Here is a 55,644-nt window from a genome sequence, read left to right as displayed (position 1 = left end):
CCGAGCGCAGAGCCGACAATCTACGCCAACACCTTACGTTGACGGCGACGCCCGGTGCGACGCCGAGCGTGGTTATCTGGCCCGAAACGGCGACACCTTATTTTCTTGCCGACGAGCCCAAGATTCGTGAGCGCCTGGGAGCGGCAGTGGCGCCTGGTGGCCTGTTGATCACTGGCGCTGTGCGCGGTGAGAAAGTCAGTGGCGACCACATGCAGATTTGGAACAGTTTGCATGCCATCGACGACCATGGTGACCTTGTTGCCACCTACGATAAGTTTCACCTGGTCCCATTTGGCGAATATATGCCCCTGCGAAATATTTTCGATTTGGTTAAGCTCAGCCATGGTGAGACAGATTTCTCTCGCGGGCCGGGGCCCGTTAGTCTACTTCTCGGCCGGCTGCCACCAGTGAGTCCGCTGATCTGTTACGAGGCGATCTTTCCCGGTAATGTGCGTAGCGAAGATGATCCGCCAGCCTGGTTGCTCAATCTGACTAACGATGCTTGGTATGGCATCAGCACTGGGCCCTATCAGCATTTTCAGCAGGCAAGGGTGCGTGCAATCGAGGAGGGCATACCGCTTGTGCGGGTTGCGAACACCGGCGTGTCGGGAGTGGTGGATTCTCTAGGCCGTGTCGTCGCAAGTTTGGGCTTGGGAGAGACGGGCGTGATTGATGCCCCGCTACCCGTCGCCAGAGGTGACACACTTTATGTTTTTTGGCGCGATTGGCCGCTGTTGGTTTTGTGTTTGTTTGTCTTAATGCAGGCTAGACGAAAGCGAGGTGAGGCATAATAGACAATACGATGGACTTTTCTTTCTTATGTTATAGGTATTGAATCGAATAAAAAGACAGGGTGGAAACAACCCTGCTTTTGATGTGTGAGTTTGGAAATTCAAGGTTCGGTGCGTAAGTTGCGGCACTAGTTTTTGCGAATCAATTTCCGAGGGGCTTGATGTCAAAATGCTTTAGGCGTGAGGCAGGCATTTTAGTGTCATAGGATGTGTCACGGACGTGGTTATGCAAGAAAAGTGGGCACAATTGAATGTCAAAAGTGCACTTTTGGTGTTGGCAATATCACAGTGGGAAAAATAGAGCTCTGTTCGCGGTGAGAACCTTGAGAAATTGAGGGAAAATGGCCCAAAATCCCAACCCCGTGGATATTCACGTTGGTGGCCGTATTCGGTTGCGGCGTACGCTGCTCGGTATGAGTCAGTCGAAATTGGGGGGGGGGATCAACCTCACCTTCCAGCAAATCCAGAAATACGAGCGTGGTATCAACCGCGTTGGCGCGAGTCGGCTTTATCAGTTGAGCCAAGTCTTGAACGTGCCGGTCTCGTTCTTCTTTGACGACATGCCGTTGGAGGTTAGCGGCGCTGCGCCGGGTCTTGGCAAGACGCCCGGGAACCTCGGTGGGGATATGCTGTCTAAACGCGAGACGCTGGAGCTAATTCGCGCCTATCACAGCATTAGCGATGCCAGCGTGCGTCGTCTGGTTTACGCCTTGGTCAAGTCACTTGGCGCACACATATAGCCAAGCACTAGAACTGATCCGCTTCTGCGGGTTGTGGTGCCCGTGGAAGTTTGCCAGACAAGGTGATATGTAGGCGCCTTGCGCTTGGCGCACCCGGCGCCTGTCTTTATTAGTCTTGCATGCGGAGCGATCCGCCACGGGGGTTTAATGGCCACTGCCGACCATTTGTTCACCAGCGAATCCGTCTCCGAAGGCCACCCTGACAAGCTCTGTGATCGTGTGTCAGATGCAATTGTGGATGCCTATCTGGGTGACCAGGATCCGGAGGTGCGTGTCGCGTGCGAGGTGTTGGCGACGACCAATATGATGGTAATTGCCGGCGAGACCCGTGGCCCTGAGATGAGCGCTAAGAAGGTCGAGGAGATCGCGCGCGCGGCGGTGCGCGATATTGGTTACGAGCAGGACGGCTTTCATTGGCGCGACGCCAAGGTCGATATCCGCTTGCACAACCAGTCGCCCGACATTGCTCAGGGTGTCGATGCCGGTGGCAACAAGGATGTTGGCGCCGGCGATCAGGGTATCATGTTCGGTTATGCCTGCCGCGAGACCGATGTCTTGATGCCGGCCCCGCTCTTCTATAGCCACGAGATTCTGCGCTCGCTTGCCGGTGTGCGCCATTCTGGTGTCGAGCCGGGTCTGCTGCCGGACTCGAAAAGCCAGGTCACCTTGCGCTACGTCAATGGCGAGCCGGTCGGTGCTACCTCGGTCGTGGTCTCGACCCAACATGCGGCAAATCTCGATCAGGCGGCAGTGCGCGAGATAGTCCGACCCCATGTTATGGATGTCCTGCCCGAGGGCTGGATGTGCCCCGAAGACTCGTTTTACGTCAATCCCACCGGGCGATTTGTTGTTGGTGGTCCCGACGGTGATACTGGCGTCACGGGTCGTAAAATTATCGTCGACACCTATGGTGGCGCGGCACCCCACGGTGGCGGCGCATTCTCCGGCAAGGACCCGAGCAAGGTCGATCGCTCGGCAGCTTATGCGGCGCGCTATCTGGCCAAGAATGTAGTGGCCGCTGAGCTGGCCGACAAATGCACGATCCAGCTTGCCTATGCCATTGGTGTCTCCAAGCCCTTGTCGGTCTACGTCGATACCCACGGTACGGGCAAAGTCGACGAGGCGCACCTGGGCGTGTCCCTGCAGGAGCAGATGGATTTGTCACCGCGCGGTATTCGCGATCATCTGCAGCTCATTCGACCGATCTACGCGCGCACGGCAGCGTACGGCCATTTTGGGCGCGCGCCTGAGCCGGACGGTGGGTTTTCCTGGGAGCGCGTGGACTTGGCCAACTCACTGGCGTCCGCATTGGCTTGACGCGGCAGGGCGAAAGGCCAAAGTGCGGCCATCGTATCGTGCACGGTCGGCGCGGCGGTACGCGGCTGCGCGCTGGGCGCCGCAGACTTCTTGAGACGCTTCTGCCACGCCTCCACTTCACCTTGCCCGACCAGGGCGAGCTGAGCGCGCCGCTTTTCCTCTTCCCGGAGACCGCGCGTGGCGCTTTGTGGCTTGAAATTGGGTTTGGCGCCGGCGAGCATCTCGCGGCGCAGGCCGCTGCGCGCCCTGATGTGGGCATCATCGGCTGTGAGCCCTATCGCAACGGCATAGCCAGTTTGCTTGCAAATATAGAGGCACAAAATCTTAAAAACATACGTATTTTTACGGATCACGCCGCAGATCTTGTAACGCGTTTGCCAGCCGAATCATTGACTCGGGTCTTTCTTCTGTTTCCCGATCCCTGGCCCAAACAGCGGCACCACAAACGGCGTATCGTGCAGGCGGCGTTTCTCGACGATCTGGCGCGTGCCATGGCCGATGGTGGCGAGCTGCGAGTTGCCACCGATCACAACGGCTACTGCCAGTGGATCATGGCCCGCCTTCTGGCGCATCCCGGTTTCGCCTGGTGTGCAGTAGGCTGGCGTAGCCGGCCTGACGATTGGCCGCCGACGCGCTACGAGGCGAAGGCGCTTTTGACGGGATCACGCTGCGTTTATTTGCGGTTTTGCCGCCGGCTTCGTTCGCGGCAACCTTGAAGCATAGAGCGTTTTCGTTATATAGGAGCGATACGAGTAAGATGCCGGGTCTGAAAGGCTGTTTCGAAACCGTGGGCCAGGCGCCCACTTTTTTGTTTCTGGGTTTGCGATTTGGCCCGAGCCACGAGGGAAGCCCTTGAGAAGTTAATCGCGCCAACTGTGGCGGCGATGGGGTATAGTCTGGTGCGAGTCCGCCTCTTCGAAGGTGGCCAGTTGCGCCTGCAGGTGATGGCCGAGCGCGAAGCCAACGGCACGATGACCGTTGATGACTGCGCGACACTGAGCCGGGCCCTGTCTGCGGTTCTGGACGTCGAGGATCCAATCGGCGGGTCCTATGATCTTGAGATCAGCTCGCCGGGGATCGACAGGCCGCTGGTAGGGCCGGATGACTATGAGCGTTTCAACGGCTTCGAGGCGAAGCTGGAGACGGCGTTGCTGATAGATGGACGGCGGCGATTCCGGGGTCGGTTGAGGGGATTCGATGGTGATACGGTGCGCATTGCCCTGCGTGACGGCAGCGAGGCAAACGTGCCGTTGACGGCGATACGCGATGCTAAGCTGATGCTTACGGACGACCTAGTGAAAGCAAGTCTGAACGCGGCAGAGACGACGGACGAATAGGACATTATGGCGAGCGAAGCGATATCAAGCCTGACCCGACCCGAGCTACTGCATGTGGCGGACGCGGTTGCACGTGACAAGACTATCGATCGCGAGATCGTTGTCGAAGCGATGGAGCAGGCAATCCAGACCGCGGCCCGGCGTAAGTACGGCCAGGAACTCGACATCGCCGCCGAGATCGATCGGCGCAGTGGTGAGATTCGCTTGGCCCGGCGGCGCGAGGTGGTCGAGGAGATCGAAGACGACGTGACTCAGATGCTGCTGGCCGACGCCCAGGCTTACGATCCGGCGCTCGGCCTCGGGGATTTTCTGATCGAGCCCCTGCCGCCGATTGACCTTGGTCGCGTCGCGGCTCAGGCGGCCAAGCAGGTCATCGTGCAGCGTGTGCGCGACGCTGAGCGTGAGCGCCAGTTCGAGGAATACAAGGATCGCGTGGGTGAGATCGTGAACGGCGTCGTCAAGCGCGTCGAATATGGCAACGTCGTCACGGAGCTCGGCCGCGCCGAGGCGATCATGCGCCGCGACGAATCTCTGCCACGGGAGAACTTCCGCAACGGCGACCGCATGCGCGCCTTCATCTACGATGTGCGCCAGGAGCAGCGCGGCCCGCAGATTTTCGTGTCGCGGGCACGGCCTGAGTTCATGGCAAGCCTATTCAGCCAAGAGGTGCCGGAGATTTACGACGGCATCATTGAGATCAAGTCCGTGGCCCGTGATCCCGGTAGCCGCGCCAAGATCGCTGTCATCTCGAACGATTCTAGCATCGATCCGATCGGCGCATGCGTCGGCATGCGCGGCAGCCGCGTGCAGGCCGTGGTGAACGAGCTGCAGGGCGAGAAGATCGATATCATCCAGTGGAATCCAGATGCGGCCACGTTTATCGTCAACGCCTTGGCGCCAGCCGAGGTCACCAAAGTTGTCCTCGACGAGGACAATCAGCGCATTGAGGTCGTAGTGCCAGACGATCAGCTTAGCCTCGCCATCGGCCGCCGCGGCCAGAATGTGCGGTTGGCTTCGCAGCTTACCGGCTGGGATATCGATATCATGACAGAGGCACAAGAATCCGAGCGCCGCACCGAGGAGATGCGGGCTGCCTCAACCCTCTTCATGGAAGCCCTGAACGTCGACGAGGTGATTGCCCACCTACTGATTACCGAAGGCTTCTCGTCGGCCGAGGCTGTAGCCTTCATGCCGATTGAGGAGCTGGCGGAGATCGATGGTTTTGAGCAGGATATGATCGAGGAGCTGCGTGCGCGGGCCCGCGATTATCTCGAGCGCCGCGACGCGGACCTCAGCAACAAGCGTCAGGAACTCGGAGTAGCCGATGGGGTGGCGGCCGTCGAGGGGCTGAACCCGGCCATGCTCGTGGCGCTTGGTGAGGCGGGGATCAAGACCCTCGATGACCTGGGTGATCTGGCAAGCGACGAACTGAGAGAGATTGTCGGCGAAGGCGCCATAGATGAAGTGGTGGCTGGTGAGGTAATCATGAGTGCGCGCGCCCACTGGTTCCCGGATGAGCCTGCTGGCCAGGATGAGACTGCGCAAGCTGAAGAGGCGTCGTCCGCGGCGTCTGGCGAGTGAGCGGGATCGGAGAGCGGTGGTGGCGACGGCATTGGCAGCGGTCGTTGAGAGAGAGGCTGCGCGTCGCTGCGTGGTCAGCGGCCGGAGTCTCGATAAACGGCGGTTAATCCGTTTCGTTGCTGCGCCGGATGGTGCTGTCGTTCCTGATATCAAAGCGAATTTGCCCGGCCGTGGTGTCTGGGTAGGAGCCGAGAGGACGCTGGTCGAGCGCGCGGTTGCCAAGGGGCAGTTCTCGCACCTCGGGCGTGCCGCGACAGACGTGGGCGATCACGTTGAGGCTTTGTTGGCGCGGCGTTGCTGCGATCTGCTGGGTTTGGCGCGCCGCGCTGGCTTGGCGGTGGCCGGCATGCAAAAGGTACGGGCTTGTCTTGTGGCGCGCGAAGCACGTGTGATAGCCGAAGCGCGCGATGCTGCCGAGGACGGCGCGGCCAAGATCGCGCGCCTCGTTATGGTGGCTGTGCCGGCGCCGATGCTGGTGCGCTTATTGGACCGGGAAGAGCTCGGGTCTGCGCTCGGCCGTGAGGATGCAGTGCATGTCGCTTTGCTGCGCGGGCGCCTGAGTGATTTGTTCCTGGACGAGATACGAAGGCTGGCAGGTTTTCGTGACGGCGCGGCAGAGGCTGGTGCCACGAAGCATATCTGAAGGAGGCCGAAGGGCGAAGATGAGCGAGAAAAAGGATAGCGGCGAGAAGAAGACCCTCGGCCTTTCGCGACCGGGCAAGCTAGAGTTGCGCAAGACCGTGGAGGGTGGTCAGGTTCGCCAGAGCTTCTCCCATGGTCGGAGCAAGACCGTCCAGGTCGAAGTTAAGAAGAAGCGCACCTTCAAACGCGTGGAATCGGGCAAGATGTCCGAGGTGACCTTGGCGGCTGAGGCCCAGGTTGAGACGCCCGTTCAGAAGGAAGTGTCAGCGTCTGAGGTAGTACCGAGCCACCTCACCGGTGAGGAGCGGGCGGCGCGTGCACGTGCGCTCCAAACGGCTCGAGAAGACGAGGTGGATGCTGCACGCCTACGCCAGGGGCAGGCAGAGGAGGAAGAGCGTAAACGGCTCGCGGCGGAAGAGGTTGCGCGGCGCGAGGCCGAGGAGCATGCTGCTGAGGCTGAGCGCAAGGCGACCGAGGCGGCTCGCCAGGCCGCTGCAAAGCAACGGGGTGCCGCAGCCAAGAACGCCGCATCGCCGAAGGCTGAAAAGCCCTCACCCAAGACTAAGGTGCCCGTGCGGCGTAAGGAAGCCGAGGCAGAGGAGAATACCGCGGCGCAGCAGCGCCGCCGCAAAGGCCACGGTCATCGTCTATCAATAGAGCGCCGCGATCAGCGCCGGCGCACCGGCAAGCTCACTGTGGTGCAGGCACTCAGCGACGAGGAACGCCAACGCAGCCTGGCCTCGGTGCGTCGGGCACGTGAGCGCGAGAAGCGTGCGGTCGCAGGTAGGCAGACAGGTGAGGTAAGAAAAGTCGTGCGCGAAGTTGTTGTTCCCGAAGCGATTACCGTCCAGGAGCTCGGCAATCGTATGGCCGTGCGTGGGGGCGAAGTAGTCAAGACCCTCATGAAGATGGACGTGATGGCGACCGTCAATCAGGTTATCGATGCCGATACGGCGGAGCTTGTAGTCGCCGAGTTCGGCCATCGTATCAAGCGCGTCAGCGAGGCTGATGTCGAGGTCGGTCTGACCGGGCCGGAGGATATTGCCGAGCAGATGCAGCCGCGTGCGCCCGTGGTGACAGTCATGGGCCATGTCGATCATGGCAAGACGTCGCTCCTGGATGCTTTGCGTGCTACCGATGTGGCGGGTGGCGAGGCCGGCGGCATCACCCAGCATATTGCTGCCTACCAGGTTGATATGGCGTCCGGAGCCAATATCACTTTCCTCGATACCCCGGGCCATGCGGCCTTCACGCAGATGCGCCAGCGCGGTGCCAGCAGTACCGACATCGTGGTTTTAGTGGTGGCAGCCGACGATGGCGTCATGCCGCAGACGGCCGAGGCTATCCAGCATACCCAGGCGGCCGAGGTGCCGATGATCGTCGCCATCAACAAGATGGACCTCCCCGATGCCGATCCGGACAAGGTGCGCAACGAGTTGTTGCACCACAATGTCGTCGTCGAGGAGGTCGGCGGCGACGTGCAGACCGTGCCGGTCTCGGCGCTCAAGCGCGATAACCTAGACAAGCTGGAGGAAGCCATTCTGCTGCAGGCGGAAATTCTCGAACTGGCGGCTAATCCCGATCGGCCGGCTGAAGGTGTGGTTATCGAGGCGCGGCGCGAGAGTGGCCGTGGCGTCGTTGCGACGCTGCTCGTTCAGCGCGGCACCTTGCGCATCGGCGACATCGTCGTGGCGGGGAGCGAATGGGGCCGGGTGCGGGCTTTGATCGACGACCGCGGCAAAAATACTGAGGCGGCCGGCCCCTCGGAGCCGGTTGAGGTGCTCGGTCTTAGCGACACGCCGCAGGCTGGCGACGAGATGGTGGTGGTGCCGGACGAGGCGCGCGCTCGCGAGGTGACCGAATATCGCCAGGGCCAACGGCGCGAGCAAACTGCGATGGCCGGTGCGCGCGGCTCGGTGGAGCAGATGCTGTCGCAAATCGCCCAAGGCGAGGTCAAGGAGCTGCCGCTAGTCATCAAGGCTGACGTGCATGGCTCGATGGAGGCTATTCTAGCCAGTCTTGCCAACCTAACCAAGAATGAGGAAGAGGTCTCCTCCCGCACCCTGCTCTCGGGCGTCGGTGGCATCAACCGCTCCGACGTCACCTTGGCGGCGGCGTCGAATGCAGTGATATTCGGCTTCAACGTGCGCGCCGATCCGTCAGCACGCGCTATGGCCAAGCGCGATGGCGTCGATATCCGCTACTACTCGGTGATCTATGAGTTGCTGGACGATGTGCGCGGCATGCTGTCAGGCATGCTGGCGCCTGTCGAGCGCGAGGAATTGCTGGGCTATGCCCGCATCAAGGAGGTTTTCAGCATCACCAAGGTCGGCAAGGTGGCGGGTTGTGAGGTGACTGAAGGGACCGTGCGGCGCGGCGCTCACGTGCGTATCCTGCGCGACAATGTCGTCATTCATACCGGCGCCCTGTCGAGTCTAAAGCGCCACAAGGACGAGGTGAGAGAAGTCAAAGAAGGCCTCGAGTGCGGCCTGGGTTTCGAGAATTATCAGGACATCAAGCAAGACGACGTCATAGAGGTTTTCGATATCCAGCGGGTCGCGCGCGAGTTGCAGGCGTGAGGCCCAGGCGGCGATGGCGCGCAAGCGTGGAAAAGGACGCGGGCCCAGCCAACGTCAGCTTCGGGTTGGGGAATCCCTGCGCCACGCCCTGGCCGAGTTGCTGGGCCGGCGCGAGCTGCGCGACCCGGCCCTGGTAGACGTGTCAATAACGGTCACCGAGGTCCAGGTCAGTCTCGACATGCGCAAAGCCACGGTCTACGTGCTGCCGTTGGGTGCCGAGGATGTGGAGACAGTGCTTGAAGGGCTCGGCCGCGCCGCGCCCTATCTCGGCTCCCAGGTGGCGCGCCTGATGAAGCTCAAATATTCGCCGCGGCTGAGCTTTATCGCGGAAACCAGTTTTGACCGTGCAGCGCGTATCGACGCGGTAATCGACGGCTCGCTGGCGGATGACGATAAACGCTGAACCGGGGGGGAGAGGCAAAGGCGGCCGTCGCCGTAAGGGCCATGCGGTACACGGTTGGCTGATTCTCGACAAACCGTCGGGGGTGACCTCGACCGCAGCGGTCGGTCGCGCCCGCAGGCTGTTGGATGCGGCCAAGGCTGGCCATGGTGGCACCCTGGACCCGCTTGCTACGGGCGTTCTGCCGCTCGCTTTCGGCGAGGCGACCAAGACCACCCGCTATCTCATGGACAGTCGCAAGAGCTATCGCTTCCGCGTGCGCTGGGGTGTTAGCCGCGCCACGGACGATGTTGAGGGGGAGGTCACCGAAACCAGCGACGTGCGGCCCACTAAGGGCGAGATTGAAGCAGCACTCGACGACTTCCTCGGTGATATCGCCCAGGTGCCGCCAAAATTCAGTGCCGTTAAGGTTGACGGGAAACGCGCGTACGACCTGGCCCGGGGCGGCCGCGCCGTCAAGCTGGCGCCGCGCACCGTGCGAATCGAGCGGCTGGCCCTGTTGTCGATTGAAGACGAAGACCACGCGACCTTCGAAATGGATTGCGGCAAAGGTACCTATGTGCGCGCTTTGGTGCGTGATCTGGCCCATGCGCTCGGCATATGCGGCCATGTGACGGCGCTTTGCCGCACGCGAGTCGGCTCATTCACCTTAAACGACGCGATTTCGCTTGCCGAATTGGAGGCGCTCGACGATAGTGGCGCCGCCCAACAGTCTCTGTTGCCGGTGGCGCGTGGGCTTGTCGGAATTCCGGGTATGCCGGTCAATGCGGATCAAGCGCTGCGCCTCAAGGTGGGGCAGGCGGTGCCGCTGGTACGGCCGGCGATTGGCCTGGACGGCTCGGATCTGGCCGAGGGTACGCTTTGGACGTGTCTGATGGACAGACCCGTGGCCTTGGTTGAGTTGGGCGCTGGCGTTTTGAAGCCGCTGCGTGTCTTCAATTTTTGAGGTTTCTGCTTGTTTGACGCCTGCACTGTGGACGGGAGAGTTTCGAAATCATGTCGATAACAGTTGTGCGTAAGCAGGAACTGGTCGGTGAGTTCGCCACCAAGGCGGATGACACGGGCTCGCCCGAAGTGCAGGTGGCACTTCTGACCGAACGCATTACCAACTTAACAGAGCACTTCAAGGCCCATGCTAAGGACAGGCATTCCAGGCGGGGTCTGCTCAAGATGGTGAGCAAGCGCCGCCGGCTGCTCGACTATCTCAAGGACAGGGATGCCGGTCGCTATAAGGCGTTGATCGAGCGCTTGGGGCTGCGCCGTTGAGTTGCAGCAAGCGCAACGCGTGATCGCCAGCCGCCCGGCCCTCCCGGCCGGGCTTTTTGTTTGTCGGCGGCCGAAAGGCGCCGCCGGAACGTAGGTTAGGAAGAGGTTAGATGTTCGATATCCATCGCAAGGAACTCACCTGGGGCGGACGTCCCCTGATTTTGGAGACCGGGCGCATCGCTCGGCAGGCCGACGGCGCGGTGCTCGTCACCTATGGTGAGACCACGGTGCTCTGCACCGCCGTTGCCCAGAAGGTGCCGCGTGTCGGCATCGATTTCTTTCCCTTGACCGTCAACTATCAAGAAAAGACATTTGCGGCGGGCAAGATTCCCGGCGGTTTTTTCAAGCGTGAAGGGCGCCCGAACGAGAAGGAGACCCTCACTTCGCGTCTCATCGACAGGCCGATCAGACCGCTTTTTGCCAGCGGCTTCCGCAATGAGACACAGGTCATTTGTACCGTGCTCTCTCACGATCTCGAAAGCGACCCTGATATTGTCTCCATGGTTGGCGCCTCTGCGGCGCTAACAATTTCCGGCATACCCTTCCTCGGCCCTATCGGCGGTGCCCGGGTTGGCTATATCGATGGCAAGCACGTGCTTAATCCGGGCACGGATGCGCTGGAGAACAGTAGCCTCGATCTGGTGGTTGCTGGCACGGCCTCCGGCGTATTGATGGTCGAATCTGAAGCCAAGGAGCTGTCGGAGGAGATCATGCTCGGCGCCGTTAATTTCGGCCATGAGCAAATTCAGCCTGTCATTAACGCCATCATTGAGCTTGCCGAGGCTTGCTCCAAGGAGCCCTGGGATGTCCCCGTGGAGCCAGATTTCGGTGAACTGCCGTCGCGCGTTGATGAACTGGCGCGGTCTGGTTTCGAAGCGGCCTATGCCGAGGTCCAGAAGCAGAAGCGGGTGGAGGCGGTCGATACCGTCCGCCAGACTACCCACTCCGTGTTCGCCGACGATGACAGCGTTGATGCGAGTGCCGTTGGCGGTCTCCTGAAGTCGCTTGAGAAGGACATCGTGCGGAGCGCAGTGCTCAAGACTGGTATCCGCATCGATGGCCGTGACACGGAGACGGTGCGCCCGATCAAGGCTGAGGTCGGCGTGCTGCCGCTGGCTCATGGTTCGGCGTTGTTTACGCGCGGCGAGACCCAGGCGCTGGTGGTGACGACGCTCGGCACCGGCCAGGACGAGCAAATCATCGATGCACTCGACGGAGAATATCGTGAGCATTTTATGCTACACTATAATTTTCCACCCTATTCTGTTGGAGAGGCAAGTTTCTTACGTTCACCCGGGCGACGCGAAATAGGCCACGGCAAGCTCGCCTGGCGTGCCATCCGGCCCGTCATGCCGGCTAAGGACAATTTTCCCTATACAGTACGCGTGGTCTCCGAGATCACCGAATCCAACGGCTCATCGTCGATGGCGACGGTCTGTGGCGCCTCGTTGTCACTGATGGATGCGGGTGTGCCGCTCGGGCGACCAACGGCCGGGATCGCCATGGGCCTGATCAAGGAAGGTGAGGACTACGTGGTGCTGTCGGACATCCTTGGCGACGAGGACCATCTCGGCGATATGGACTTTAAGGTCGCTGGCACCGAGCAGGGCGTCACCTCCTTGCAGATGGACATCAAGATTACGGGCATCACGGGCGACATCATGCGGGTTGCGCTCAACCAGGCTCGTGACGGGCGACTGCACATTCTGGGAGAGATGACGCGCGCGCTGGCAAGCTCGCGTGAAGAGGTTAGCGGCAACGCACCCCGCATCACTACCATCAACATCCCTAAGGACAAGATCCGCGAGGTCATCGGCACCGGCGGTAAGGTGATCCGCGAGATCACCGAGACCACCGGCACCAAGATCGATATTGAGGACGACGGCACTATCAAGGTTGCCGCCGTCTCGTCCGAGGCCAGCGACGAAGCGCTCAAGTGGATCCGCGACATCGTCGCCGAACCGGAGATTGGTGAGATTTACGACGGCACGGTGGTTAAAGTTGTCGACTTCGGCGCCTTTGTAAACTTCATCGGAACCCGCGACGGGTTGGTGCATATCAGTGAGCTGGCGCCGCACCGGGTCAAGTCGGTGACTGACGTGGTCAAAGAGGGCGACAAGGTGAAGGTCAAGGTGCTGGCAGTCGACGACCGTGGCAAGGTACGCCTCAGCATCAAGGCTGTGGCCGAAGACGCCGGTGAGGAGAGCGAGGCAGCGAGCTAAGTTAGGTTAAGGTCTAGCCGGCCGTAGTGACAACGTGTGGCAGGTCGAGGGCGTCTAGGATGCCGTCGACCACCACATCGGCGATCTGGGCGATGCGCTCCGGCGTATATTCGTCCCAGTTAAAATTGCGCAGGATGACCGGTCTGTTGCGGTGAAAGATCAGGCATTCGCCGATTAGCGCATTGGCCAGAATGACGGTCTCGGCGTCGCCGGGGCTACGGCCGCTGGTGGCGACAACGAGGCTGCCGAAGCTCTGGTTCAGTGGCTTGAAGATGCCCTGGTATAGGGCCTCGAAGGCGGCGGTCGGGTGGTCGATCTCGCGCATGATCAGGCACCACGTCCAATTCTGCGGCCCCAGGCCCAACAGACCGCCGAGCAAGGCACGCACATAGGCCGCGGTAGCCTGCGCCAGCGCGGTGCGGTCGTCGTTGGCCTTTGCCAGATTGTTCTGCAGGCGGGCGTCCGCGCTGCTAAACAGGGTTTGGATGCTGCTGACAGTGTGTTCGACGGCGGCCCTGTAGAGGCCTTCCTTACCACCGAAATAATAGCCGATGGCGGACAGGTTGGCGCCCGCCGCCTTGCTTAGCTCGCGCGTCGAGACCGCATCTAGTCCGGAGTCGGAGAACAGTATGCCACCCACGTGCAACAAGCGCTCGCGCGAGTTCGAAGGATCCTCGCATAGGCTCTCGATCAGCCTCTGTGTTAGCTCTACCATCGTTGCCGCATGTCCTTCTGCCGGCGGATGGCGCATTCTAGCGAGGAAATTGACGCGAGCCAGGGGCTGGTTTTTTTGCGCTGATGCACCATATAACCGCCTGACGGGACGGCGCCACGCTGGCGCCGCCGACTTTTTGGGCCGCAATAAGGTGTCCATTGAAAGCGCTCAACCCCATTCTGCTCTCAGGCAAGGAAGTGCTGCCGCTTGTCGAGGGCGGCAAAGGCGTTGCCGTCACCAACGGGGCCAGCTCGGGCGCCTGGGCTGCGGCCGGCGGTGTTGGCACCTTTTCCGGCGTCAATGCGGATAGTACCGACGAAGACGGCAACATCATTCCGGTCGTCTATCATGGCCGCACGCGCAAGGCGCGCCACGAGGAGTTGGTAGCGAACGGCATTCGCGGCGGCATTGAGCAGGCGCGTGCCGCGCATGAGGTCTCCAATGGCAGCGGGCGGTTGCATGTCAACGTGCTTTGGGAGATGGGGGGCTCTGAGCGCGTTCTCGAAGGCATTCTCGAAGGCACCAAGGGGCTCGTCCATGGCGTGACCTGTGGTGCCGGCATGCCCTACCGAATTGCCGAGATCGCAACCCGTTACGGGGTCTACTACTATCCCATCGTCTCCTCGGCACGGGCTTTCCGAGCGTTGTGGAAGCGCGCATACCACAAATACGCCGAAGGGCTCGGCGGCATGGTCTACGAGGACCCCTGGCTTGCCGGCGGCCATAACGGGCTGTCCAACAGCGAGGATCCGCTCAAGCCCCAGGATCCCTATCCTCGGGTGCGCGCCTTGCGTGATACGATGCGGGACTTCGGTCTCGACACCACGCCGATTTTTATGGCCGGCGGTGTCTGGTACCTGCGCGATTGGGAGGACTGGATCGACAATCCGGAGCTCGGCCCGATTGCTTTTCAATACGGCTCCAGGCCGTTGCTGACTGTCGAGAGCCCGATTTCGGAGCAGTGGAAGGGGCGCCTGCGCACCCTTGAGCCGGGCTCGGTGACGCTCAATCGTTTCAGCCCCACCGGCTTCTGGTCGTCTGCCGTCAATAACAGCTTTCTGGATGAGCTGGCGGAACGCTCCGAGCGCCAGATTGCCTACACCACGGAGCCGGTCGGCGAGCACAAGGTCGAGTTCGGCACCGGACCGCGCAAGCGTGCGGTGTACCTGACCAAACCCGACGCCGTTTGCACCAGAGCCTGGGTGAATGAGGGTTTTAGCGAAGCCCTGCGCACGCCCGACAGCACGCTGATCTATGTTTCACTTGAGAAGGCGACGGAGATTCGCACCGACCAGGTTGATTGCATGGGCTGCCTTAGCAGCTGCAATTTCAGCAACTGGTCGCAAAACGGCCGTAACTCCACGGGGCGCAAAGCCGATCCGCGCAGCTTCTGCATTCAGAAAACCTTGCAGGCGATCGCCCATGACGGCGATGTCGATAGCCACCTGTTGTTTGCCGGGCATGGCGCCTATCGCTTCGCGGATGACCCGTTCTATTCCAATGGTTTCACGCCCACGGTGGCGCAACTGATCGAGCGCATTCTATCGGGTGACTGATGGCCGTGATTGAAGTTTTTTCTCGCGCGCCCTACTGTGAGGGCGAACGGCTCCATGCATGAGCGCAGGTGACGATGACGATGGATATGGGTCAGGCGGCAACGCTTTTACGGTCGGTCGGGTTGCGCCCGACGCGGCAGCGCCAAGCCTTGGCGCGGCTAATGCTGGCCCGCGGCCCGCGGCATTTCAGTGCCGAGCAACTGCACGACGATGCCCGCATCGCTGGGGTCGATGTCTCTCTCGCGACCATTTATAACACCCTGCACCAGTTTAACGATGCGGGGTTGCTGCGCGAATTGGTTATCGAATCGGGGCGCTCCTACTTCGATACCAACACCAGCGAGCATCATCACTTCTACGATGAAGATACCGGCTCGCTAAGCGATATTCCGGCCGAAGCTATGGTGCTTAACGCCTTCCCCGATGCGCCAGAAGGCCGGGAAATCTGCCGCGTCGATGTAGTGGTGCGCGTGCGCTCGCGTAGCAGGCCCGGCAAAACTACCAAAGATTAGAATAATTCTAATTGATTGACACGATAGACACCGGGGCGCATAACCCGGCCGTCGCGGCCGTCGTAGGTAGCGCTGGCCCATATCCCAATCCGTTGAGGAGGACACCATGTCGCTTGCCGGGACCAAGACAGAAGACAATTTGAAGGCCGCATTTGCCGGCGAATCCCAGGCCAATCGCCGCTATCTTTATTTCGCCCAGAAGGCCGACGTCGAAGGTTACAACGATGTCGCCACCGTGTTCCGTTCGACTGCTGAGGGGGAGACGGGCCATGCGCTTGGCCATCTCGAGTTCCTGGCGGAGACCGGTGATCCGGCAACCGGCAAGCCGATCGGCAGTACCGCCAACAACCTTGAGGCGGCGGTCACCGGCGAGACCCACGAATACACTGACATGTATCCGGGTATGGCCAGCACTGCGCGCGAGGAGGGCTTCGACGAGATTGCCGACTGGTTCGAGACGCTGGGTAAGGCCGAAAAATCCCACGCCGGGCGTTTCCAGCGAGCGCTCGACAATCTCGACTGAGCCGACAAGCGGCACCGGCAGCTATGGAGGGCGGCCTGAAGGCGCCCGCGCGCCATCCGATTGACTACTCTGACCCCACATTCCACGATGCCGAGGCGCTCGACGTGGAGTTGCGTCGCGTCTTCGATATTTGCCATGGCTGCCGGCGCTGCTTCAATCTCTGCGACAGTTTTCCGAGGTTGTTCGACCTTGTGGACGAGTCGGATACGGGCGAACTGGACAGCGTCGACTCCGCCGATTTCAAGCCAGTCATCGATGCCTGTACCCTGTGTGACATGTGCTTCGTGGCGACTTGCCCCTATGTGCCGCCGCATGAGTTTGCCCTCGACTTTCCCCATCTGATCCTGCGGGCTCGCTCGACGGAGCTTGCTGCGGGCAGGCTCGGCTGGGCCGACAAGGCTCTGGCTAAGACGGACCGTAACGGTAAGCTGGTACGTCCCGTGGCGTTCGTCGCCAACTGGGCTAGCGACCGCCGCAACCGCCTGACTCGACCCGTCATGCAGGCCGTTGCCGGTATCCACAGAGACGCCTCCCTGCCACGCTACCAAGGCAAGACCTTCACCATGCGTGCCAGGCGGGTACCGGCGGTGAATGCCGAGGCGCCCGCGGCAGGACGCAAGGTGGCGATCTTTGCTACCTGCTTCGTCAACTACAACAACCCCGAGATCGGCGAGGCGGCGCGTGCCGTGCTGGCCTATAACGGCGTCGAAACCGTCGTCGCCTATCCTGGCTGCTGCGGCATGCCCCAACTCGAGCAGGGCGACTTCGCCTCGGTTGCGGGGAAAGCGAAAAAGACCGCGACGGCTCTGGGTGACTGGCTCGACAAGGGCTACGATATCGTTGTGTCCGTGCCGAGTTGCGCGCTGATGCTCAAGCTCGAATGGCCTCTGATCTTGCCGGATGATCCGGCGATCAAGCGGCTCGCTGCGCACGCCACCGACATCACCGAATATGTTGTCGACATTGCCAAGACGGAGGGCCTGGCCGACGGCCTCGAGCCCCTCGACGGTGGCATCGCTGTACACCTCGCCTGCCACGCTCGGGCCCAGAACATGGGCTCCAAGGCGGTGGAGATGCTCAAGCTCATCCCTGAGGCAGACCTTGAGATCATCGAGCGTTGCTCGGGCCACGGCGGCGCATGGGGCGTAAAAAAGGAGTTCTTTGAGGTCGCCTTGAAGGTGGGTAAACCGGCGGCGCGCAAGGCGGTCAGGGGCGAAAAGGCGCATCTTGTTTCCGAGTGCCCGCTGGCCGGCGAGCATTTGCGCCAGGGCATCGAGGCGCTGGGCGAGGTGTCCTTGGCCGACCAACCGACGCTCCATCCCATCGAGCTGTTCGCCCGCGCATACGGCCTGGTGTCGTGAGCATGCGTGAGATTATCCGGGCTGACATCCTGGGGATGGAAGTCTATGGCGCCGAGCGCAAGCAGCGCCGTACCGAGATCTCAGCCCTCAAGGAGCACCGCCGGCTTGCCGTTGGGCCCTTCGCCAGCATTCATTTCGAATGCTACGAGACCATGTGGATGCAGATCCACGAGATGCTCTATATCGAGAAAGGAGGCGAAGAGCAGATCGCCGACGAGCTGGCGGCCTACAACCCTCTGATCCCGGACGGGCGCGAACTGGTGGCTACTCTCTTGCTCGGTATCCCCGCGAGCCCGAGCGCCGTGCCCGTATTCTGAGTACCCTCGGCGGCATCGAGGACCGCATTGCCATCGAGATCGACGGCGAGGTTATCGCTGCGCTACCCGAAGGCGATGTCGAGCGCTCACGCGCCGACGGCAAGACCTCTGCGGTGCACTTTCTGCACTTCCCTTTTAGTGACCCTCAGGTTGTTGCCTTCCGTGATCCCGAAAGCCGTGTGAGGCTCTCCATATCCCACCCCGAATACGGCCATATTGCCGTCTTTTCCGTCACCTTGCGCGAAGCCTTGTCAGACGACTTCGATTGAACGGGCGCGTGCGCCCGGATAGCATGTGGCGCACGGTGCTGTACATTGGCCTTGGCCCAGGGCACGAGGCGTTTCACGGTAATACCGGTGGCGAACAAGTTTCTCAGTCGCTGCAATCACCGGCCCGACTTGGCGCCCGACAATTCCTTGCCGCTTACCGGCGTCAGCCACCGCCTCGCTTATTATCGGCGACTGGCACTGCGGCGTGGCGATGATGGACGGGGCGGTGGTGCTTCAACCCGCACCACCAGAGCAATACTACTTCCCGTATTTCTTCGACGCCTACCGCCGCGGATACTTGTAGGCGGAACTGCGTATCAATATGGGCTCTTCATAGAGCCACGTGGTGCTGGCGGTGCCCTACGGGTAGCTCGGCATGTCCGCCAAAGAGGCGCAAGCGTTGTTCGGCGAGTTGCTTGTGCTCTATCCTCGCTACTCGATCAAAACCACGCGCGATTCGCTGGCGCGATGGAGCATGGACCAGCATTCACCGAGCGTCTGGTTAAGAAGCTCATCAAGCCCAGCTTACGTGCTAGTATGGCCTGGGATTGAGGTTATAATTACTCGGTGATAGCTCTTTATTCTCGACAGGAAACAGAGAACTTTCACCAATTAAATACGGTTATTCCTCAGGATAGATTCCCCAAAGGTACGCGCGGCGCATCCAGCCGCGGATGCTTTGCAGCGTCACCTCGCACCAGTCGTCTCGGCAGGCGCGCAGGGCGCCCTGGACGCGGGTCTCGGCGCGGGCCAGCGCCCGCGACTTGGGGTCGGGGCGCGCGCGCAGGGTGCGGCTGTCGCCGATCACCAACACCGTACGCTTGCCTGACAGCATGGCCTTGTGCACCCAGCCCTCGGCGCCTTCGAAGTCGCGCACCCGGCGCCATTGCTCGAACTCGGCAACGATCTCGACCGGCAGTGCCTTGCGCACGAACACCCAGACCACAGGATAGCGCAGGCCAGGACCAGTGCGCAGGTTCACCTCGTCGGCGCCAAGACTGACGAAGCGTGGTAGCGGTAGCCCGCTCTCCGCTCCTAGCTGGGTAGGTAACACAAGGAAGAGCCCGAAAAGGACAAGCTGTAGGCGCATGATTCGACGCCACTATAGCGCAAACGTGCCCCCTGGTATAAACAAGCCCAGTCCAGAATGCTGGAGCCCTTAATGCCTCGTAACAAGCCGCTCGTCGTGGTCACGCGCAAGCTCCCCGAGGTCATCGAGACCCGGATGATGGAGCTGTTCGACACCAGGCTCAACGACGACGACACGCCCATGGACCGCGATGCGTTGCAGGTGGCCATGGCCGGGGCCGATGTACTGGTGCCCACCGTGACGGATCGTATCGACGCTGGAATGATTGCTCAGGCCGGCGAGCGCTTGAAGCTAATCGCTAGTTTCGGCGCCGGTGTCGACCATATCGACGTGGCCAGTGCCCATGCCCGCGGTATCACCGTCACCAATACCCCCGGCGTACTTACCGAGGACACCGCTGATATGACCATGGCGCTGATCCTCTCGGTGCCGCGACGCCTGGCGGAAGGCGAGCGCCTGATGCGGTCCGGCGAATGGGGCGGGTGGGGCCCTACCTCGATGCTGGGGCGGCGCATCTGGGGCAAGCGCCTCGGCATCATTGGCATGGGCCGCATTGGTAATGCCGTAGCCCGGCGGGCGCGCGGCTTCGGACTTTCAATCCACTACCACAACCGCCGCCGGGTACCGGACACGCTGGAGGCCGAGCTCGAGGCCACCTATTGGGAGAGCCTCGATCAGATGCTGGCGCGCATGGATATCATTTCGGTTAACTGTCCGCATACGCCCGCAACTTATCACCTACTCTCGGCGCGCCGCCTCGCCCAGCTGCAGCCGCACGCCTATATAGTCAACACCTCACGGGGCGAGGTCATCGACGAGGCGGCATTGACCCGTATGCTGCGTGAGGGCAAGTTGGCCGGCGCCGGACTCGACGTCTTCGAGCACGAGCCGGCGGTAAATCCCAAACTCTTGGAGCTCGAAAGCGTTGTGCTGCTGCCCCATATGGGCTCTGCTACTTTGGAGGGGCGGACTGATTCCGGCGAGAAGGTGATCGTGAACATCAAGACGTTCGTCGATGGGCATGCGCCGCCCGACCGCGTGCTGGCGACGGCGACGGTATAGATCATGAGATTGATAAGCTTTGTCGGCGGCCTCATCTTGTTGGGGGTGCCGGCATTTGCCGAGGAACCCGTTTCCGCTTGGCAGGGCGAGACCGCGACACTGGAAGCGGTTCCGGATGCCATGAATTCCACCTGTCGACCCGATGCCGCGACATGGCGGGCACTGGTGGCGGAGATCTTGGCTGCGGCAAACATGGCGCTGTCCGAGGATGCGGGCCTGCGCATCGATCTCGACGGACTGGCTATGCCGGGACCGCAGGAAGGGCTCTGTCACGTCGATATGAATTTCGCTGTCACGCTGTCGCCCGACGCGGTGCCGGCACCAGACACTTTGCCCGACCACGCCGGGCGCGTGCATGCCTGCCCGCGTGCTGTCACCCAGATCAAGCAGGAGCAGACAACCGAGTTCTGGCTCGAGATGACGCGCCGCTGCCTCGCCGACTATATCGAGGCGCGTAAGCTCAACGCCGGTGCTGCCAGCGTCGCCGAGCTCGGCAAGGAAGGCAAGATCACCTATCTGATGGCGCTCAGCGGCATTGCCGTTGAGCTGCGCAACGGCCGCAACAAAATGCTGCTCGCTTTGCAGGACCGCTTGCGTCAGCTCGCACCTGGTGTTGGCCCCGACGATGCCTCCGAGATCGAGGCCGCGCTAGCGGCCCAGATCGACGATGCCCTGCCGGGCTTTTTCGTCACCCTGGCGCCGATCTACGATGCCCGCTTCACTGAAGCTGAGCTCGATGCGCTGATCGCGTTCTTCTCGAGCCCCGTCGGTCGCACCATGATCCGCAGTGAGGCCGAGATCCGCGGCGAGATCATATCCGCTTCCGCCGGCTGGTCGGGACAGACCATGCAGGCCGCCGTTGATACCCTGGAGCGGCTGGTGGCAGAGAAGGGTCTGTAAAATATTATTAGGCAACAGATACTAATTTTTACCGGTCCCTGGGGGACGGCTGAATATGAAATTCGTAACTGTTACCTAATAAGGCACGCCTTAATTCTTTAGATGAATACCACGCTGCCATCGGCGTGGGCGTCCTTGAGGAACCCGACAAGGCCGCTGATCTTGATGTCGAGGTCGTCGCGCAGTGCCTCTTCCGCAAGGTCGATGGCGGTGAGCCCCATGCTGCAGACGAGGAAGTGTACGCCGAGCTTGTGGCACGATTCGAGCAGCTCTGCGAAGCTTGCGACATTGCGCGCCTGCAAGGCCGTGTCGCTATCGGCTGGGCTGCCAGTAAGGGCGTGCCAACCCTCGTTTTTAGTCAAGGCGCGACTCGCCTCCATGGTAAAAAAGAGTGTAGCATGGATATCGATTGCGGCGGCCGCGGCCGCGGCCGCAAGCGCGTAATGCACTTTAGCGAAGTCGCTGGAGAAGACGATTAGTGAAAGCTTGGCCACGTGCGCGCCTTCGTCAGTTGCCGGCATGGGCGGAGAGGTCGTGGATGGTGGCCTGGGCGCTGCACAGCGCGCAGGCCGGGTCGGGGCGCACCTTGACTTTGCGGAAAGTGGTGTTGAGCGCGTCGAAGATCAACAGGTTGCCCGACATGCTATCACCGATACCGAGCAGCTCCTTGATGACCTCCACCGCCTGCAGAGAACCGAGCGTTCCTGCCAGTGCGCCGAGTACGCCGCCCTCGGCACAGCTTGGCACCAACCCCGGTGCCGGCGGCGCCGGAAAGATGCAGCGATAGCAGGGATTGTCGCCGCCGAGATGGGACTTGAAAGTGCTGAGCTGGCCTTCGAAACGCAGAATGGCCGCTGAGACCAGCGTCTTGCCGGCGAGTCGTGCGGCGTCATTGACCAGAAAGCGGGTGGGGAAATTGTCGCTGCCGTCGACCACCACATCATAGTCGGCTAATAGATCGAGGGCGTTATCGGTGACAAGCCTCGTCTTGTGCGGCACCAGCGTCACCTCGGGATTGATGCGCTGGACGCTTGCTGCCGCGCTCTCGACCTTTGTGACACCAACCCGTTCGCTGTCGTGCAGCACCTGGCGTTGCAGGTTGGAGAGCGCGACCACGTCGTCATCGACCACGCCGATGGTGCCGATTCCGGCTGCCGCCAAATAGAGGATCAGCGGCGAGCCAAGACCTCCGGCGCCGATCACCAGTACGCGCGAGTCGAGCAACTTCGCCTGCCCGGTGCCGCCGACCTCGGGCAGGGTGATGTGTCGCGCGTAGCGCTCAATCTGCTCGTCACTGAACTCCATGCCGTCCATTCTCAGTCGTCCAGGCCTCTGATCATTGAGACGCCGATACGGTCTTTAACGCTAGCCAAAGGGTTGAAGAACTCAAGCTTTGCCCACGAGGTCGGCCTTACGGCCTGTCGCCTCGCGTAAGCGCGCCAGACTCACCAAGGGCGTGTTGGTAATGGTCTCGGTGATGGCGTTGTGAATTTCCGCGTTCAGCATGATGCTGTGAGCCTCTTTCTATATCGTATTGCCTCGGCAAACGCCGCCTTTGCCTGTGGAGCCAAAACCGTCCTCTCCCCGCACGGTCTCTGGCAAGGTCTCGACCTCTTTCCATTCTAGTCGCGACACGGCCGCGATCACCAATTGGGCGATACGCATGCCGCGGCTAATCGTCACTGGCTCGCCGCCGTGGTTGATCAGGATCACGCCGATTTCGCCGCGATAATCCGCATCAATGGTACCCGGGGCGTTGATCACCGTCAGTCCGTGCCGTAGCGCTAGGCCCGAGCGCGGGCGTACCTGCGCCTCATAGCCCTTGTCCAGCGCGATAGCGAGCCCCGTTGGCACCAGGGCGCTGGCGCCCGACATTAGCACCAGATCCTCATCCAGCGCCGCCGGTAAGTCGACACCGGCGCTCAACGCACTCTCATAGGCCGGAAGGGGGCCCTCTAAGGCATGGGGCAGGCGGCGTACAGCTACGGCTACGCTCATACAGCGATGTCTTTCTCGGCGATGGCCGCGGCGATGCGCGCGGCGAGCTTAGCCGCCACCTCAGCCTTGCTCGCTTTGGGCCAGGTCTCAATACCCTCCGCGTCGATCACGTGCACCGTGTTCTCGTCGCTGCCGAAGACGCCGGCCTCGAGCGAAACGTCATTGGCGATGATCCAGTCGCAGCCCTTGGCGACGCGCTTGGCCTTGGCATGCTCGACGACCCTCTCGGTCTCGGCGGCGAAGCCAACGACGAGCGTCGGTCGGCCCTTGTCGAGGCTGCCAAGCGTAGCGAGGATATCGGGATTGGCAGCCATGTCGATACTACGCTCTGCCGTTTTGCCGCGTTTCACTTTCTGATTGGCCTGGCTTGCCGCGCGCCAGTCGGCAACGGCGGCGGCGCAGACCGCGACGTCCGTCGGTAGGATGGCACGGCAGGCGGCCAGCATCTCCTCCGCCGTCTCCACGCGCACCACCGTAGCGCCAGGGGGGTCGGCCAGTGCCGTTGGGCCGCTGACCAGAGTCACGTCAGCCCCAAGCGCGCCGAGCGCGTCGGCAATGGCATAGCCTTGCTTTCCCGATGAGCGATTGGTGATATAGCGAACCGGGTCGATGGGCTCGTGCGTCGGCCCGCTAGTGACCAGCGCGCGGATCTTGCGCAAGGGTCCGGCACCGGTAAGTGTGCGCTCGATTGCCGCAAGGATGGCCGCAGGCTCGGCCATGCGGCCTTCGCCCACCTCGCCGCAGGCTAGATCGCCGGGCTCGGGGCCGACACGCACGATGCCATTGGCCGCCAAGGTTGCCACGTTGCGCCGGGTCGCGGCGTGGTTCCACATCATGGCGTTCATGGCCGGTGCGATCAGCACCGGCTTGTCGCTCGCCAGCAGCACCGTGCTGGCGAGATCATCGGCCAGTCCGGCCGCCATCTTGGCTATCAGGTCGGCGCTGGCTGGCGCCACCACCACCAGGTCCGCCTCGCGCGACAGGCGGATGTGGCCCATCTCGGCCTCGTCGGTGAGTGAGAACAGGTCCTCATAGACCGGCTCGCCGCTCAGCGCTGCGAGCGAGAGCGTCGTGACGAACTGAGCGCCGCCGCGCGTCAGCACACAGCTCACCTCTGCTCCTCTATCGCGCAGGCGGCGGATCAGCTCAAGGCTCTTGTAAGCCGCAATGCCACCTGAGACGATGAGAAGAATCCGTTTCTCGTCAAGCATTTATCTTGTTCCTGTCGGAAGCAGATACGCTAGTATATTCCGGTTCGCAAAGAAACCTCCGCGATGTCACATCAGCGTCAACAGAATGGCCATGAGCACCGCCCCGGCGGCGAAGGCGAGCAGGAGTGGCCAGGGTGAGGCGTGCCGGCTCGTGTGGTTGTCCCACGCGGCTAGTCTGTCGAGCGCTTCCTCGGCCCGCTGGGCTAGGCCCGGCATGCGCTGGACGAAGCCGATGGCCGTCTCTGCACCCACCTTGGCACGGGCTGCAGGGCCTAAATGGCTCTCCATCCAGGCTTCCGTCAAAGGCCGCGCCAGCTCCCACATATTGGCTTGCGGGTAAAGGTCGCGTCCGACCCCTTCCGCTACGACCATGACCTTCTGCAGCAGCAGCAGGTGCGGCTGGGTGCGCATGCCGAAAGTCTCGGTGGTGTGGAAGAGTTGGCCCAGCAGGCGCCCGAGTGAAATTTCGGATACGGGCAGGCCGAGAATCGGTTCACCAATGGCTCTCAGGGCCTGGGTGAAGGCGCCACGGTCCTTATCTGACGGCACGTAACCGGCGCGGAAGTGCACGTCGGCCACGCTGGCGTAGTCACCGTCGAGAAAGCCCATCAGCATTTCCGCGAGATAACGCCGCGTGGCGATGTCAAGGCGACCCACGATGCCGAAGTCGACGGCCCAGATATTGCCGTCGTTGGCGACAAAGAGATTGCCTTGGTGCGGATCGCCGTGGAAAAAGCCGTCGCGGAAGCACTGGTTGAAGGTGGCTCGGGCAGCCTTCTCCAGCACGGTCAACGGGTCGTGGCCCGCTTCGATCAGGGCGTCGCGGCGGTCGACCGGAATGCCGTTGACGCGGGCACTGGTGAGTACGCGGCGCGCGGTGCGCGTCCAGTCGATGTCCGGAATGTTGAAGCTGTTGTCTTCCGTGAAATTGGACGCCATCTCCGAAGCCGCTGCGCCCTCAAGCCGTAGGTCCATTTCGATCGCCACCATGTCGGCAACGGCACGCACCGATTCGACTGGGCGCAGCCTGCGCAACCGCGGTTGCGTGCGCTGAATCCATTCGGCGAGCCAAAACAGCAGGTCGAGGTCGCGCCGGAAGGCGGCCTCGATCCCCGGACGCAGAATCTTCACCGCCACCTCGCGGCCGTCGCTGGTGGTGGCAAAATGGATCTGGGCAATGGACGCCGCGGCGACCGCCCTGTCGTCAAACGCGATGAACAGCGCTTCGATAGGCTGGCCGAGCTCGTCGGCCAGCACCGTGCGCGCCTCGTTCGCCGGAAAGGGCGGCAGACGATCGCGCAGCATAGCGAGGTCTTCTGCTACCTCTGCACCGATCAAGTCGGCTCGCGTCGACATCGCCTGGCCGAGCTTTATGAAGGCTGGGCCCAGCGCTACCGCCGCATCCGCCAGACGCTGGCCAAGCCGCCTGCCGTCCGTTTCGGGCTTGACGAGCTGCCGCAAGGGGCGCACCAGCCAGGGGGCGGTATCCGCCAGTGGCTCCAGCGCGTCGTGACGCGCGAGCACGCGTGCGATGACCACCAGCCGCCAAAGGTTTCGTGCTGCGCGGAACATGCCCGGTCAGACGCGCCAGGCGCTGTGCAGGGCGACAATGCCGCCGGAAAGCTTTCGTGCACGGATTCCGGCGAAACCAGCATCTGCTAACATCACCGACAGCGTATCCGGGGGCGGGAAGCGACGAATGCTCTCGACCAGGTAGGTATACGCATCCCGATCGTCTGCGACGATCTTGCCCAGCGCCGGGATAATGCGATCGGAGAAGGCGCCGTAAAGTGGTGCTAGCGGTGCCGCGACCTCCGGCGAAAACTCCAGGCAGAGAAAGCGCCCGCCCGGCCGTAGCACCCGCGCAATCTCCGCGAGGCCCGGCCCGATACGCGCGAAATTGCGCAGGCCGAAGGCGATGGTACATACGTTGAAATAGCGATCGGAGAAGGGTAGCGCTAGACCGCTGCCACAGACCCACTGGGGCATGCCGATGCGACCGCGGTCCCAGGCGCGCCACCGGCCCACCTCCAGCATGGTTGGTGTCAGGTCGCAGACTGTCACGTCGACGGCGTGGTGGTCGAGGATGCGCGCTGCGATATCGCCGGTGCCGCCCGCAAGATCGAGCAAGCGATCGCCCGGCTTCGGTGCCAGTGCTGCCACCATCGCCCGCTTCCACAAGCGCTGAATGCCGCCGGTCATGAGGTCGTTCATGAGGTCGTAGCGCGATGCCACGCTATCGAAAATGCCTGCAACCAGCGCCGGTTTATCGGCCGGATCGACGTCGCGAAGCCCGAAGGGTACCGTCTCTGTCTTGGGGTCTGTCGCCATGCTGCGAACCATAGCCTAGCGCCGAAGGCCGCGCTACAGTCGGCCATGCCCGAGCTTCCCGAAGTCGAGACCGTCCGCCGTGGCCTGGTACCCCTACTCGAAGGGCACCGTTTCGCGCGTATCACTGTTCGCCGCGGCGACTTGCGCATTGCCTTGCCGGGAGATTTTGCCAGCCGCCTCGAAGGGCGCCTCGTAGAGACCATCGGCCGGCGAGGCAAGTATCTGCTCTTCATGCTCGATGACGGCCATGTTGTGATCGGCCATCTCGGCATGTCGGGGCGCCTGTTCTTACGGCCCGAGACCGGCAACCGGCCGGGAAAGCATGATCACATCCTCTTCGGCACCGACGAGGGCAGGGAGATTGTCTTCAACGACGTGCGTCGTTTTGGCCTGTTTGCTGTGACGGAAAGAGCAACTCTCGACGCCCATCCGTTGCTGTGCGACATGGGCCCCGATCCGCTCGGCACCGAATTCTCTGGTCCAGCGCTGTCCAAGGTGCTGGCTGCTCGCCGCTCAACGATCAAGGCCCTACTGCTCGACCAGCACCTGGTTGCGGGCATCGGCAACATCTATGCGTGCGAAAGCCTCTATCGCGCCGACATCTCACCGAAGCGCCTCGGCGCCAGCGTCGCCGGGGCCAGGGCTGAGCGCCTGGTGTTGGGCATCAAGTCGGTGCTGACCGAGGCCATCGCGGCCGGCGGCTCCAGCTTACGCGACTATGTTCAGGCCTCCGGCGAACTCGGCTACTTCCAGCACGCTTTTTCCGTCTATGGCCGCGAGGGTGAGCCGTGCGCCAGCGGTGCTCCCAACCACGTGATAAGGCGCATAGTGCAGTCGGGGCGCTCCACTTTTCTTTGTCCCAAGTGCCAGCGCTGAGGTAGGTTAGGGCATGGCATACTCGCGCTCTTTCCTGACCGCCCTGTCGTTGTTTCTCGTTTTGCCGGCGGCGGCGGATGAGGCCATCTTTGTGGGCGGCTTCGATGACCTGCCGTTGATGGTGGCGCTCAGCGAACTCAATGACGCCGGGGTAATCTTCGACACGCCGCAGGGCCGCATCGTCGAGCGCTATGCGAGTGGTGCGACCGACGCCGAGGCGGTGTTGCGCTTCTACGACGAGACCTTGCCGGCGCTTGGCTGGCAGGCTGCCGGGTTTCTCCAATACGAGCGCGAGGGCGAGCGTCTAACCATCACCATTTATCCCCCGAATTCGGCGCAGCGCCTGACGGTGCGTTTCTCCCTGGCGCCGAGTTGAGAACGAGGATCTCCCATGGCCTATGAGAACATCGTCGCTGAGACGCGCGGCAAGGTCGGCGTGGTCACTCTCGATCGCCCCAATGCCCTGAACGCACTCAATGGCGCTCTGATTGCTGAACTCGGTCAGGCCGTCGCCGATTTCGAGGCCAACGAGGCCATCGGCGCTATCGTCCTCACCGGCTCCGAGAAGGCCTTCGCGGCCGGCGCCGATATCAAGGAGATGCAGTCGAAGTCCTATGCGGACGCCTATTTTGGGGACTTCATCGGGCCCTGGGAGTGCCTGGCCAAGTGCCGCAAGCCCATAGTTGCGGCGGTTGCTGGCTTCGCGCTCGGCGGCGGCTGCGAGTTTGCCATGATGTGCGACATCGTCATCGCCGCCGACAATGCGCGCTTCGGTCAGCCGGAGATCAAACTCGGGACCTTCCCCGGCGCCGGTGGCACCCAGCGCCTGCCGCGCGCCGTCGGCAAGGCCAAGGCCATGGACCTGATCCTGACGGGCCGCATGATGGACGTCGATGAGGCGGAGCGGGCCGGGCTAGTCAGTCGTGTCGTGTCCCTTGCCGAACTCATGGATACGGCCATGGAAGTGGCAGAGACCATCGCTGCCATGTCCCTGCCAGCGGCAATTATGGCCAAAGAGGCAGTCAACCGAGCCTACGAGACATCGCTCAGCGAAGGCGTCATGTTTGAGCGGCGACTGTTCTATTCCACCTTCGCGCTCGAGGATCAAAGAGAGGGCATGGCCGCCTTCGCCGAGAAGCGCAAGCCCCAATTCAAGAACCGCTGATTCGACGGCGACCGATTCGCTTTCCTGTTGCTGTTGACGCTCGCGATTCGCTTGGCTATAACCGCGCCCTTTCCTGCTGCGGATGCTGCGTCCGCGGGAAGTTCTAGTTGGGCTAAGCATGGCGGAACATAAATCGGCCAAGAAACGCATTCGCCGCAATGAGCGGCAGCGGCTCGTCAATCGCGCGCGGCTCGGCAGCGTTCGCACCTCTGTTCAATCCGTCGAGTTGGCGATCGCTGGCGGCGATAAGGCTGCAGCACAGGAAGCTTTCACCCGGGCGCAGCCGCAATTGATGCGAGGCGTTATCAAGGGCGTGGTGGCGCGCAATACCATGCGGCGAAAACTGTCGCGCCTCAGCCGCCGTATTAAGGCGATGGCGTAGACCCTTAGTAGTGCAGACGATGTCGATAACGGCCGTGCCTTGGCGCGGCCGTTTCGCGTTGTCACTATGCAATAAGCCAACAAAAAAATGCATATCAACGTATCGATTTTGTTGCGTGTAGTGGTCCGCGTCGGTAGTCTCTAACGCTGACGCTGAGGCGATTGTGGTTAAGTCTGGTAATAGTATTCAGACTTGGTCGTCTAGAGTTACGCTATAAAATAGGCAGACACGGTAAGTTTTGCCGAAGTCTAGCTAGTGTTATTGTGTGACGGCACTAAATGCCGTCGGGTGGGGTTATTGTCTATCTTTGGCAAATGGGCGGTCCAGGGAGCATGGTTATTTCATCAGTAAATTGTAATTTGTGCCCGACCGAGCTGTTCCGACATCGGCTCGTGCCGCTGCTTTTTCGTATGCTCCGCTAGCAGGCGGTTTAGTGGTCATGGCGGAGACGTTGAACAGGTTGGAAGCTGACGCCAGCTGGCGACGCGTTCGCAACCGTTTGCGCGGCGAGCTTGGCACCACCACGTTCGAGCGCTGGATGGAGGCAGTGGAGTTGGGAAGTGTCGCTGAGGGGCGCGTTGAGCTCTGCGTGCCGACGCGCTTTTTGCGTGACTGGGTGGCGCCGCGCTATGGTGACCGGCTACGTGCCTTGTGGCAGGACGAGAGCGAGGCCGTGGCCGCGGTCGATATTGTGGTGCGTTCTGGCATGCCGACGTCGGGCGACTTGCCAAGGCCGAGTGCGCCACCGGGCGACGCCGAGACCGCCAGCGATGATCTCTTCGGCGACATCGATTCAATCGGCGCTGCGCTCGATTCGCGTTACTGCTTTGAGAATTTTGTCGTGGGTAAGCCGAACGAGTTCGCCCACGCGGCGGCCAAGCGGGTCGGCGATTCGGACGACGTCCCGTTCAATCCGCTCTTCATCTACGGCGGCGTCGGTCTTGGTAAGACCCATCTGATGCATGCCATTGGTCTGCAGGTGCGCGAGCGGCGCCCCGACAAGCGCGTGATCTATCTCTCGGCGGAGAAGTTCATGTACCAGTTCATCCGCGCGCTCCGCTTCAAGAAGATCATGGGCTTCAAGGAGTTATTCCGCTCGGTCGACGTGCTGCTCATCGACGACGTGCAATTCATCGGTGGCAAGGAATCGACGCAGGAAGAGTTTTTTCACACCTTCAACGCCCTGATCGACCAGAACAAGCAGGTGATCGTCTCCGGCGATCGTTCACCGGCGGATCTCGAATATATGGACGAGCGTATGCGCTCGCGCCTTAGCTGGGGCCTGGTGGCGGAGGTGCATCAGACCTCCTACGAGTTGCGCCTCGGCATTTTGCAAGGCAAGGCCGACCAACTCGGCGCCGGTCAAGTGCCACCTAAGGTGCTTGAGTTTCTTGCACACAAGATCAGCTCAAACGTGCGCGAGCTCGAGGGCGCGCTGATTCGCATCGTTGCCCATTCCACTCTGGTGGGTCGGCCGATCACGCTGGAGAGCACCCCAGAGGTGTTGCACGATCTGTTGCGCGCCAACGACCGTCGCGTGACAATCGAGGACATCCAAAAGCGGGTTGCCGAGTACTACAACATCAAGGTCTCGGAGATGAGTTCGGCACGCCGCGCGCAGATGGTGGCGCGGCCGCGTCAGGTGGCGATGTATTTGGCCAAGCAGCTGACTCAGCGCTCCCTGCCGGAGATCGGCCGCAAGTTCGGCAACCGCGACCACACCACGGTCATGCACGCGGTGCGCAAGATTGACCAGTTGAGCCAAAGCGACGCCGGCTTTGCTGAGGACGTGGAGCTACTCAGGCGCATGCTGGAGGCTTGAGCCCACAGGCCGGAAAAGGCGGAAATTCCTATAGAATCCTTGTGAGTCTGGTATAGTTCCGAACCCGGGGGCGACGGTGCCGCCGGCGGCTCGACGGGCGGCTGGCGCCTGTCGGCTGGTAGCTTTCAGCGAGGGTTTCCGGCGACATGAAACTGACCATCGAGCGCTCGCATCTACTCAAGTCGCTACAGCACGTGCAAAGCGTGGTTGAGCGCCGTAACACCATTCCGATTTTGTCCAATCTTCTGATTGCCTCGAACGATGGCAAGCTCAGCCTGACGGCTACCGACATGGATATCGAGGTGATTGATTCGACGCCCTCCGAGGTCGGCCAGGAGGGTACGGCGACGGCACCCGCACACATGCTCTATGACATCGTGCGCAAGTTGCCCGAGGGCGCCCAGATTGAGCTGACGAGCGAGGACGGCAGTGAGCGTTTGGCTCTGCGCAGCGGGCGCTCTGCCTTCTCTCTGCACTGCCTGCCGCCTGTGGATTTTCCCGCCTTTTCGACTGGCGATCTCGACCACAGCTTCAGCATCGCGGCGGCGGATCTACGGCGGCTCATCGATAAGACCCGCTTCGCCATCTCGACGGAGGAGACCCGCTATTACCTCAATGGCATTCACCTACATGCGGTCGAGAAGGGCGAGCGTGCCCTGCGCGCTGTTGCCACCGACGGCCATCGCCTAGCGCGGGTTGAGGTTGACTTGCCGGCCGGTGCCGAGGGCATGCCGGGGATCATCGTGCCGCGCAAGGCGGTCACTGAGCTGCGCAAGCTGCTCGACGATGCCGAGGGCGAGCTCCAGGTGGCGCTGTCGGACGTCAAAATCTGTTTCACCATCGACGGCGCGGTGCTCTCGTCGAAGCTCATCGATGGCACCTTCCCCGACTACCAGCGGGTCATTCCCGAGGGCAACGACAAGGTGATGGTCGTGCACCGCCCAAGCTTTGCCGAGGCCGTGGACCGGGTCTCAACTATCGCCAGTGACAAGTCGCGGGCCATCAAGCTGGTGATCGAAAAGGGCAAACTGATACTGTCCGCCAACAGTCCCGACCAGGCCAGCGCCACAGAGGAGTTGGCCGTGGACTACGAGGGTGAGTCGCTGTCTATTGGCTTCAACTCCCGCTACGTGCTCGAAATGACCCAACAGATTGAGGGCGATAGCCTGCGCTTCTCCATGGCCGACTCGGTCTCGCCCACGGTGGTCGGTGACAGCGGGGATGTACGCGCGCTCTATGTGCTGATGCCGATGCGCGTATGATCGCGACGGATTTGTCGGAGAGGCCGCAAGCGACGAGACCTGCCGCGCGCATTGAGTGTCTCGTCCTGACTGATTTCCGTAATTATGCCCAGCTTCGTCTCGAGCCCGCGCCGCGGTCGGTGGTACTGACCGGCGCCAATGGTGCCGGTAAGACCAACCTGCTGGAAGCTGTTTCCTTTCTTGCCCCCGGGCGCGGCCTGCGGCGTGCTCACCTGGGCGAGGTGACGCGGCGCGGCGCCCCGGCGATGGCGCGTTGGGCGGTAGCGGCACGGCTCGACCTGCCCGGTGGCACCTGCGATATCGGCACTGGCCTTGAAAGCGGCGCGGCGGCGGGCGAACGCCGCCAGGTGCGTATTGACGGTGAGAGCGCGCGCGGCCAGGCTGGGCTCGGCGAGCGGCTCGGTGTGTCCTGGCTAACACCGGCAATGGACCGCCTGTTTACCGAGGCGCCTGGCGGCAGGCGGCGCTTTTTTGATCGTCTGGTTGTAGGTCTGATGCCAGGCCACGGCCGCGAGCTTGCGGCCTATGAGAGGGGACTGCGCGAGCGGGGGCGGCTGCTAGCAAGCGGCGGCGATGGGCGTTGGCTCGATGTTGTCGAGGAGACTCTGGCCGCCCACGGTGTGGCGGTGGCTGCGGCGCGACGCGAAACCTTAGGCCAACTGCAAGCGGCGCTTGCCGAGGCAAGCGACCCGTTTCCCAGACCGAGTCTAGCCATTGTAGGAGAGATTGAAGGCTGGCTTGACGACATGGCAGCGGTCGATGCCGAGCATCGTTTCGCGGGCCTGCTGCGCGACAGCCGCCTTCGCGACGCGGAGTCCGGGCATAGCATACATGGTCCCCATCGCAGCAACCTTTCCGCCCACCATCTGGCACACGATATGCCGGCGGGGGAGTGTTCGACCGGCGAACAGAAAGCGCTACTTGTTTCCATCATTCTTGCCGAGGCACGCCTGCGGGTGGCGCGTAGTGGTGCACCGCCGCTGTTGCTGCTTGACGAGGTGGCAGCGCATCTCGATGCGAACCGGCGTGCTGCGCTTGCAGAGGCCCTTATCGGGCTCGGCGCCCAGGCCTGGTTGACCGGCACGGACGCTGAGCTCTTTGAACATCTAGGTGGCCAGGCTACCTTTTACACCGTTGCCGACGATAGCGTCTCAACGCGGGAGTATCCATCAGCATGACAGCCGACGACGCTCCTCAGAACGGCAACAGTGACTACGGCGCCGATTCAATCAAGGTTCTGCGCGGGCTCGATGCGGTGCGCAAGCGCCCCGGTATGTATATCGGCGACACCGACGACGGCTCGGGCCTGCATCATATGGTCTACGAGGTGGTGGACAACGCCATCGACGAGGCTCTGGCTGGCTTTTGCGATCGCATCACCGTGACCCTTAATGCCGATGGCTCGGTGACAGTGGTCGACAACGGCCGTGGCATTCCCACCGACATCCACGAAGAGGAGGGCGTGTCGGCGGCCGAGGTCATCATGACCCAGCTCCACGCCGGCGGGAAGTTCGACCAGAATTCCTATAAGGTCTCTGGCGGCCTGCATGGAGTTGGCGTCTCCGTGGTCAACGCGCTATCCGGACGTCTCGAGCTCACCATTCGCCGCGACGGCGAGGTCCATTCCATGACCTTCCGCGACGGCGAGCCCGAGGCGCCGCTCGCCGTAACCGGCGAGGCGGGCGAGAAGACCGGAAGCGAGATATCCTTCCTGCCCTCCGACGTCACCTTCAGCAACACCGTGTTCGACTTCCAGCAGCTGGAGCACCGCTTGCGCGAACTCGCCTTCCTCAATTCCGAGGTTGCCATCACGCTCACCGATAAGCGCGGAGTGATGCCGCAGCAGGTCGATATGCATTACGAGGGCGGCATCGAGGCCTTCGTCGAATATCTCGACCGCAACAAGCAGGCTCTGCACAGCCCGCCGACCCTGATCAACGGCGAGCGCGACGGGGTCGTGATTGAGGCTGCCCTGCAGTGGAACGACAGCTATCACGAGAACGTTCTCTGCTTTACCAACCATATTCCGCAAAGTGATGGCGGCACCCATCTCGCGGGCTTTCGGGCGGCGCTCACGCGCACCGTCAACGCTTATGCCAATAGCACTGGCATCATTAAGAAAGAGAAGGTGCAGCTCACCGGCGATGACATGCGCGAGGGGTTGACCTGCGTGCTCTCGGCCAAAGTGCCGGACCCCAAGTTCTCTTCACAGACGAAGGACAAGCTGGTCTCGTCGGAAGTGCGGCCGATTGTCGAGAGCATCATCGCCGATCGCCTCGGACAATGGATCGAGGAGCACCCGAACGAGGCCAAGACCATTATCGCCAAGGTGGTCGAGGCGGCGGCGGCGCGCGAGGCGGCCCGCAAGGCGCGCGAGTTGACGCGGCGCAAGGGCGCGCTCGATATCACCAGCCTGCCGGGCAAGCTTGCCGATTGTCAGGAGCGTGATCCGAGCCGCAGCGAGCTGTTTATAGTCGAGGGCGACTCGGCTGGCGGCTCTGCCAAGCAGGCGCGGGTGCGAGCCAATCAGGCGATCCTGCCGTTGCGCGGCAAGATCCTCAATGTGGAGCGGGCACGATTTGACAAGATGTTGTCCTCGGCCGAAGTCGGTACCTTAATAGCGGCGCTCGGCACCGGCATCGGCCGGGAGGATTTCGATATCGAGAAGATCCGATATCACAAGATCATTATCATGACCGACGCCGATGTGGATGGCGCCCATATCCGCACCTTGCTGCTGACCTTTTTTTATCGTCACATGTCCGAGGTCGTGGCACGCGGCTATCTCTACATCGCGCAGCCGCCGCTGTTCAAAGTCAAGCGCGGTAATCGTGAGGTCTATAAGAAAGACGAGCGCGAGCTTGACGACTATTTACTCGACGAAGGCCTGAAGGATGCGCGCCTGTTGGTTGGCAAGAGTGGTGAGGAAGTGGGGCATACCGGCGCCGATCTGCGTGAGATTCTGATGCGGGCCCGCGATCAGGCTTCCTGGCTCAAGGTGCTGGCACGCCGCGAGCATCCGGCGCTGATGGAGCAGGCGGTGGTCTCCGGCGCGCTGTCGCTCAGTCTGCTGCAGGAGCCCGATACGGCGGCCACCGTCGGTGGCTATATAGTCGACCGGCTCAACGCACTGGCCGCGCCCGGTGAGGACGGCTGGTCCCATGCGGTCGATGACGGCGGCGCCCTCATCTTCATCCTGACCGCACGTGGCGAGACGGCGAACTATCGCATTGACGAGAGCTTGCTGCAAAGCAGCGAGGCACGGCGCCTTGATGCGGTGGCGGCGGAATTGCAGGAGTTCTATGCCCATCCCGCCGTGCTCGAGGCCAAGGAGCAGAAGATTTCGCCGATCCGCTCGCCGCTCGATCTGTTTGACGCGGTGCTTGATCTTGGTCGTAAGGGCACCAGTATTCAGCGCTATAAGGGTCTTGGCGAGATGAATCCTGATCAGCTCTGGGAGACCACACTCGATCCGGAGGCCCGCACCCTGTTGCAGGTGCGTGTTGATCACGGCGATGATGCCGACCATCTGTTCTCCACCCTGATGGGCGATCTCGTCGAGCCGCGCCGTAATTTCATCCAGGAGCACGCTCTCGACGTCGCCAATCTCGACGTCTGAGCCGTGGCGGCCAAGGGAAGCAAGAAAAAGGCGGCAAAGCCCAAGACTGGGAAGTTGGCGCGCTGGCGCAAGCCTGCTGGGCGCGCCCGCAAAGCAAGATCGGTGAAAACGACGAAGCAACAACCGCACCTCTGGCTACGGCTGGTCAGAGGCGGGCTCTATTGGGGAGCTGTGGCCGGCATCTGGCTGTTCATTGTGGTCTCCGGACTGGTAGCCTGGTACGCGACGGACCTTCCCGACATCTCGGATCTCGGCGCGCGTGCTCGCTCGGCGGGCATCACCATTACCGCCGCCGACGGCAGCTTGTTGGCTAGCCGCGGCGACGTCTATGGCCGTCATGTGCCGCGCGCGGAGTTGCCACAGATCCTCATCGATGCCGTCGTCGCGGTCGAGGACCGTCGCTTCTACGATCATTTCGGACTCGATCCGATCGGCCTGGTGCGCGCGGTTTACACTAATCTGCGCGCTGGGCGGCTGGTACAGGGCGGCAGCACGCTGACCCAGCAGATTGCCAAGAACGTCTTTCTCACCCCAGAACGCAGCCTCAAGCGCAAGGTGCAGGAGCTGTTGCTGGCCTTCTGGCTAGAGCGCAATTTCAGTAAGGACAAGTTGCTGACCATCTATCTCAACCGAGTCTATCTCGGGGCCGGAGCCTATGGTGTGGATGCAGCGGCCCGGCGCTATTTTGCCAAACCGGTCAGTGAGCTGAGTCTTGCCGAGGCGGCGATGCTGGCGGGCCTGCCCAAGGCGCCGAGCCGCTATGCGCCGACCCGCGACCTGGCGGCGGCGCGCGCGCGCGCGGCAGTCGTGCTTGATGCGATGGTCGCTAGCGACCGGCTCGAGGAGTCTGCGGCGGTGGCCGCCAAGGTGGCACCGGCGGGGGTCGCGGACGCGCTCGGCGGCTCGGGTGCGGCGCGCTATTTCGCCGATTGGGTGATCGACCGCGTGCCTGCTTATGTTGGGCCGATCACAGGCGATCTCGAAGTGCGCACTACCCTCAATGGTGCTGTGCAGCGGGCGGCCGAGGCGGCGGTGGCGGCAAGCCGCGCGGCCGGCCTGGAGAGTGGCGCGGGCGAAGTAGCGCTGGTGGCCATGACGCCGGACGGCGCCGTGCGCGGGATGGTAGGTGGCCGCAATTACGTTGCCAGTCAGTACAATCGCGTCACCCAGGCGCGGCGCCAGCCCGGCTCGGCCTTCAAAATAGCCGTCTACGCGGCCGCCCTGAAAGCGGGTATAGGTCGCGATGCGATATTCGAGGATGCGCCGATCCAGGTCGAGGGCTGGCAGCCCAAGAATTATGGCAACAAGTATCGCGGCAGCCTTACTGTCACAGAAGCGTTTGCGCGCTCGAGCAATGTCGTCGCGGTTCAGCTCTCGGAGCGCGCCGGGAGGGGGCAGGTCATCGTCGCGGCGCGCCGCCTCGGCATCACGGCGCCGTTGACGCCGCATCCGAGCTTGGCGCTCGGCGTTGCCGAAGTCAGCCTGCTGGAACTGACGGGCGCCTATGCGGTGGTGGCAAGCGGCGGGCTCGGCGTGGTGCCCCATGCCATCGCCGAGATCCGCGACCGAAAAGGCACGATGCTCTATCGTCGGGCCGGCTCGGGGCCCGGCCAGGTGTTGGCGCCGGACGTCGCAGCAGGCCTGGACGCCCTCTTGCGTGCGGTGGTGCGCGAGGGCACCGGCCGGCGTGCTGCGTTGGACGTGCCTGCTGCCGGCAAGACCGGCACCAGCCAGGACTCGCGTGACGCCTGGTTCTTAGGCTACCGCGACGGCCTCGTCGCCGGGGTCTGGCTCGGCAATGACGACGGCACGCCCATGAAAGGCGTTACCGGCGGCACCCTGCCGGCCAGCCTCTGGCACGACTTCATGACTCGCCTCTAACCATCAGCATCACATAATTAGTGGCAGTTATTGACGACTAAGCCATGTGTTCAACTATTTCAGTTAGACAAGGGCATAAACAGCTTCACCCTCGTCAATAGGGCGGCACCTGCATGTAACGAGAAGTATCAAATAATAGAAAACTGTCACCGAATATCTGGTTTGGTGACGGGAAATTGCGCAACAAACCCGATGGTTGGTTTTAACTGTGCAACTAATGGCTTGCCACTGGCGTGCCAGTCGCAGGGTTCAGCCGTAGCGGTGCAGGTCAGGGCCGTGTTTGGAGAGCCAGGCGCGGGCGGTGGCGACGTCGGGGTGTAGGGTGTCGACGAGACGCCAGAAGCGGCGGCTGTGACGCATGACGGTGAGGTGGGCGACCTCGTGTGCGGCGACGTAGTCGAGCACTGAGAGCGGTGCCAGAACGAGCCGCCAGGAAAACGCGAGGCGGCCTTGGCACGAGCAGCTACCCCAGCGCGTGCGCGGGTCGGCGATGCGAATGCTCTTCACGGTCTCGCCAATCGTTGCGGCGTGCCCATGGGCATGCTCGAAAAAGGCCGCCCGCGCCGTCTCGCGCAGCCAGGCGCGAACGCGCGGGGCGAAGCCCGCTGCGTCGCCGCCAATTACCAACTCACCCCCCTCACGCCGTGCTGCTGCCCCCCCATCGCTCTGGTGGCATAGGCGCAGTGTCTCATCAAGCACCGCCAGCTCGGCGCCGTCGGCAAAGGGAAGGTGCTGCGGTAGGGAGTGGAACTGGCGCGTGATCCAGCGCCGGTGGCTGTCGACGAAACGTGTTATCTCGGCCTCCGAAGCGCCGTTGGGCACGACCAGCTCTATGACACCTTCCGCTGCATCGACCTTGAGGCTGAGCCGTTGTGCCCGCGACGAGGCGCGGCGGCGGATGCCGTTCTGCTCAGTGATGGTGCCCATGACCGCCATGGCTGTCTCCTGGGCCTATCGCGCCGACGCTGAGGATAGGCACGCTGACGTTCACAGTGTCGCCGTCAGCAAAGCTTAGCGTGAGTGCCAAAGTCTCCCCCTCGACTAGGGGTGCGGCAAGGCCCATCAGCATGATATGCAGGCCGCCGGGCGCGAAGGTCACTGCCTCGCCCTCACCCAGAGCGATGTACTCAAGGGCGCGCATGCGCATCATGTCGCCGTCCATCTCATGGCCGTGCAGAGAGGCGGCCTTGGCGGTCGGGCTGGCGGTGGCGATGATAGTCGTGTCCGCGCCATGATTGGTGAGGCTGAGGTAGACCGCGCCGTTGACCGCCGCCCCGGGGGTGGCACGCGCCCAGGGATCTGTGATCTCAACATCTGCGGCAGCGGCGCCCGTGGCTAGGACGAGCCACACGAGTAGGCTGCGCAGGTTGCTCATGACAGATGATCCCGTAAGCCCGCGGCGAGTTCCTGGACGCTGGCGTTGAAGCGGAAATTGGCAAGGTATTGGCCATTCGGTCCCATCAGGTATAGGGCCGCGCTGTGGTCAACTAAATAGTCCTCCGTGTTGCCGCTCTCGGCTTTCGCGTAATAAACGCGATAGATGCTCGCCATGGCGGCGATCTGCTCGGCGCTACCGCTCAAGCCTACCACGCGAGGATGGAAGCTTGCCACATAGTCGCCAACCACGGCGGGCGTATCTCGATCAGGATCGATGGTAACGAAAAGTACCGTCAGTTTTGTCGCGTCCTCGCCGAGGTTGTCGAGCGCGCCGGAGACGGTGGCAAGCGCAGTTGGGCAGACATCGGGGCAGAAGGTGTAACCGAATAATACCAGGGTGTAGCCGCCGGCGAAGTCTGCCTCGGTCACGGTCTCTCCGTCGCTGCGCACCAAAGTGAAGGGGCCGCCGAGGCTGACCTGCTCGACCGGCGGCCGGCCCAGCATGCCCTGGCGCCCGGCCAGGGTCAGGCCGAAAGCTATCAGCGCGGCTGAGGCGATACCCCAGACGATGATGCGGTTCATTGTGGGCTGCTGCCCTTCGCCGCGGCCAGGGCTGCGATCAGGCCGTTACTCGCCGGATTGCTGACGCGGCGGTCGATGACCACGTGCGTGGCGGTCACGGCACGACCGTAATAGGCCCGGTTGTAGGCGGCATCGGGCTCAATCCAGCCGCCGTCGAGCTTGACCCCGCCATAGAGGCCCTGGGCACGCGAGAAGGCGAAGATGTCGACATCGGCATTGAGCGTCGTCGCGCCTTCGACGCCGCCGCCCAGCATACCCATAGTAAGGCCCGCCTTGCCACCGAACTTGGCGGTGCCCGAAAGCATTTCAAAAAGCGCCTCGTCGTTCATAACCATCATCATGATCTGGGACTTCTGGAGGCCGATCTGCAAACCGATGCTAGCCTCGACGACTAGGCAGAATGAGGGCACGGACCAAGTATCGTCAGATTCGCCGCGCGCCAGGATAAGGCATTGCCCTCCGCCGCCACCGACGATTAGTCCGGCCTCCAGGAAATCGGGCACGAGGACTACGGCACGGGCTTCGGCATAGGTCGCTGCGAAATGGCCCCACGACGAATCTGAGGACATGGCGCGGACCATCGCGGCCGCGTCGTCGATCAGCTTCTGGGCATCGTCCGCGATCGCGGGACCGCTTGAGGGAGTGAGCAGGACCGCTGCAATCAGGCCGGCCGCCGTCAGGGCATTCAAGCGCATCGATGGTGTCTCCGTTGTTGGATATGGCTCAAGCGAGGCTACCAGACTCGGCCCGTGACCGAGAGCGCGCTGGGCAATTGATGGTCTGCACCTGCCATGCCATGCCGCGGTCCGGATGCTCTATCCGGTCAAGGCGGGTGACGGATAGGTTCTCGAACAAGAGGGTCAGGGCGCCCTCCGCATCGAGGTCGAGGGCGTGGGCGACGGCGGCGCGGATCGAGCCGCCATGGGCGACGGCGATGATATCGCGGCCGGCATAGGCGGCCGAGATGCGCTGAACTCCCGCTTTGACCCGGATCATGACGTCGAGATAAGTCTCGCCGCCGGGTGGACAGTGCTCCGGCGTGGTAAACCAGAAGCGGTGCCGTGGCTTGTCCTCGAGCTCCGCGATCTCGCTGTAGAGCATGCCCTGCCATTCGCCGAAGCATTGCTCACCGAAGGCTTCCTCGGCGAAGGGCACTTCGCCGTCAAGGCCGCGGGCGCGAATGCTCGACGCGGTGTCGCGGGCGCGGCGCAGATGGCTGGTTACCCAGACCGCGCCAGCCGGCAAGATCTGCGCCAGGCTGGCAAAGCTCTCTTCGTCGTCGAGGTTGGCGGGCGGGTCGGAAGCGCCGTACATGCGCCCATTGTTGGCTGTCACCGGTGCATGTCGCACCCACCACCAGCGTGTACTGCTTGTTATCGTCATTCTCCCATTTGCAGGATTAGGCCCTTGACGCGGGCAATGTGAACGATGGCAAGAAAACTTGCTATGCCAAGCCCGACAAAGACGCAATTAAGGAGCGCCGCATTGATCAATAGATCAGCATCAAAGACACCTTCTACAAGGAGCGCGCGCATGCCCTCGAAAACATGTGCCGAAGGCAAGGCAAGGGCGATCGGCTGCAGCCAATCGGGTAGCACGGCGATGGGGTAGTAGACCCCGCTTACCGGCTGGATGAGAAAGACCAGCGCCCAGGCTAGGCCTTCCGCGCCCTGGCCGAAGCGTAGCACCAGCCCGCTGACCAGCAGCCCCAGAGACCAGCCGAGCGCGATCAGATTGATGAAGAAGGCTATCAGCGGCAAGCCGATCTCGAAGATAGAGAAGTCGAACAGCGCTATGGCAAGAACCGCTGCGCCGCCAACGCCGATCAGGGTGCGCACCAGGCTGGTCAGCACCAGAGCTACGGCCAGCTCGGCAGGGCGCAGGGGGCTGACTAGCAGGTGTCCCAGATTGCGCGACCACATCTCCTCGAGGAAGCTCAGGAAGAGGCTGATCTGGCCGCGGAACAACACATCCCAGAGCAACGCGGCGGAGAGCAGCACGCCAGCGGTCTGCGCCAGCCAGCTCGACTTGGTCATTAGGAACAGAGTGATGAAACCCCACAGGGTCATTTGCAGGGTTGGCCAGTAGACTAGATCGACCAGCCGTGGCCAGGAGCCGCGCATGAGATAATAATGCCGCAGCACCATGCCCCAGATACGTCGTGCGGCCGCCATCACGCGCTCTTCGCTCTGGGTCGGCGGCGATCGCGGGCGATGTCGAGAAAGACGTCCTCCAGGGTCTGACGGCCAAAGCCGGTGATCAGCGCCTGCGGTGCGTCCTGGGCTACCACCTGACCCGCCTTGAGCATGATGACGTCTGCGCAAAGCCGCTCAACCTCGGCCATGTTGTGCGAGGCTAGAAGGATGGTGGCGCCACTGTCTCGTTGGTAGGCGCTCAGATAGCTGCGCACCCAATCTGCCGTGTCAGGATCGAGCGAGGCGGTGGGTTCGTCAAGCAGCAGTATGTCGGGTTGGTTGAGCAATGCCTTGGCAAGCGCCACGCGGGTCTTCTGCCCGGCCGATAGGGTCGAAACGGTGCGGTCGAGGATTTCGTTTAAATCGAGGTCGCCGGCGAGCGCGGTGATGCGTCCACGGATGTCGTCGAGATCGTAGAGATGACCGTACACCGTGAGATTCTCGCGCACACTGAGGCGGTGGGGCACATCGACATAGGGCGAAGAGAAGTTCATCCGCGGCAGGACGCGGTAGCGGTGGCGCAGCATGTCCTCGCCTAGCACCCGGATGCTGCCGGCGCTGGGTACGATCAGGCCGAGCAGCATGCCCAGTGTCGTGGTTTTACCGGCGCCGTTGCCGCCGAGTAGGCCGATGGCCTGTCCACCGTCAACGGAGAAGCTGAGCGAGTCGACCGCCCGCACCGGTCCGAAGCGTTTGCTCAGGCTCTCGACCTGGATGATCGCCTCGCTCATTTTTCGTGCATCCAGTACAATCGTTTGTAGAGCACAGGCAGCATGGACAAAGCGGCAAGGCCGACAAGCGCCATGATCATGACTGGCGTGAGAATTCCAGCAAGAGTAAAATTCTCGTGCGATTCGAAGGCACTGCCAAGACTCGCCCCGGTCAGGCTGTAGACGAAGCTTCCTGGTATGATGCCAAAAAAGGTGCCGAGCATATAGATGCGCAAGGACACTCCAAGCAGTGCCGGCACCAAGTTGACTAGCCAGAAGGGAAAGAGCGGGATCAGGCGTAACACCAGCAGATAGGAGAGGGCATTCTTGTGAAAGCCCTGCTCCATGCGCTGCAGTGCTGGCGCGGCGCGGCGCGATAGCGTGTCACCTACTGCTGTGCGCGCAACGAGAAATATCACGGTGGCGCCGAGAGTGGCGCCGATGACGCTGTAAAAGGCGCCTTCTACGACGCCGAAAAGAAAGCCGCTACTGAGTGTGAGAAAGATGGCGCCCGGAAACGAAAGGGCGACGACGACGATGTATATGGCGATATAGACGATGCCCGCGAGAATGCCTAACTGCGCCACGTGTTTGAGTAACAGTGCGTGGTTGTCGCGCAGGGTCGCGAAGCTGAGATAGTCGTCGATACCGAGCACTAGGGCTAGGGCCAGCGCGCAGAGCAGTAGCGCTGCCGGCAGAAGGCGCCGCCATAGCGCCTTCGGCGGCGGCGCCTCGCTGTCGCTATATGACGTCGTTGAGTCGCCAGTCATAGTCGTAGTCGCGAACGTCGAGCCCGCTTGCCGGTGATTCGGCAAGGAGCGCCATCGCGAAGTGGGTTATATGGGCAAGAGTGTCAGCCTCGTCCGCGCCGAAATTGTCGCTGTACCACTCATAGAGGCTGAACTCGTGGCTGCCCGCCGCTGCGCCGCGCGAGTGATTTATGAAGTCGGGGGCGCTTTCGTCCAGCAGCCGCGCTGCGTTCTCGCACGTGAAGAGTTCGACATTGACCGGTGGGTAGCCGAGGGAAGTGCAGTTGATGACCCATATGTCGCGCGAGCCCTCGGTGACTACCGCGTACTGCCCGGCTTGCAGGCCGGAAGGACATGCCGCAAGCAGGAGTGATAGCACCAGCGCAACAATGCAAAGTCGCAAAACAGCCATATTTTTACCCGTGTCCCCCCACGGTTTTGCCGCCATCGGCCACGGATAATTCCGCCATGCTAAAGGCAGAGCCCGGGAACCGCCATTCAAAATACCGTTGTGTGCGGGGATAAGCTGTGCCAGCCGATTGACTTGCCCCCGGCAAGACCGTATACGACCGGCTATTTTACGGTGCCGCCGCAATGGAGAGTAGTCGGTGAAAAGGACTTATCAGCCAAGCGTTCTGGTGCGCAAGCGTCGCCATGGTTTCCGCTCCCGCATGGCGACGGTCGCCGGTCGGCGCGTGCTGGCCAAACGGCGCGCTAAGGGGCGCAAGCGCCTATCGGCTTAGGCTCCGCACTGTGAACCGAAGCCTGCCGCGGCTTAAGCGGCGCCAGGATTTTTTAAGAGTGGCAAAACTCGGACGCAAATGGGCCGCGCAGGGTGTGGTGTTGCAATGTGCTCCATGTCCCGATGGCCTGCCGCCGGGCGCTTTTGCTCGGGTCGGGTACACGGCGAGCCGCAAGGTCGGCGGAGCGGTTCGCCGCAATCGCGCGCGGCGCCGCTTGCGTGCTGCGGCCGAGGCCGTGTTGCGGGATCAGGCGCGCAGCGATCGCGATTTCGTCCTGATTGCCCGCGTCGGCACGGCCACGCGGCCGTATGCGGCGCTGCTCGAGGACCTGACGACGGCGCTGACCAAGGTCGGCGGTCGTGCGGAGTTGGTATTGTGAGCCCTGCTGCGAGCATCCTGCGCTTTTGCGTCGGCCTATATAGACTGGTACTGAAGCCAATCCTGCCGGGCAATTGTCGCCACATGCCTAGCTGTTCGGAGTATGCCCTGGAGGCCCTGGCGCGGCACGGAGCTGTGTACGGCGGCTGGCTGGCGCTGTGCCGTATCTGCCGCTGTCATCCATGGGGCGGCTTTGGCTACGACCCAGTGCCGGGTGATCCGGTAGCAACACGAATACGGGCGCGCGACGACGGCGCCATGGGCGCGAGGTAGTAGTGCAGGACCAACGGAATTTGCTGCTGGCGATCGTGCTTTCGGTCGCCATCTTGTTCGTCTTTCAGACTCTGTTTGCGCCGCCCTTGCCACCGCCAGGGGCAACGATCGGCGAGGCCGCTATCGAGACGGCCGACGAGCCCGTGCCCCCGGGCGAGGCAGCGACAGATAGTGTCGGCGATGCGCCGGTCCCAGCCGACGCCGTCGTAGAGGCCGATGCCAGCCCGCGGCTCGCCATTGACCCGGCTGGACGCGGGCGCGTAAGTGGCTCGATTGCCCTGCGTGGCGGGCGCATCGATGAACTCTCGCTGCTCGATTACCGCGAGACCCTCGACCCGGAAAGTGCGCGCATCGAGCTTTTCACCCGCCAGCAGTCGGCCCGCCCCTATTACGCTGACTTCGGCTGGATTGGTAGCGGTGTGGCAGTCCCCGACGCCGACAGCCTGTGGACCGCCGACCGCGATGCCCTGTCGCCCGGTCGTCCGGTCACGCTGACTTGGGACAATGGTGCCGGACTGATCTTCGAGCGCAGCATAGCGCTCGACGACAACTACATGTTCACGGTCTCCCAGCGCGTGCGCAACGAGAGCGGAACCGAGGTGACGCTTCATCCCTACGGGCGCGTCAGCCGCACGGGCGAGCCGACTACGCTCGGTTTCTTCATCCTTCATGAGGGCCCGCTCGGCGTCTTCGTCAAGGAGGTAGGCAAAAAAGGCACTCTCGAAGAGGTCGATTACGAGGACTTGCGTGACAACCCCAGTATCAAGCGGACTACCACGGGCGGCTGGATAGGCATTACCGACAAATATTGGCTTACGGCTCTAGTGCCTAGCCCGAAGGTTGAGGCGACGGCGCGCTTCCATTATTCCGGCAGCAACGGGCGCGACCGTTTTCAGGTCGATTACTGGCTGCCGGCGGTGACAATCGTGCCCGGCGCCGTCGAAAGTGCCGAGAGCCGGCTCTTCGTCGGGGCCAAGGAAGTTACGCTGCTCGATATTTACGAGGAGGAGTTGGGCATCGAGCGCTTCGATCTGGCAGTCGATTTTGGCTGGTTCTATTTTCTCACCAAGCCGATCTTCTACGTGCTGCATAGCTTCTATGGCTGGATAGGCAATTTCGGTGTCGCCATCCTGCTGCTGACAGTGATCATCAAGCTTTTGTTTTTCCCATTGGCCAACAAGTCCTACGTGGCCATGAGTAAGCTAAAGAAGCTGCAACCGCAGATGATGGATCTACGCGAGCGCTTCGGTGACGACAAGCAGAAGTTGAATGCGGAGGTGATGGCACTGTACAAGCGGGAGAAGGCAAATCCCCTAGCCGGCTGTCTACCGATCGTGGTGCAAATTCCCGTCTTCTTCGCGCTCTACAAAGTGCTGTTCGTCTCGATCGAGATGCGCCATGCGCCGTTCTATGGCTGGATCCAGGATCTCTCGGCGCCCGATCCGACCAATCTCTTCAATCTCTTTGGCCTGCTGCCGTTTACGCCACCGGAGTTCCTGGCGCTCGGAATCTGGCCTCTGCTCATGGGCCTGACCATGTTCCTGCAGCAGAAGCTCAACCCGACGCCACCCGATCCCATGCAGGCGCGCATCATGATGATGCTGCCGTTGATTTTTGTCTTCCTCTTCGCCACCTTCCCGGCCGGACTGGTCATCTACTGGACCTGGAACAATGTGCTGTCGATTGCCCAGCAATGGGTCATCATGCGGCGCATGGGGGTCAAGGCGGGTTAGTGATATGAGTGCGAATGAGGAAGCCGGTAGGCTCTTGTTCGCCCAGGCCTGCCAGTTTGTCGCCGGGGCGGCGAGAGAGGAGCAGCTGCCGCTACCAAGCTTGCCCGAGGTGGCCTTCGCCGGGCGCTCCAATGTCGGAAAATCGAGTCTGGTCAATTCACTCACCGGCCGCCGCACTCTGGCGCGGGTCTCCTCGACGCCGGGGCGCACGCGGCAAATTAACTTCTTCGACCTCGGTGGCAGGCTCATGCTGGTGGACTTGCCCGGTTACGGCTATGCGCGTGCGGCCAAGGGCGAGATCAAAGCCTGGACCGGGCTGATGCGCAGCTTTCTGCGTGGACGCCACGGTTTGCGCCGAGTTTGTCTACTGATCGATTCGCGGCACGGTCCGAAGCCAGCTGACGAAGACGTTATGACTCTGCTCGACGAGGCTGCTGTGGTCTTCCAAGTGGTGCTGACAAAATGCGACAAACCGGGCGCGAAAAAGGCTAATGCCATGGCCGAGACGCTGGCTCGGGAATGCTCCGGGCGCCACCCGGCGACCCATCCCCAAGCCTTCGCCAGCAGCGCCCGCATCGGTTTGGGCATCGCCCAGCTACGCGCCGAGCTCGCAACTTTGGCCGATCCGCAGGCAGACAAGATGATGGATCCTAATCTGCCGTGAGCCCAGTCAAACCACTTCCCTCAAATCTTCAAGGGCTCTAGGTTGACCAGATGACTGACACGGACCCGCTTGAGGCGCGCTTGCAGACCGCCGCCACGTTGTCTGAGGCGCTGCCCTATATGCGGCGCTTCACGGGTAAGACCTTCGTCATCAAATTCGGTGGTCACGCTATGGGTGACGAGGCCCTGGCCCAGCGCTTCGCTCGTGACGTGGTGCTGCTCAAGCAGGTTGGCATCTTGCCGGTGGTGGTGCATGGTGGTGGGCCGCAGATTGGGCGCATGCTTGAGCGTCTCAAGATCGAGAGCCAGTTCGTCCAGGGCCTCCGCATTACCGATGCGGTTACCGTGGAGATCGTCGAGATGGTGCTCGCCGGCAATATAAACAAGCAGATTGCGGCCGATATCACGGCGGCCGGTGGCAGAGCCATCGGCCTAAGCGGCAAGGACGGGCATTTGCTACGTGCAAGGCGTTTGCAGTGCACTCACCGCGATCCAGAATCACAGGTCGAAAAGATTATCGACCTCGGCTTCGTGGGCGAGCCGGAAAGCGTAGATACAGAAGTTATCGAGCGCCTGACGGCTGCTGGCATCATCCCGGTCATCGCGCCAATCGGTATCGGCGATGACAGCGCGACCTACAACATCAACGGTGACACCGCGGCTGGCGCCATCGCCAATGCGCTTGGCGCGACGAAGCTCTTGATGCTGACCGACGTAGCCGGCGTTCTTGACCAGGAAGGGGCGCTGATCCCGCACCTGACGCCGGATAGCGCGCGGGCGCGCATGGAAGACGGCACGGTCTCGGGCGGCATGGTGCCGAAGATAGAGACCTGCATTGATGCCGTGGCGGACACAGTGGAGGCGGCGCATATCCTAGACGGGCGTATTCCCCACGTGCTGCTGCTGGAAATCTTTACCGCCCACGGTGTCGGCACCATGATCAGTGCTGAGGCGGGCTGAGCCTTTTCAGTCAAGGAATTCGGCGAAGATGCGCTCAACGGTCGGTGGTGTAGTATCGGTCGGTGAGGCCATGGCAGGCTTGACGAAGAGAATGTCATTGCGCGTGATGAATCGCTCAAACAGCTCTTCGCTGATGCCCTTTTCTCGAAGGCACACTTCGCTGCTTCCATACCCATGAGGTGTGATTCGATCTCGATCGCCTCACATACACTTGTGCCAAGGTGCACCATCGCATGCCGTCGCAGAGCCGCGCTGAGATCTTCGGCAAGCGGGTTCGCGTGGAGAATGGTGAGATCGGCATCAGACAGCAAGGCCCCGCTAGGACTAGCGCCGCAACAATCGTCGCCGAGGCGGGATCGGTAGCCGAGTTCTCACTCGCCATCACGGGCCGCCCACTGCCACCGAGGTCTTGCGTAGCCAGTGCAGGTCAGGCAGGGTTGCCCTTCGTTACGCCCCATCAAACGAGGCATTCATGTCTACTGCTCCCACGGAGACGTGGATTTTTGACCTCGATAATACCCTCTATCCGGCTGATTGTGAGTTGTTTGCGCAAGTGGATTCTCGCATGAGCGCTTATATCAGTGCCGTGCTAGCGGTAGACGCAACGACGGCGCGCGCGCTGCAAAAGACATACTATCGCGAACATGGCACCACGCTGCGCGGCCTCATGGACAATCATAGTGTCGAGCCGGAGGACTATCTCGACTACGTCCACGATATAGATCTCTCGCCGCTTGATGCTGTGGTATCGTTGGAGGGAGGCTTGGCGGCGCTCCCTGGTGAGCGTTACGTGTTTACCAATGGCTCGCGCAAGCACGCCTTGCAGGTCTTACAGCGCCTCGGGTTGGCGAACCTGTTCGCCGGCGTCTTCGATATCACTGCCGCCGGTTATGTCCCCAAGCCCGACGCCTTGCCCTATGAGCGTTTTCTGGGGCATTTCGATATCGATCCGGTCTCTGCCGTGTTCGTCGAGGACAGCGTGGCGAACCTTGCTCCAGCAGCGGCGCTTGGTATGCGTACGGTGTGGCTGCGCCGTCATCGCGACGACGCCACGGATGCGCCAGACTTTGTCGACCACGTCATTGATGACCTTGCCCAATGGCTTGAGGCGGAGCACACCGCCAGTTAGGTTGCTGCCGTAAAGGAGAGGCAGCGATGGAAGCAAGCGAGTTGGAAAAGGTTATCGAGGCTGCGTGGGACGACCACAACAGCGTCGATCAATCGACGACGGGGCCGGTGCGGGAGGCGATCGTCGCGGCGCTCGACGGTCTTGACAAAGGTGATTTCCGCGTGGCCGAGAAACGTGGCGGCGAATGGCAGGTCAACCAGTGGCTCAAGAAGGCTGTGCTGCTCTCGTTTCGCCTCAATCCCATGGAGACGATCTCGGGCGCGCCGGGCGGGGCCGGTTGGTGGGACAAGGTGCCTTCGAAATTCGCCGGATGGGGCGATGACGATTTTGTCACCGCCGGCTTCCGTGCGGTGCCCGGTTGCGTCGTGCGTCATTCAGCTTTCGTTGCCCCCGGCGTAGTGCTCATGCCGAGTTTCGTCAATCTCGGCGCCCATGTTGGCAGCGGCACCATGATCGATACCTGGGCTACGGTCGGCAGCTGTGCCCAGATCGGCTCGAACTGTCATATCTCGGGTGGCGTTGGCATCGGCGGTGTGCTTGAGCCGTTGCAGGCTGGGCCTGTGATCATCGAGGATAATTGCTTTATCGGCGCCCGCAGCGAGGTCGCCGAAGGAGTGGTGGTCGAGGAGGGTGCGGTGCTCTCGATGGGGGTCTTCTTGGGTGCCTCGACCAAAATCGTTGACCGCACCACCGGCGAGGTCGCTTTCGGGCGCGTGCCGGCTTATTCGGTGGTGGTTCCGGGCAGCCTGTCGGGCAAGCCGCTGGCCGACGGCTCGTTAAGTCCGTCGCTGGCATGCGCGGTGATCGTCAAGCGCGTCGATGCGAAGACTCGCTCCAAGACATCGATCAACGAGCTGTTGCGCGACTGAGCGGGGAAAAGGAAACTGCCGCGGTGCAGGGAACACCGCGGCAGTTTGCCGTCCGGGAGGAGGGAGACGGCTTAGATGCGCTGGGAGCCGCTGCCGAATTCCGGATAAGCTTCCAGGCCGAGCTCCGACTGATCGGCGCCCACGGCTTCGCTCTCCTCGTCGAGACGAATGCCGACGGTGACCTTGAGTGCCAACCAGACAGCGGTGCTGGCAATTACCACCCAACCCCCGATCGCAGCGATGCCGAGAATCTGGCTGCCGATATTGGTGTCGGAGTTGCTAAAGACCACGGCGATGGTGCCCCAGATGCCACAGACCAGATGGACGGGGATGGCGCCGACGACGTCGTCGATGCGCAGACGGTCGAGCACAGGCACAGCGAGCACAACCAGCACGCCACCGATGCCGCCGACCAGAACCGCGGTGGAGAAGCTCGGGGCAAGAGGCTCGGCGGTGATGCTGACCAAGCCGCCAAGGGCACCGTTGAGGGCCATCGTGAGGTCGACCTTCTTGAACAGCAACTGGCTGGTTAGCATGGCTGCGACAACGCCGGCTGCGGCGGCGAGGTTTGTGTTGGCAAAGATCTGCGCCATTGCCGCGGCATCGTCACCGGTGCCGAGCGCTAGCTGCGAGCCGCCGTTGAAGCCAAACCAACCGAGCCACAGGATGAAGGTGCCCAGCGTCGCCAAGGGTAGGGAAGAGCCGGGCAGCGGGTGGACGGCGCCGCCTGGGCCGTACCGGCCGCGCCGGGCGCCGAGCAGCACCGCACCAACCAGAGCCGCCCAGCCGCCGGTGGAGTGGACCAGGGTCGAGCCGGCGAAGTCGCTGAAGCCGGCCTCGGCAAGCCAACCGCCACCCCACTGCCAAGAACCCTGGATTGGGTAGATGACCGCTGTCAGTGCCACGACAAAGATTAGGAACGGCCACAGCTTGACGCGTTCAGCCAGGGTGCCGGAGATAATGGAGGCGGCAGTCGCCACAAACACCATCTGGAAGAACCAGTCCGAGGCCACGGCATAACCGTCTCCCTCGACATAAGCCGGCCCATCCAGGTTGGACCAGGAGAAGCTACCCATGAAGCCGCCGTTGACGCCGTCATACATGAGGTTGTAACCGACCAGGAAATACGTGATCCCGGCGATGGAATAGAGGGCGATGTTTTTGGTGCAGATGGTGGCCACACTCTTGGAGCGCACCAGCCCCGCTTCAAGCATGCAGAAGCCGGCGGCCATCCACATCACGAGAGCGCCGTTGAAGAGGAACGAGAAGGTGTTGAAGATGTAGGCGGTCTCGTCTGCGCTGGCGAAGATGGCGTCTTTGGCAGCGGCGGTGCTGACGAAGGTGAGAGCAGTGACGAAGGTGGCTAACCCGGCAAGGGTGAGGCGCTTTATTAAGGTGGTCATCGGTTTCTCCCGAGCGGGTTGGATCGTATTGTCTCGGCACAGGCGACAGCGCCAAAACGGGCTTTCGGGAGAACTTTATTCAAGAATCATGCCGACTCGGTGAACCCCTCTATTTATAAGGCTCTTTCGTTCCAGGCGGTCATGCTAGTGGGGGCAGTGACTATTTTTTTATCACTATCTTAGGAATGGTCAAAAATAAGCACAAAATTTATGCACTATGACAGGGCTAACTCTGCAGCGCGGTTTCGAGTGCTGCGCCGAGGCGGAGCAGGCGCGCATCTTCGCCGCTGGGGGCCATGGCCATCAGGCCGGCGGGGACCTGCGGTGCGCCGCAAGGCAGGCTCAGGGCGCAACAGGGCAGCACATTGCCGAGCCGCGTGTTGCGCAATGCCATGCTGTTGGCGCGGGCGTAGGCGTCAGCATCATCGATAACATCGGCGATGGGCGGTGGCAGGATCGGTACGGTCGGCGCCAGGACGGCGCTGTAGTTGGCCATGCGGGCATAAAGAGCCGGTGCCAGCTCACGGGCGGCCGCGCGCGCTGTCTCGATGTCGGTAGCGGCCATGTCGCGGCCCTGGTGGAAGCGGGCGAGAACCGCCGTGTCGATGGTTTGGCCTTGGTTGTCTATAAGGTCACGCCAGGTGACGTAACCCTCTGCCGTCACGGTGCTGCCGTGGCGATTGAGGACATCGTCGATACGGTTGAATTCGGACACCGGGCCGCGCTCGACGATCGCCCCGGCTGCCGCGATGGAGGAGATTGCCTGCTCCACTGCCTCGACAATCGGAGCATCTGCGTCGTCCCAGACCACGTCGGTCGCGACCAGAAATCGGGCGCTGGAGAGTTCCGCGCCAGCTAGGTCTATGGTCGGACGTGCGCCCATGATTTCGAATAGCGCCGCCGCGTCAGCCACATCGTGGGTCAGCGGGCCGACAGTATCGAAACTCGGCGACAGCGGCAGCACGCCCTTGCAAGGCAGGGCGCCGAACGAGGTCTTGAGGCCAACCAAGCGGTTCCACGCGGCAGGAATGCGCACCGAGCCTCCCGTATCGGAGCCAATCCCCGCCGCCGCCAGCCCGCGCGCAACCGATGTCGCGGCGCCGCAGGACGAGCCGCCTGGCGCCCGCGGCGTGTCTTCCATGACGGCATTAGCCGGGGTGCCTGTCGCCGGGTTGGTGCCGACGCCGCCGAGGGCGAACTGCACAGTATTGGTTTTGCCAAGACAGATTAGGCCCGCGCGTGTGGCGCGGGAGAGCACGGTCGCATCACGTTCGGGCACCCGCCCAGCTAGCAGTGGTGTACCACCCTCCGTGGCAATGCCAGCGGTGTCATAGAGGTCTTTCCAGGAGATAGGCACGCCGTCCAGGCGGCTTCGCCGGGTCCCGGCTGCAGCCCTCTCGCTGGCCGCCGCGGCTTCGGCACAACCGCGCTCGGCAGTGGTACGCAGATAGATGCGCTCATCGTCGTGCTCGGCGATGCGTGTCAGGAAATGTTCGCACAGAGCAGTTGGGTCGATATCGCCGCGCCCGATGGCGTCCCCCAGGGCGCAGGCAGTCATTTCGTGCCAGCTCTTTGCCATCGCCAATGTCCCCCCTTGCAGGTGCCGATTCTTTCGAGACGCACTATATTATCATTGTTGAAGCCAGTGAATCTTACACACCAGCCTCGGAGTCGAACTTGAAATACAGCGGCGAATGGCGCACGCGAGATGCGCTGTTTCCGCTTCTATGCCACCAAGCACGAGGAGGTCTATCGCTGAGCGTCGGCGATTGACAGCGGCAGGCTCTCTCCCTATGTTCTGCGCCTCGCGGTTGCGAAGAGCGAAAAGGGCGCGTTATGAAGGTCTTGAGATCCTTGAAATCGGCGAAGACACGGCACAGGGACTGCCGTGTGGTGCGCCGCCGTGGCAAGGTCTACGTGATCAACAAGACCAATCCGCGCTTCAAGGCCCGCCAGGGTTGAGGCCAATTATTCGCGGGCATTGACCCGCGCGTAGACACGCTCCACACTCGCCATCCTGCCTTTATCTGCAAGGAGACGGTCATGCAAATGCCGGAGCCAGATGCTGCGGTCATTGCCGCGCGCGGGCGGCTGATAGCGCGTCTGCGCGAGTTTCTGCCCGACGCTGCGGTCGTGGTCGGCGAGGACGATCTGCGCGCCTTTGAGACCGACGGGCTGACCGCCTACAAGGCACTGCCGCTGGTCGCGGTGTTGCCAGAGAGCACCACCCAGATTTCCAAGGTTATGGCGCTCTGTGCGGAGATGGGCGTCAAAGTAGTGCCGCGCGGCGCCGGTACCGGACTTTCCGGCGGCGCCCTGCCGCTCGCCGACGGTGTGACATTAGTCCTAACCAAGCTCAACAAAGTGCTCGAGGTCGATTACGCGAACCGCTGTGCGGTGGTCCAGCCGGGCGTCACCAATCTCGCCGTTAGCGAGGCAGTCGATGCAGACGGCTTCTACTACGCACCCGACCCCTCGAGCCAAATTGCCTGCTCCATCGGCGGGAACGTGGCCGAGAACTCGGGCGGTGTGCACTGCCTCAAATACGGCGTCACCACCAACAATCTGCTCGGGCTTGAGATGGTTCTGATGGACGGCGAGGTAGTTCACTTGGGCGGCAAGCATCTCGATGCCGAGGGCTACGACTTGATGGGCATTCTCACGGGCTCCGAAGGTCTGCTCGGGGTGATAACCGAGGTCACCGTGCGTATCCTGCCGAAGCCCGAGACGGCACGAGCGTTGCTGGTCGGTTTTTCCACGGTCGAGGCGGGCGGTGAGTGCGTCAGCGGGGTCATTTCTGCCGGCATCGTGCCGGGGGGCATGGAGATGATGGATAAGGCGGCTATCCATGCGGCCGAAGATTTCTGCCATGCCGGCTATCCCCTCGATGTTGAGGCGCTGCTCATCGTTGAGCTGGACGGGCCGGCGGTCGAAGTCGACGAGCTGGTCGAGCGCGTGCGCGTCATTGCCGAGGGCTGTGGCGCCAGCTCACTGCGCATCAGCGAAAGCGAAGACGAGCGGCTGGCCTTCTGGGCCGGGCGCAAGAACGCCTTCCCGGCCGTGGGGCGCATCTCTCCTGACTACTACTGTATGGACGGCACCATCCCGCGCGGTCAATTGGCGCGCGTTCTGGCGCGCATGACCGAGCTGTCGTCCCAGTATGGCCTGCGAGTCGCCAACGTCTTTCATGCCGGCGACGGTAATCTACATCCGCTCATTCTCTACGATGCGAGCGTTCCCGGCGAGCTGGAGCGAACCGAGGAGATGGGGGCTGAGATCCTCAAGCTCTGCGTCGAAGTGGGTGGTGTGCTGACCGGCGAACATGGGGTTGGCATCGAGAAGCGAGATCTTATGGGTGAGATGTTCAACGAGATCGATCTGGCCCATCAGCAGCGCGTCAAATGTGCTTTCGACCCCGACGGCTTGCTCAATCCGGGCAAGGTCTTCCCCGAGCTGCACCGCTGCGCTGAGCTCGGCAAGATGCACGTCCACGGTGGCAAGCTGCCCTTCCCGGATCTGCCACGCTTCTGATGGAGACATTTCGGCCTGTCGACGAAGAGCAGTTGCGTGAGGTGGTGGCTTGGGCCGTCTCGAACGAGCTACCGCTTGACGTTGTGGGGGCCGCCAGCAAACGTGCGCTCGGGCGGCCCGGAAACCTGCCGGCGCGCATCGAGACGGGCTCCCTGTCCGGTATCAGCTGGTACGAGCCGACCGAGCTGGCGCTGACCGCTGGTGCCGGGACGCCGATCGCCGATATCGAGGCCAGGCTCGCCGAGAATTGCCAACAGCTCGCGTTCGAGCCGCCGGATCTCGGGCCGCTCCTCGGAGCGCCGGCGGTGGCGGCGACACTCGGCGGAACCATAGCCTGTAATCTGTCCGGCCCGCGCCGTGTCAGCGCGGGTGCCGCACGCGATCATTTTCTGGGCCTGCGAGCGATCAGTGGCCGGGCCGAGATCTTCAAGTCCGGCGGGCGTGTGGTGAAGAACGTCTCCGGTTACGACCTCTGTAAGGCACTGGCCGGCTCCTACGGCACCCTTGCCGTGCTTAGCGAGATCACGGTCAAGGTGCTACCAGCGCCGGAGAAAACGCGCACAGTGCTTGTCTACGCGCAATCTGACGCGGACGGCATCGCCCTGCTCGGCAAGGCGGCGGC

Annotated in this window: 58 protein-coding genes and 2 pseudogenes (1 of these 60 only partly in view); 39 read left to right on the top strand and 21 right to left on the bottom strand. The window is 62.2% G+C overall.

The window, feature by feature from the left end; genetic code table 11:
• The 12 genes from lnt to pnp form a co-directional block, all read left to right on the top strand.
• Positions 1–791 carry the 3' portion of an apolipoprotein N-acyltransferase gene (gene lnt / locus QF629_09180; protein MDP6013701.1) on the top strand. Its footprint begins 730 nt before the window's first position, so only the last 791 of its 1,521 coding nucleotides appear in the window; its start codon lies beyond the left edge, outside the window; the stop codon is at positions 789–791.
• Between the two features lie 341 nt (positions 792–1,132).
• Positions 1,133–1,531: a helix-turn-helix transcriptional regulator gene (locus QF629_09175; GenBank protein ID MDP6013700.1), complete on the top strand. Its 399-nt coding sequence runs from the start codon at positions 1,133–1,135 to the stop codon at positions 1,529–1,531.
• Positions 1,532–1,678: 147 nt separating this feature from the next.
• On the top strand, positions 1,679–2,848 hold the full coding sequence (metK, locus tag QF629_09170) for a methionine adenosyltransferase (GenBank protein ID MDP6013699.1): 1,170 nt from the start codon (positions 1,679–1,681) through the stop codon (positions 2,846–2,848).
• Between the two features lie 35 nt (positions 2,849–2,883).
• A complete protein-coding gene (gene trmB / locus QF629_09165; GenBank protein ID MDP6013698.1) occupies positions 2,884–3,564 on the top strand; it encodes a tRNA (guanosine(46)-N7)-methyltransferase TrmB in 681 nt (226 codons plus the stop codon).
• Positions 3,565–3,675: 111 nt separating this feature from the next.
• Entirely contained in the window at positions 3,676–4,185 is a 510-nt protein-coding gene (gene rimP, locus QF629_09160) for a ribosome maturation factor RimP (GenBank protein MDP6013697.1), read from the top strand.
• A 6-nt stretch (positions 4,186–4,191) separates the two neighbouring features.
• A complete protein-coding gene (gene nusA / locus QF629_09155; protein MDP6013696.1) occupies positions 4,192–5,766 on the top strand; it encodes a transcription termination factor NusA in 1,575 nt (524 codons plus the stop codon).
• Positions 5,767–5,785: 19 nt separating this feature from the next.
• Positions 5,786–6,409 carry an RNA-binding protein gene (locus QF629_09150; GenBank protein MDP6013695.1) on the top strand — a complete coding sequence of 208 codons (624 nt, stop codon included), beginning with the start codon at positions 5,786–5,788 and terminating at the stop codon, positions 6,407–6,409.
• Positions 6,410–6,428: 19 nt separating this feature from the next.
• Positions 6,429–8,987 (top strand): translation initiation factor IF-2, encoded by a 2,559-nt coding sequence (gene infB / locus QF629_09145; protein ID MDP6013694.1) that lies wholly within the window; start codon positions 6,429–6,431, stop codon positions 8,985–8,987.
• 13 nt (positions 8,988–9,000) lie between these two features.
• Complete coding sequence (rbfA, locus tag QF629_09140) at positions 9,001–9,390, top strand: 30S ribosome-binding factor RbfA (protein ID MDP6013693.1); 390 nt, start codon at positions 9,001–9,003, stop codon at positions 9,388–9,390.
• Entirely contained in the window at positions 9,374–10,333 is a 960-nt protein-coding gene (gene truB / locus QF629_09135) for a tRNA pseudouridine(55) synthase TruB (protein MDP6013692.1), read from the top strand. Before rbfA ends, truB begins: the two co-directional genes overlap by 17 nt.
• Before the next feature lie 50 nt (positions 10,334–10,383).
• Positions 10,384–10,653 carry a 30S ribosomal protein S15 gene (gene rpsO, locus QF629_09130; GenBank protein MDP6013691.1) on the top strand — a complete coding sequence of 90 codons (270 nt, stop codon included), beginning with the start codon at positions 10,384–10,386 and terminating at the stop codon, positions 10,651–10,653.
• 110 nt (positions 10,654–10,763) lie between these two features.
• Positions 10,764–12,875, top strand: a complete 2,112-nt coding sequence (gene pnp / locus QF629_09125; GenBank protein MDP6013690.1) for a polyribonucleotide nucleotidyltransferase — start codon at positions 10,764–10,766, stop codon at positions 12,873–12,875.
• A 13-nt stretch (positions 12,876–12,888) separates the two neighbouring features.
• On the opposite strand, the gene QF629_09120 is transcribed toward pnp, so the two are convergent.
• A complete protein-coding gene (locus QF629_09120; GenBank protein MDP6013689.1) occupies positions 12,889–13,590 on the bottom strand; it encodes a CerR family C-terminal domain-containing protein in 702 nt (233 codons plus the stop codon).
• A 158-nt stretch (positions 13,591–13,748) separates the two neighbouring features.
• On the opposite strand from QF629_09120, the gene QF629_09115 reads away from it, so the two are divergent.
• From QF629_09115 to QF629_09095, 5 genes and pseudogenes are all read left to right on the top strand, one after another.
• Positions 13,749–15,146: a nitronate monooxygenase gene (locus tag QF629_09115; protein ID MDP6013688.1), complete on the top strand. Its 1,398-nt coding sequence runs from the start codon at positions 13,749–13,751 to the stop codon at positions 15,144–15,146.
• 74 nt (positions 15,147–15,220) lie between these two features.
• Entirely contained in the window at positions 15,221–15,658 is a 438-nt protein-coding gene (locus QF629_09110; GenBank protein MDP6013687.1) for a Fur family transcriptional regulator, read from the top strand.
• 106 nt (positions 15,659–15,764) lie between these two features.
• Entirely contained in the window at positions 15,765–16,181 is a 417-nt protein-coding gene (locus QF629_09105; protein MDP6013686.1) for a rubrerythrin family protein, read from the top strand.
• Positions 16,182–16,204: 23 nt separating this feature from the next.
• Positions 16,205–17,542, top strand: coding sequence for a heterodisulfide reductase-related iron-sulfur binding cluster (locus QF629_09100; GenBank protein MDP6013685.1), 1,338 nt, complete (start codon positions 16,205–16,207; stop codon positions 17,540–17,542).
• Positions 17,543–17,544: 2 nt separating this feature from the next.
• A pseudogene (locus QF629_09095) lies at positions 17,545–18,128 on the top strand (DUF3501 family protein).
• Between the two features lie 622 nt (positions 18,129–18,750).
• Here QF629_09095 and QF629_09090 read toward each other — a convergent pair.
• Positions 18,751–19,218 carry an SH3 domain-containing protein gene (locus tag QF629_09090; GenBank protein ID MDP6013684.1) on the bottom strand — a complete coding sequence of 156 codons (468 nt, stop codon included), beginning with the start codon at positions 19,216–19,218 and terminating at the stop codon, positions 18,751–18,753.
• Between the two features lie 72 nt (positions 19,219–19,290).
• Between QF629_09090 and QF629_09085 the strand changes: the two genes are divergently transcribed.
• Positions 19,291–20,280: a D-glycerate dehydrogenase gene (locus tag QF629_09085; protein MDP6013683.1), complete on the top strand. Its 990-nt coding sequence runs from the start codon at positions 19,291–19,293 to the stop codon at positions 20,278–20,280.
• 3 nt (positions 20,281–20,283) lie between these two features.
• Complete coding sequence (locus QF629_09080; protein MDP6013682.1) at positions 20,284–21,180, top strand: DUF2059 domain-containing protein; 897 nt, start codon at positions 20,284–20,286, stop codon at positions 21,178–21,180.
• A gap of 98 nt (positions 21,181–21,278) precedes the next feature.
• Here the strand turns inward: QF629_09080 and QF629_09075 are convergent, their stop codons facing one another.
• The 7 genes and pseudogenes from QF629_09075 to QF629_09045 form a co-directional block, all read right to left on the bottom strand.
• Entirely contained in the window at positions 21,279–21,701 is a 423-nt protein-coding gene (locus tag QF629_09075) for a DsrE/DsrF/DrsH-like family protein (GenBank protein ID MDP6013681.1), read from the bottom strand.
• Positions 21,688–22,485, bottom strand: a complete 798-nt coding sequence (gene moeB / locus QF629_09070; GenBank protein MDP6013680.1) for a molybdopterin-synthase adenylyltransferase MoeB — start codon at positions 22,483–22,485, stop codon at positions 21,688–21,690. Before moeB ends, QF629_09075 begins: the two co-directional genes overlap by 14 nt.
• A gap of 17 nt (positions 22,486–22,502) precedes the next feature.
• Positions 22,503–22,686 (bottom strand): annotated as a pseudogene (locus QF629_09065) (pyridoxal-phosphate dependent enzyme).
• Positions 22,687–22,704: 18 nt separating this feature from the next.
• Positions 22,705–23,178, bottom strand: coding sequence for a dUTP diphosphatase (dut, locus tag QF629_09060; GenBank protein ID MDP6013679.1), 474 nt, complete (start codon positions 23,176–23,178; stop codon positions 22,705–22,707).
• Positions 23,175–24,389, bottom strand: a complete 1,215-nt coding sequence (gene coaBC / locus QF629_09055; protein MDP6013678.1) for a bifunctional phosphopantothenoylcysteine decarboxylase/phosphopantothenate--cysteine ligase CoaBC — start codon at positions 24,387–24,389, stop codon at positions 23,175–23,177. The genes dut and coaBC overlap by 4 nt, the downstream gene beginning before the upstream one ends.
• 66 nt (positions 24,390–24,455) lie before the next feature.
• A complete protein-coding gene (gene ubiB, locus QF629_09050) occupies positions 24,456–25,961 on the bottom strand; it encodes a 2-polyprenylphenol 6-hydroxylase (GenBank protein ID MDP6013677.1) in 1,506 nt (501 codons plus the stop codon).
• Positions 25,962–25,967: 6 nt separating this feature from the next.
• Positions 25,968–26,720, bottom strand: a complete 753-nt coding sequence (locus QF629_09045; GenBank protein ID MDP6013676.1) for a class I SAM-dependent methyltransferase — start codon at positions 26,718–26,720, stop codon at positions 25,968–25,970.
• A 45-nt stretch (positions 26,721–26,765) separates the two neighbouring features.
• Here QF629_09045 and mutM point away from each other — a divergent pair, with 45 nt between their 5' ends.
• From mutM to QF629_09000, 9 genes are all read left to right on the top strand, one after another.
• Entirely contained in the window at positions 26,766–27,596 is an 831-nt protein-coding gene (mutM, locus tag QF629_09040) for a bifunctional DNA-formamidopyrimidine glycosylase/DNA-(apurinic or apyrimidinic site) lyase (GenBank protein MDP6013675.1), read from the top strand.
• Between the two features lie 13 nt (positions 27,597–27,609).
• On the top strand, positions 27,610–27,972 hold the full coding sequence (locus tag QF629_09035) for a hypothetical protein (GenBank protein ID MDP6013674.1): 363 nt from the start codon (positions 27,610–27,612) through the stop codon (positions 27,970–27,972).
• Between the two features lie 15 nt (positions 27,973–27,987).
• Complete coding sequence (locus QF629_09030) at positions 27,988–28,761, top strand: enoyl-CoA hydratase (protein ID MDP6013673.1); 774 nt, start codon at positions 27,988–27,990, stop codon at positions 28,759–28,761.
• Positions 28,762–28,879: 118 nt separating this feature from the next.
• Positions 28,880–29,143 carry a 30S ribosomal protein S20 gene (gene rpsT / locus QF629_09025; GenBank protein ID MDP6013672.1) on the top strand — a complete coding sequence of 88 codons (264 nt, stop codon included), beginning with the start codon at positions 28,880–28,882 and terminating at the stop codon, positions 29,141–29,143.
• 439 nt (positions 29,144–29,582) lie between these two features.
• On the top strand, positions 29,583–30,965 hold the full coding sequence (gene dnaA, locus QF629_09020) for a chromosomal replication initiator protein DnaA (GenBank protein MDP6013671.1): 1,383 nt from the start codon (positions 29,583–29,585) through the stop codon (positions 30,963–30,965).
• 146 nt (positions 30,966–31,111) lie between these two features.
• Positions 31,112–32,227: a DNA polymerase III subunit beta gene (dnaN, locus tag QF629_09015; protein ID MDP6013670.1), complete on the top strand. Its 1,116-nt coding sequence runs from the start codon at positions 31,112–31,114 to the stop codon at positions 32,225–32,227.
• On the top strand, positions 32,224–33,405 hold the full coding sequence (gene recF / locus QF629_09010; GenBank protein MDP6013669.1) for a DNA replication/repair protein RecF: 1,182 nt from the start codon (positions 32,224–32,226) through the stop codon (positions 33,403–33,405). The genes dnaN and recF overlap by 4 nt, the downstream gene beginning before the upstream one ends.
• Entirely contained in the window at positions 33,402–35,846 is a 2,445-nt protein-coding gene (gyrB, locus tag QF629_09005; GenBank protein ID MDP6013668.1) for a DNA topoisomerase (ATP-hydrolyzing) subunit B, read from the top strand. The genes recF and gyrB overlap by 4 nt, the downstream gene beginning before the upstream one ends.
• A 102-nt stretch (positions 35,847–35,948) precedes the next feature.
• Positions 35,949–37,727, top strand: coding sequence for a PBP1A family penicillin-binding protein (locus QF629_09000; protein ID MDP6013667.1), 1,779 nt, complete (start codon positions 35,949–35,951; stop codon positions 37,725–37,727).
• A 249-nt stretch (positions 37,728–37,976) separates the two neighbouring features.
• On the opposite strand, the gene QF629_08995 is transcribed toward QF629_09000, so the two are convergent.
• The 9 genes from QF629_08995 to QF629_08955 are packed head-to-tail and all read right to left on the bottom strand — an operon-like array spanning position 37,977 to position 43,752.
• Positions 37,977–38,663 (bottom strand): SprT family zinc-dependent metalloprotease, encoded by a 687-nt coding sequence (locus QF629_08995; protein ID MDP6013666.1) that lies wholly within the window; start codon positions 38,661–38,663, stop codon positions 37,977–37,979.
• Positions 38,638–39,102, bottom strand: coding sequence for a copper chaperone PCu(A)C (locus tag QF629_08990; protein ID MDP6013665.1), 465 nt, complete (start codon positions 39,100–39,102; stop codon positions 38,638–38,640). The genes QF629_08995 and QF629_08990 overlap by 26 nt, the downstream gene beginning before the upstream one ends.
• Positions 39,099–39,686: an SCO family protein gene (locus QF629_08985; protein MDP6013664.1), complete on the bottom strand. Its 588-nt coding sequence runs from the start codon at positions 39,684–39,686 to the stop codon at positions 39,099–39,101. The genes QF629_08990 and QF629_08985 overlap by 4 nt, the downstream gene beginning before the upstream one ends.
• Entirely contained in the window at positions 39,683–40,381 is a 699-nt protein-coding gene (locus tag QF629_08980; protein MDP6013663.1) for a lipid-binding SYLF domain-containing protein, read from the bottom strand. Before QF629_08980 ends, QF629_08985 begins: the two co-directional genes overlap by 4 nt.
• Before the next feature lie 28 nt (positions 40,382–40,409).
• Complete coding sequence (locus QF629_08975; GenBank protein MDP6013662.1) at positions 40,410–41,069, bottom strand: histidine phosphatase family protein; 660 nt, start codon at positions 41,067–41,069, stop codon at positions 40,410–40,412.
• A complete protein-coding gene (locus tag QF629_08970) occupies positions 41,066–41,860 on the bottom strand; it encodes an ABC transporter permease (GenBank protein MDP6013661.1) in 795 nt (264 codons plus the stop codon). Before QF629_08970 ends, QF629_08975 begins: the two co-directional genes overlap by 4 nt.
• Positions 41,860–42,612, bottom strand: a complete 753-nt coding sequence (locus QF629_08965) for an ABC transporter ATP-binding protein (GenBank protein MDP6013660.1) — start codon at positions 42,610–42,612, stop codon at positions 41,860–41,862. Before QF629_08965 ends, QF629_08970 begins: the two co-directional genes overlap by 1 nt.
• Positions 42,609–43,361, bottom strand: a complete 753-nt coding sequence (locus QF629_08960) for a TVP38/TMEM64 family protein (GenBank protein MDP6013659.1) — start codon at positions 43,359–43,361, stop codon at positions 42,609–42,611. The genes QF629_08965 and QF629_08960 overlap by 4 nt, the downstream gene beginning before the upstream one ends.
• The gene (locus QF629_08955; protein ID MDP6013658.1) at positions 43,333–43,752 is read right to left on the bottom strand and encodes a hypothetical protein; all 420 of its coding nucleotides are present in this window, start codon (positions 43,750–43,752) and stop codon (positions 43,333–43,335) included. Before QF629_08955 ends, QF629_08960 begins: the two co-directional genes overlap by 29 nt.
• Before the next feature lie 196 nt (positions 43,753–43,948).
• Between QF629_08955 and rpmH the strand changes: the two genes are divergently transcribed.
• The 6 genes from rpmH to argB are packed head-to-tail and all read left to right on the top strand — an operon-like array spanning position 43,949 to position 48,090.
• Positions 43,949–44,083, top strand: a complete 135-nt coding sequence (gene rpmH, locus QF629_08950; protein ID MDP6013657.1) for a 50S ribosomal protein L34 — start codon at positions 43,949–43,951, stop codon at positions 44,081–44,083.
• A gap of 10 nt (positions 44,084–44,093) precedes the next feature.
• Positions 44,094–44,462: a ribonuclease P protein component gene (rnpA, locus tag QF629_08945; GenBank protein ID MDP6013656.1), complete on the top strand. Its 369-nt coding sequence runs from the start codon at positions 44,094–44,096 to the stop codon at positions 44,460–44,462.
• Positions 44,459–44,734, top strand: a complete 276-nt coding sequence (gene yidD, locus QF629_08940; GenBank protein ID MDP6013655.1) for a membrane protein insertion efficiency factor YidD — start codon at positions 44,459–44,461, stop codon at positions 44,732–44,734. Before rnpA ends, yidD begins: the two co-directional genes overlap by 4 nt.
• Positions 44,735–44,736: 2 nt before the next feature.
• Positions 44,737–46,467: a membrane protein insertase YidC gene (gene yidC, locus QF629_08935; GenBank protein MDP6013654.1), complete on the top strand. Its 1,731-nt coding sequence runs from the start codon at positions 44,737–44,739 to the stop codon at positions 46,465–46,467.
• 4 nt (positions 46,468–46,471) lie between these two features.
• Entirely contained in the window at positions 46,472–47,131 is a 660-nt protein-coding gene (gene yihA, locus QF629_08930; GenBank protein MDP6013653.1) for a ribosome biogenesis GTP-binding protein YihA/YsxC, read from the top strand.
• A 50-nt stretch (positions 47,132–47,181) separates the two neighbouring features.
• Complete coding sequence (gene argB / locus QF629_08925; GenBank protein ID MDP6013652.1) at positions 47,182–48,090, top strand: acetylglutamate kinase; 909 nt, start codon at positions 47,182–47,184, stop codon at positions 48,088–48,090.
• 6 nt (positions 48,091–48,096) lie between these two features.
• On the opposite strand, the gene QF629_08920 is transcribed toward argB, so the two are convergent.
• Positions 48,097–48,246, bottom strand: a complete 150-nt coding sequence (locus tag QF629_08920) for a hypothetical protein (GenBank protein MDP6013651.1) — start codon at positions 48,244–48,246, stop codon at positions 48,097–48,099.
• 316 nt (positions 48,247–48,562) lie between these two features.
• Between QF629_08920 and QF629_08915 the strand changes: the two genes are divergently transcribed.
• Positions 48,563–49,219, top strand: a complete 657-nt coding sequence (locus tag QF629_08915; GenBank protein ID MDP6013650.1) for a pyrimidine 5'-nucleotidase — start codon at positions 48,563–48,565, stop codon at positions 49,217–49,219.
• A 26-nt stretch (positions 49,220–49,245) separates the two neighbouring features.
• On the top strand, positions 49,246–50,088 hold the full coding sequence (dapD, locus tag QF629_08910) for a 2,3,4,5-tetrahydropyridine-2,6-dicarboxylate N-succinyltransferase (GenBank protein ID MDP6013649.1): 843 nt from the start codon (positions 49,246–49,248) through the stop codon (positions 50,086–50,088).
• 71 nt (positions 50,089–50,159) lie between these two features.
• Here the strand turns inward: dapD and QF629_08905 are convergent, their stop codons facing one another.
• Both QF629_08905 and QF629_08900 read right to left on the bottom strand, forming a co-directional pair.
• Positions 50,160–51,491 carry an ammonium transporter gene (locus tag QF629_08905; protein MDP6013648.1) on the bottom strand — a complete coding sequence of 444 codons (1,332 nt, stop codon included), beginning with the start codon at positions 51,489–51,491 and terminating at the stop codon, positions 50,160–50,162.
• Between the two features lie 226 nt (positions 51,492–51,717).
• Complete coding sequence (locus QF629_08900; protein ID MDP6013647.1) at positions 51,718–53,070, bottom strand: amidase family protein; 1,353 nt, start codon at positions 53,068–53,070, stop codon at positions 51,718–51,720.
• Positions 53,071–53,327: 257 nt separating this feature from the next.
• On the opposite strand from QF629_08900, the gene ykgO reads away from it, so the two are divergent.
• The 3 genes from ykgO to QF629_08885 form a co-directional block, all read left to right on the top strand.
• Entirely contained in the window at positions 53,328–53,453 is a 126-nt protein-coding gene (gene ykgO / locus QF629_08895) for a type B 50S ribosomal protein L36 (GenBank protein MDP6013646.1), read from the top strand.
• 81 nt (positions 53,454–53,534) lie between these two features.
• The gene (locus QF629_08890; GenBank protein ID MDP6013645.1) at positions 53,535–55,022 is read left to right on the top strand and encodes an FAD-linked oxidase C-terminal domain-containing protein; all 1,488 of its coding nucleotides are present in this window, start codon (positions 53,535–53,537) and stop codon (positions 55,020–55,022) included.
• A partial coding sequence (locus QF629_08885; GenBank protein MDP6013644.1) for an FAD-binding protein occupies positions 55,022–55,644 on the top strand: 623 nt, incomplete at its 3' end. The genes QF629_08890 and QF629_08885, both read left to right, overlap by 1 nt.

The organism is Alphaproteobacteria bacterium (genome assembly GCA_030739735.1).
Classification (GTDB): domain Bacteria; phylum Pseudomonadota; class Alphaproteobacteria; order UBA7887; family UBA7887; genus UBA7887.
Note: the sequence above shows the minus strand (reverse complement) of the source record. Positions and strands in the feature narration are given on the sequence as shown.

Excerpts from the sequence above, each read along its gene's own strand:
- QF629_09035 (MDP6013674.1), top strand. The coding sequence starts at position 27,610 with ATGGCATACTCGCGCTCTTTCCTGACCGCCCTGTCGTTGTTTCTCGTT.
- QF629_08970 (MDP6013661.1), bottom strand. The coding sequence starts at position 41,860 with ATGGCGGCCGCACGACGTATCTGGGGCATGGTGCTGCGGCATTATTAT.
- QF629_08975 (MDP6013662.1), bottom strand. The coding sequence starts at position 41,069 with ATGACGATAACAAGCAGTACACGCTGGTGGTGGGTGCGACATGCACCG.
- dnaN (MDP6013670.1), top strand. The coding sequence starts at position 31,112 with ATGAAACTGACCATCGAGCGCTCGCATCTACTCAAGTCGCTACAGCAC.
- QF629_08955 (MDP6013658.1), bottom strand. The coding sequence starts at position 43,752 with ATGGCTGTTTTGCGACTTTGCATTGTTGCGCTGGTGCTATCACTCCTG.
- QF629_09030 (MDP6013673.1), top strand. The coding sequence starts at position 27,988 with ATGGCCTATGAGAACATCGTCGCTGAGACGCGCGGCAAGGTCGGCGTG.
- QF629_08900 (MDP6013647.1), bottom strand. The coding sequence starts at position 53,070 with ATGGCAAAGAGCTGGCACGAAATGACTGCCTGCGCCCTGGGGGACGCC.
- QF629_09105 (MDP6013686.1), top strand. The coding sequence starts at position 15,765 with ATGTCGCTTGCCGGGACCAAGACAGAAGACAATTTGAAGGCCGCATTT.
- QF629_09090 (MDP6013684.1), bottom strand. The coding sequence starts at position 19,218 with ATGCGCCTACAGCTTGTCCTTTTCGGGCTCTTCCTTGTGTTACCTACC.
- QF629_09100 (MDP6013685.1), top strand. The coding sequence starts at position 16,205 with ATGGAGGGCGGCCTGAAGGCGCCCGCGCGCCATCCGATTGACTACTCT.
- rbfA (MDP6013693.1), top strand. The coding sequence starts at position 9,001 with ATGGCGCGCAAGCGTGGAAAAGGACGCGGGCCCAGCCAACGTCAGCTT.
- pnp (MDP6013690.1), top strand. The coding sequence starts at position 10,764 with ATGTTCGATATCCATCGCAAGGAACTCACCTGGGGCGGACGTCCCCTG.
- dnaA (MDP6013671.1), top strand. The coding sequence starts at position 29,583 with ATGGCGGAGACGTTGAACAGGTTGGAAGCTGACGCCAGCTGGCGACGC.
- QF629_08980 (MDP6013663.1), bottom strand. The coding sequence starts at position 40,381 with ATGCGCTTGAATGCCCTGACGGCGGCCGGCCTGATTGCAGCGGTCCTG.
- QF629_09175 (MDP6013700.1), top strand. The coding sequence starts at position 1,133 with ATGGCCCAAAATCCCAACCCCGTGGATATTCACGTTGGTGGCCGTATT.
- rpsT (MDP6013672.1), top strand. The coding sequence starts at position 28,880 with ATGGCGGAACATAAATCGGCCAAGAAACGCATTCGCCGCAATGAGCGG.
- rpsO (MDP6013691.1), top strand. The coding sequence starts at position 10,384 with ATGTCGATAACAGTTGTGCGTAAGCAGGAACTGGTCGGTGAGTTCGCC.
- QF629_09110 (MDP6013687.1), top strand. The coding sequence starts at position 15,221 with ATGACGATGGATATGGGTCAGGCGGCAACGCTTTTACGGTCGGTCGGG.
- QF629_08990 (MDP6013665.1), bottom strand. The coding sequence starts at position 39,102 with ATGAGCAACCTGCGCAGCCTACTCGTGTGGCTCGTCCTAGCCACGGGC.
- argB (MDP6013652.1), top strand. The coding sequence starts at position 47,182 with ATGACTGACACGGACCCGCTTGAGGCGCGCTTGCAGACCGCCGCCACG.
- ubiB (MDP6013677.1), bottom strand. The coding sequence starts at position 25,961 with ATGTTCCGCGCAGCACGAAACCTTTGGCGGCTGGTGGTCATCGCACGC.
- QF629_08985 (MDP6013664.1), bottom strand. The coding sequence starts at position 39,686 with ATGAACCGCATCATCGTCTGGGGTATCGCCTCAGCCGCGCTGATAGCT.
- gyrB (MDP6013668.1), top strand. The coding sequence starts at position 33,402 with ATGACAGCCGACGACGCTCCTCAGAACGGCAACAGTGACTACGGCGCC.
- mutM (MDP6013675.1), top strand. The coding sequence starts at position 26,766 with ATGCCCGAGCTTCCCGAAGTCGAGACCGTCCGCCGTGGCCTGGTACCC.
- infB (MDP6013694.1), top strand. The coding sequence starts at position 6,429 with ATGAGCGAGAAAAAGGATAGCGGCGAGAAGAAGACCCTCGGCCTTTCG.
- QF629_08915 (MDP6013650.1), top strand. The coding sequence starts at position 48,563 with ATGTCTACTGCTCCCACGGAGACGTGGATTTTTGACCTCGATAATACC.
- QF629_08995 (MDP6013666.1), bottom strand. The coding sequence starts at position 38,663 with ATGGCGGTCATGGGCACCATCACTGAGCAGAACGGCATCCGCCGCCGC.
- QF629_09120 (MDP6013689.1), bottom strand. The coding sequence starts at position 13,590 with ATGGTAGAGCTAACACAGAGGCTGATCGAGAGCCTATGCGAGGATCCT.
- moeB (MDP6013680.1), bottom strand. The coding sequence starts at position 22,485 with ATGGAGTTCAGTGACGAGCAGATTGAGCGCTACGCGCGACACATCACC.
- metK (MDP6013699.1), top strand. The coding sequence starts at position 1,679 with ATGGCCACTGCCGACCATTTGTTCACCAGCGAATCCGTCTCCGAAGGC.
- ykgO (MDP6013646.1), top strand. The coding sequence starts at position 53,328 with ATGAAGGTCTTGAGATCCTTGAAATCGGCGAAGACACGGCACAGGGAC.
- QF629_09085 (MDP6013683.1), top strand. The coding sequence starts at position 19,291 with ATGCCTCGTAACAAGCCGCTCGTCGTGGTCACGCGCAAGCTCCCCGAG.
- truB (MDP6013692.1), top strand. The coding sequence starts at position 9,374 with ATGACGATAAACGCTGAACCGGGGGGGAGAGGCAAAGGCGGCCGTCGC.
- nusA (MDP6013696.1), top strand. The coding sequence starts at position 4,192 with ATGGCGAGCGAAGCGATATCAAGCCTGACCCGACCCGAGCTACTGCAT.
- QF629_09045 (MDP6013676.1), bottom strand. The coding sequence starts at position 26,720 with ATGGCGACAGACCCCAAGACAGAGACGGTACCCTTCGGGCTTCGCGAC.
- QF629_08965 (MDP6013660.1), bottom strand. The coding sequence starts at position 42,612 with ATGAGCGAGGCGATCATCCAGGTCGAGAGCCTGAGCAAACGCTTCGGA.
- dapD (MDP6013649.1), top strand. The coding sequence starts at position 49,246 with ATGGAAGCAAGCGAGTTGGAAAAGGTTATCGAGGCTGCGTGGGACGAC.
- QF629_08905 (MDP6013648.1), bottom strand. The coding sequence starts at position 51,491 with ATGACCACCTTAATAAAGCGCCTCACCCTTGCCGGGTTAGCCACCTTC.
- QF629_08890 (MDP6013645.1), top strand. The coding sequence starts at position 53,535 with ATGCAAATGCCGGAGCCAGATGCTGCGGTCATTGCCGCGCGCGGGCGG.
- QF629_09075 (MDP6013681.1), bottom strand. The coding sequence starts at position 21,701 with ATGCCGGCAACTGACGAAGGCGCGCACGTGGCCAAGCTTTCACTAATC.
- QF629_09080 (MDP6013682.1), top strand. The coding sequence starts at position 20,284 with ATGAGATTGATAAGCTTTGTCGGCGGCCTCATCTTGTTGGGGGTGCCG.
- coaBC (MDP6013678.1), bottom strand. The coding sequence starts at position 24,389 with ATGCTTGACGAGAAACGGATTCTTCTCATCGTCTCAGGTGGCATTGCG.
- QF629_08960 (MDP6013659.1), bottom strand. The coding sequence starts at position 43,361 with ATGACTGGCGACTCAACGACGTCATATAGCGACAGCGAGGCGCCGCCG.
- dut (MDP6013679.1), bottom strand. The coding sequence starts at position 23,178 with ATGAGCGTAGCCGTAGCTGTACGCCGCCTGCCCCATGCCTTAGAGGGC.
- yihA (MDP6013653.1), top strand. The coding sequence starts at position 46,472 with ATGAGTGCGAATGAGGAAGCCGGTAGGCTCTTGTTCGCCCAGGCCTGC.
- recF (MDP6013669.1), top strand. The coding sequence starts at position 32,224 with ATGATCGCGACGGATTTGTCGGAGAGGCCGCAAGCGACGAGACCTGCC.